The organism is Micromonospora sp. RP3T, assembly GCF_003027925.1.
Taxonomy (GTDB): domain Bacteria; phylum Actinomycetota; class Actinomycetes; order Mycobacteriales; family Micromonosporaceae; genus Micromonospora.
This window is the reverse complement of the sequence record NZ_PYPS01000052.1, coordinates 1-41,508: the sequence shown is the minus strand read 5'-3', so window position 1 is coordinate 41,508 and position 41,508 is coordinate 1. Positions and strand designations below refer to the sequence as shown.

The following is a 41,508-nucleotide window of genomic DNA, read 5'->3' as shown; positions in this document are numbered from 1 at the left end:
TCCTCCCCCGCCCGGCTTTCGCGCTGATTCACGGAAAGCGTGGCCATTCGACGTCGAATGGCCACGCTTTCCGTGAATCAGCGGCCGGGGTGCGGGGGGTGGGGTGGGGTGGGGAGGTAGGCGACGTCCGGGTCGAGCAGGGCGGTCCAAGGAGGCCGGAACTCGGCGGCCCGGGACCGCATCTCGGTGCGCAGGTGGGACAGCCACGGGCCGCTGTCCCGGGGCCCCATCCAGTCCGGCCAGGAGTCGTAACGACGCTCGACGGAGAAACCGTCAGACGTGGTCGTCACCCGCAGGAAGATCCAGCGCCCGTGCCGGGCATCGGCCTCGGCCGCCCGGAGTTCCCCGACCAGCGTGAAGAGGTCCCGGAAACCGTCCCCGGGCCGGTCCACCGGGCAGCACTCGCCCGGAAGCTGGCGCATCGCGCCGTCCAGCGCCTCCACGACCACCGCGGACCGGCCGTCCGCGCCCGGCGCCCGGACGCGCGCCCAGTCCACCAGCGCCGCCAGTGCCCCGGTACCGGCCGGCTCCGGGCGGGGCAGCTCGTCCGCCTCGCCCATGGCCGCCCAGACCAGCCGTTCGTGCTGCGTCTCACTGAGCTTCCGGACCCGTCGGTGCGGCACCTCGGCATTCGCCGGCACGACCGGTACGACAGTGCCGGCTGTGAGACCGGCCCGCGCGGCCGAGGCGAGGGCGGCGTCCAGGTCGACCGGAACGGACCGGACCCGCCCGAGCAGACCGGTGAGCGCAGCCGCGTCGACCGCGTGGCCGGCCGCGGCGGCGAGCAGTCGGTCGGCGTGGGTCGCCACGTCCGCCCGTTCCGCCTCGCCGTCGACGTCGTGCCCGGCCCACTCGAAGACCACCTCCGCCAGTTCCCGGCGGGCGCGGTCGGCGTCGAGGACGGCGCCGACGGTCTGCGGGAGGCCGTCGGCGACCCGGTCCGGGTAACGGACCCGGCGCCAGTCGCCGTGCTCGTGCCAGTAGACGTAGCCGAGCTGGTCGTCGTCGGCGTGCCGGACCAGTTCCGCCCAGGGCAGCCAGGCGGGCGCGCCGGCGAGCAGGTCGATCGGGGGACTCGCGTCCACCGTGTCGCTGTACTCGTGGTCGTAGCCGAACAGCACCGCCCGGTCGTCGGCGACGAGGACCAACCGCCCCCAGTTGCCCCCGTGGTCGTCGTGGTGGGCCCCGTCGGCGTCGATCCACCAGACGTCGTCGTGGCCGAGCGCGGCGAGCGTCGCGCCGAGCACCCCCCACCGGCCCCACAGCACGGCCGGACCCGCGAGGTCCATGGTCGTCCGCTCCGTCACGGGGACGCCGTCAGCCGGCCGCCGGGAGCACCTTGGCGACCAGCTTGGCCAGCTCCCGCAGCGCCTTGCCACGGTGGCTGATCGCGTCCTTCTCCGCCGGCGTCAGCTCGGCGTTGGTCCGCTCCTGCCCGTCGCCGAGGAAGATCGGGTCGTAGCCGAACCCGCCCTCGCCGCGCGGCGCGCGCAACAGCCGGCCCGGCTGCCGGCCGTCGACCAGGTGCTCCTTGCCGCCGGGCAGCACCAGCGCCACCGTGCAGACGAAGGCCGCGCCCCGGTGCTCGTCCGGCACGTCGCCCACCTGGTCCAGCAGGAGCTGGAGGTTGGCCCGGTCGTCGCCGTGCCGACCGGACCAGCGGGCGCTGAACACGCCGGGCATGCCGTTGAGCGCGTCCACCGCGATGCCCGAATCGTCGGCGATGGTCGGCAGGCCGGTGCGCCGGCAGCCCTCCCGCGCCTTGATCAGCGCGTTCTCGCCGAACGTCAGGCCGGTCTCCGGCAGCTCCGGGTATTCCGGCACGTCGTCCAGGCCGACCAGGGCGACCCGGTGGGCGCCGAGCGCGCCGTCCAGGATCCGCTGCAACTCGACGAGCTTCTTGCGGTTACGGGTGGCCAGCAGCACCTTGTTGTCGGTCACAGGTTCAGCGCCTTCCGCTGTGCGTCGGCCAGTTCCAGACAACCCGCCACGCCCAGGTCGAGCAGCGCGTCGAGCTGGTCGCGGGCGAAGACACCCGCCTCGCCCGTCCCCTGCACCTCGACGAAGTCGCCGGCGCCGGTGCAGACCACGTTCATGTCCACCTCGGCGGTCACGTCCTCGGCGTAGCAGAGATCGAGCATCGGCTCGCCGCCGATCACGCCGACGCTGACCGCGGACACCGACCGGTGCATCACCTTCTCCACCTTGCCGGTCAGCGACTTGCGCTCGGCCAGCCAGGTCACCGCGTCGTACAGCGCGACGTACGCGCCGGTGATCGCGGCGGTGCGGGTGCCGCCGTCGGCCTGGAGCACGTCGCAGTCGAGCACCACGGAGTTCTCGCCCAACGCCTTGAGGTCGACGCAGGCGCGCAGGCTGCGACCGATCAGCCGGGAGATCTCGTGGGTGCGACCGCCGACCTTCCCGCGGACGCTCTCCCGGTCGGAGCGGGTGTTGGTGGCCCTCGGCAGCATCGCGTACTCGGCGGTCACCCAGCCCAGCCCGGAACCCTTGCGCCAGCGGGGCACCCCCTCGGTGACGCTGGCCGTGCAGAGCACCCGCGTCGCGCCGAACTCGACGAGCACCGAGCCCTCCGGGTGGGTGCTCCAGCCCCGGGTCAGGGTCACCGGTCGGAGTTGGTCGGGTCGCCGCCCGTCAGGTCGCGCCATGCCTGCACCCTATGCGGTGCGCCGATCGCGCCGCCTGCCGGTGCCCGCGTGTGCTCAGACGTCGTAGCCGGCGCCCGCCCGGACCACCTCGATCGGCCCGGCGTACGTCCCGGCCGCCGACTCGACGGTGTGCGACTCGCTGCCCCACGCGGGAACGAGGTGGGTGAGCAACAGCCGGCCCACCCCCGCCTTGGTGGCCGCCTCACCGGCCTCCCGGCCGGTCAGGTGCAGGTCCGGCGGATTGTCCACGCCGTCCAGGTAGCTGGCCTCGCAGAGGAACACGTCGGCGTCCTGGGCCAGGCGCAGCAGCGCCTCGCAGGGCGCCGTGTCGGCGGAGTAGCAGAACACCCGGCCACCGTGCTCCAGCCGCACCCCGTACGTCTCGACCGGGTGGTTCATCCGGTCGACGGTGACGGTGAACGGGCCGATCGGGAACGTGCCCGGCTGGAGGCTGTAGAACTGGTAGACGTCCTCCACCGTGCCCTCCTCCTGCCCGTACGCGCTGGCCAGCCGGTCGGGCGCCCCGGAGGGCGCGTACATCGGCAGGGGCGGGTAGGGGCCGTCCGGGGCGTACCGGCGCACCACCACGTAGTTCACCGCGTCGAACATGTGGTCGCAGTGCAGGTGGGTGAGGAGGATGGCGTCCGGGGCGTGCAGCCCGACGTAACGCTGGAGCGTGGAGAGCGAACCCGCGCCGAAGTCGATCAGGAGCCGGAACCCGTCGGCCTCCATCAGGTAGGCGGAGCAGGGCGATTCGGGGCCCGGGAAGCTGCCCGCACAGCCGAGGACGGTCAGTCGCATCCGGTTGCCTCGATCTCACCGTGGGTAGTCGGTGCGTCGGCAGCCGCCCCGCCGTTGATCTCCACCGACGCGCTCGCCACGCTGCGCAGCCTACGCGGCGGCCGGTCGGGCAAGAATCATCTACCGGAAGTTGTCATCAACGTGACACCCATACGCGTCCAGGATCCGGGAGATCGCGGCGATCCGGCCGGTGTGTCCCCACCGACCGGACCGCCACCGGGCCGTCAGGCCCAGAGTTGGCCGTCCAGCGCGTCCTCGGCGTCCGCGAGCGTGCCGCCGTACGCCCCGGTGGACAGATATTTCCAGCCGCCGTCGCAGACCACGAACGCCACGTCGGCGCGGCGGCCCGCCTTGACCGCCTCGTGCGCCACGGCGAGCGCGGCGTGCAGGATCGCGCCGGTGGAGAAGCCGGCGAAGACCCCCTCCACCTCGACGAGCTGCCGGGTCCGCAGCACCGCGTCCCGGGTGCCCACCGAGAAGCGCCGGGACAGCACCCCGGCGTCGTACAGCTCGGGCACGTAGCCCTCGTCGATGTTGCGCAGGCCGTAGACCAGCTCGCCGTAGCGCGGCTCGGCCGCCACGATCTGGATCCCGTCGACCTTCTCCCGCAGGTAGCGGCCGGTGCCCATGAGCGTGCCGGTGGTGCCCAGCCCGGCCACGAAGTGGGTGATGCCCGGCAGGTCGTGCAACAGCTCCGGCCCGGTCGTCTCGTAGTGCGCCCGGGCGTTCGCCTCGTTGCCGTACTGGTAGAGCATCACCCAGTCCGGGTGCTCGGCCGCGATCTGCTTGGCGGTGGCGACGGCCTGGTTCGAGCCGCCGGCGGCCGGCGAGAAGATGATCTCCGCGCCGTACATCCGGAGCAGCTGCACCCGCTCGGTGGAGACGTTCTCCGGCATCACGCAGACCAGCCGGTAGCCGCGCAGCTTCGCCACCATGGCCAGCGAGATGCCGGTGTTGCCGCTGGTCGGCTCCAGGATCGTGTCGCCGGGACGGAGCCGGCCGGCCTCCTCGGCCGCGCGGACCATGAACAGGGCCGCGCGGTCCTTGATGCTGCCGGTCGGGTTCCGGTCCTCCAGCTTGGCCCAGAGCCGCACCGGCGGCGCCCCGTCGGGCACTGTCGGGGAGAGCCGGGGCAGGCCGACCAGCGGCGTGCCCCCGGAGGCGTCGAGCAGGCTGTCGTACCGCGCCATGGCGGGCCGCCTAGCGGACGGCGACGGCGCGCGCGGACCTCGCGTGCGAGGCGGTCGCCGCCGTCGCGGCGCTGTGCGACGCGATCGCCGCCGCGGCGGCGAAGCCGAACGCGCCGCCGGCCACGGCCGGCAGGATGGTCACGCTGTCGCCGTCGTTGAGCTTCGCGTCCAGCGCGCCGAGGAAACGGACGTCCTCGTCGTTGACGTAGACGTTGACGAACCGGTGCAACGCGCCGGCGTCGGTGACCAGCCGGCCCCGCAGGCCGGCGTGCCGGGAGTCCAGGTCGGTGAGCAGGTCGGCGAGCGTGTCGCCACTGCCCTCGACGATCTTCGCGCCGCCGGTGTAGCTGCGCAGGATGGTGGGGATGCGAACCTCGATGGCCATGGTGTCTCGTGCTCCTCGTTCAGGGTCGTGCCAGGTGACGGACGGGAAAGGGCATGCCGGCGCTGGGGATCAGCGGCCGGAACACTCGTAGTCGACCGTCGCCGGGCTCTGCCCGAACATGTAGGACTGGACGGCGTTCGGGTCCACGGCGGCGTCCACGATCTCGACCGGCTCCTCGGTGACCACCCCGTCGACGATCCGGAAGGAACGGATCTCCTCGGTGTCGGGCTCACGGGTGGAGACGAGCAGGTAGTGCGCACCCGGCTCGCCGGCGAAGGAGACGTCCGTGCGGGACGGGTAGGCCTCCGTCGCGGTGTGCGAGTGGTAGATGACGACCGGCTCCTCGTCGCGGTCGTCCATCTCCCGCCAGACCCGCAACTGCTCCATCGAGTCGAACTCGTAGAACGTCATCGAACGGGCGGCGTTGTCCATCGGGATGTGCCGGGTCGGGGTGTCGCTGCCGGCGGGACCGGCGACCACGCCACACGCCTCGTCCGGGTGGTCCCGGCGCGCGTGGGCCACGATCGCGTCGATGATCGACCGGTCGATGCTCAGCACGTCGACCAGCCTAGCGCCTGGCCGCCCCGGGCGGCGAGGTGGCCGCCGTCACCACTCAGTCGATGAGCGCGTTGAGCAGGGACTCCTGGAGATATCCGAGATAGGCGTAGACCGACAGTTGGAACACCCGGGACGAGGCCGGGTCCGCGGCGACCGCGTCGTCCAGCTCCTCACCCAGGTCGGTGCCGTCCTTGATCTCCAGCCGGACGCCCATCGCCAGCCGGGCGTCGTTGAGCGCCCGCAGCCACGCCTCGGCCGCCTCGGCGTCCAGCCGCACCTCGCCGCCCGCGTCGCCGTCGGGCAACGCGGCGAGGATCGCGCCGGCCTGGTCGATCTTCGCGGTCTTCAGGTCACCCTCGGTGTAGCGGCGGAACTCGGCGGTGCCGGCGTCGTCGTCCGGGTAGACCTCCGGGAAGAGCCGGCCCACCACCGGGTCGCCGTGGTCGAAGCCGTCGGTGAGCAGCCCGACCACCTCGGAGGCGACCTTGCGCAGCACCCGCACCTCGTCCACCGCGAAACTGGCCACGTAGCTGTCGCCCCGGCGACGGAACATGCTCACGACGCCGTCCCTGTTCGCGACTGCGGGGCTCGCAACACCGGCTCACTCCTCGCGCTCACGACGCCGTCCCTGTTCGCGACTGCGGGGCTCGCAACACCGGCTCACTCCTCGCGCTCACGACCGGTCCACCGTCGCCCACAGCCCGTACGCGTGCAGCTGCGCCGCATCGTGCTCCATGCGTTCTCGGGCCCCGCTGGAGACCACCGCCTTGCCCTTGTGGTGCACGTCCAGCATGAGCTGCTCCGCCTTCTCCCTGCTGTACCCGAACAGCTTCTGGAACACCCAGGTCACGTACGTCATCAGGTTGACCGGATCGTCCCAGACGATGGTCACCCATGGCCGGTCGGAGACCGGCACCTCTGTGGTGTCCGGCGTCTCGACCGGCGCAACCTGTGGAGCCGCCATGCCCCCCATCGTGCCACCGGATCCGCCGAACCGATGAACCGGAACGGCGCGGCGGTCGGGATCGCCCGCCCGGACGGCGGGCGCGGGCCCGGCGACCCCGGCCTCAGGCGAGCAGGATGCCGTGGTCGACAGCATCGGCGAGCACCCCACCCAGCGAGAGACGGATCACCTCGAAGCGACGGGACACCTCGCGGGACAGTTCGAGTTCCACCTCGCGCAGGGCGCGCTGGGCCCAGGACCGGGCCGCGTTCGGATCGTCGTTGCCCGGCGCGCGCCAGTGCTGCCAGCAGCCGCCGTTGAGCGCCACGCCGACCGGCGGGAGCGCCTCGTCGCGTGCCGCGCCGGGCAGCCCGGCCAGCGCGTCCAGGGCGCCGACGCCGGCCAACGAGGCCACCCCGGCGGTGCTGGTGACCAGGAGCACCCGGTCCAGCTCCCGGCCGTCGGGATGGTCGGCGAGGCCCCAGCGCACCGCGCGGGTGATCCGCCGGCGTACGCCTTCGGCGAGCGGCGCGCCGAAGACCCGGGCGGCGGCGTCGTCGACCATGCCGCGCACCGCCTCGTCGCACTGCGCGGTGGCGAGCAGGGACAGCGCCTCCAGCTCACGGTCGAGCAACGGCGGCAGGCCGGCGCAGCCGACCCCGAAGACGATCTCCTGGACCACCCGGAGATGGATGTTGGCCAGTTCCAGCGCGAGGTGCTGGCGGATCCGCTGGGCGCAGGAGCGGACCTGGCGGTCGAGCCGATCGGCCAGCTCGACCGGCTCGATGCCGGCCAGCACCGGCACCCGGCCGTGCGCGCCGGGTGGTTCGGGCGGCCGGGCGCTGGCCCGCCGCAGCCCTTCGACGGCGGCCCAGCCGACCAACGCCCGGCGCAGGTTCGGCAGCTCGGTGCGGCGGGCCGGGAACCACCGGGCCCGGGCGAGCGCGGGCACCGCGGCCAGCAGCACCGCCCGGTGGGCCTCGATGGAGACCGCCACCGGGTCGAGCGGGCCGGCGGGGCCGGGCGGGCCGGCGGGGCCGGGCGACGGCACGGACGCCCCCGTGCCCTCCGCCGTCGCGCCGTCCGCCGGCACCGCCCAGCCGGTCCCGCCGGGAGTGACGACGAAGAACACCTCGACCGACGCCCGCGCCACCTCGGTCAGCAGGTGCAGCTCGGCGGCGCTGAACGCCTGGTCGGCGGCGATCACGAAGAGCAGCGCGCCGGCGCGGCCCACGGCGTCCCGCAGCACCCGGCCACCGGCCACCCCCAGCGCGGCGGTGTCCGGCGTGTCGAGCACCGCGAAGTGCCGCAGCAGCGGGTCGGGCAGGCTGAGCTCGACCCGGCGCGGCGGCCGGGCCAGCGCGGGACCGGTGGCGAGCGGGTCGGCGCCGTACGCGAGCGGATGGCGGTAGCCCGGGACACCGGCCGCCCGGGTGGCGACCTTGGCGTGGTTGACGAGCAGGTGGCTGCCGACGGGCACGGCCAGCGTCCCGGCCGGCACCCCGAGCAGACCGGCGACCAGCTCGCGCCGACCGGCGCCGGCCGGACCGGCCGCGACCACGGCGAGCGGCTCGTCCGGGCCCGGTGCGGTCACGCCGAGGCGGGTCGGGAGCGCGGCGCATCGCGGCGGCTCGGCCCGGTCGCCCGGATCGGGCACGTCGACCGAAGGGAGTGGACCCGGCTTCATCAGACGGCCTCCCGGTGAGGCGGCCGGGCGCGGCCCGGTCGCGGGAACTGTCCCCGGCGGGGATGTCGGAAGAGTACGGGTGTCGGCCATCCGACACCGCACACATCCGGTACTCACGCGTAATTGCCAGATTACTCAACTTCACTGCGTGACGGCGTGCGCGCGGAGGGCATTCCATCGATATGCTGCCTCGATGACCAGGTGGGGGTTCGTCGGCCGAGCGGATGAACTTCACCGGCTGTCGTCAACGATCGGCGGTCCGGACGGGCGCGGTCTGCTCTTCAGCGGCGACGCCGGGGTGGGCAAGAGCCGCCTGCTGCGGGAGGGGGTGGCCGCGCTCTCCCCGGAGCGCTTCGCGATCTGGTCGGTCGCGGCCAGCGCCACCACCGCCGCGCTGCCGTTCGGCGGGCTGGTCCAGGTGCTCCCCGCCGCGCAACCGCAGGGCCTCTCCCCCGCCGGCATCCTGCGCTGGGCGGTGGATCTGCTCCAGGAACAGGCCGCGGGCCGCCCCATCGTGCTGGCCATCGACGACGCGCATCTGCTCGACCCGCCCTCGGCGGCGCTGGTGCACCTGGTCGCCCGCTCGGAGAACGCCACCGTGATCGGGACGCTGCGCAACGGCGAGCAGATCCCGTTGCCGATCCGCGCGCTCTGGACCGACGACCTGGTCGACCTGGTCGAGCTGGGCCCGCTCGGCCGCAGCGAAACCACCGGCCTGCTCGCCGCGATCCTCGGCGGCCCGGTCGACGCCGGCTCCTCCGACCGACTGTTCCGGCTCTCCGCCGGCAACCCGCTGCTGCTGCGCGAGTTGGTGCTGGCCGCCGGCGACGAGCTCGACCGCAGGTACGGGATCTGGCGGTGGACCGGCCGGCTGGAGCTGGCACCCAGCCTCACCGATCTGATCGACACCCGCATCGGCCGGCTGACCCCGGGCGTCCGGGCGGTGGTGGAGCTGGTCGCCTTCGGCGAGCCGCTGGGCCTGCACCTGCTGGAACGGGCGGTCGAGCCGGCGGACGTGGAGGCCGCCGAGGAGCGCGGGCTCATCGCCATGGTCCGCGACGACCGGCGGCTCAACGTCCGGCTGGCCCATCCGCTCTACGGCGAGGTGATGCGCCGGCACTGCCCGGTCAGCCGCACCCGCCGGCTCCAGGCCACCCTGGCCGAGCTGCTGGAACAGGTCGGCAAGCGCCGCCGCGACGATCTGCTGCGGGTCGCGGTGTGGCGGCTCGACTCGGGTACGGCGCAGAACGTGACGCTGCTGCTCGACGCCGCGGTGCAGGCGTTCGGCCGGTACGACGTGCCGCTGGCCACCCGGCTGGCCCGGGCCGCGTTGGAGGCCGGCGGCGGCACGGACGCCGCGGAACTGCTCGCCACCATCCTCATGTTCGGCGACCGGCCGGAGGAGGCGATCCGGGTGCTCGACCAGGTCGCCGGCGAGATCCACGACGACCGGCGGCGCAGCCGCTGGCTGACCGTCCGGGGCATGGTGAGCTACTGGGGGCTCAACCGGGAGTCCACGGTGGAGGAGATCGCCGCCCGCGGCGCTGAGCTGGCCGATCCCGCCGACCGGGCCCGGGTCCGCGCCTTCGAGGCCATCATGCGGCTGCACCGGCTGGACGTCGACGTCGCGGTACGGCTGGCCCAGGAGGTGCTGGACCGCCCCGCCGCGCCGATGGCGGCCCGGGAGCTGGCCCGCTGCACGCTGGCCCACCTCCAGGCCGCGCAGGGGCAGTACCGTCGCAGCGCCACCGCGATCGCCCGGGTGCAGGCCGAGGCGGCGTGCTGGCGCTCCGACATGCCCTACCTCCAGCTCGCCATGGAACTGGCCCGGGGCACCCGGCTGGCGCTCTCCGGCGACCTGGCCGGTATCGACGCGATCGTCGCCGACGAGTTCGCCGATCTCGCCGGTGCCGGCGACTTCCGGCTCGGCAGCGGCTACCTGGCCATCCTCCAGGCGTACGCGGCACGGCTGCGCGGGCGCGGCGGCGACGCGCTCCGGACCAGCCTGGGCGCCTGCGCGGTGCTCACCACCAGCCGGGTCTACGCCGGCCTGGCCCACGCCGAGCGCGCCCAGGCCGCGGCGCTGCGCGGGGACGCGGCGCACGCCGCCGAGGCGATGGCCGAGGCGGACCGCACGCACGCGCCCGGGATGGCGGTCCTCTACCCGTGGCTGGAGCAGGCCCGGGGCGCCGCGCAGGCGGTGGCCGGTGACCTGCCGGGCGCCGTCAAGCACCTCTGCGCGCTGGCCGACCGGTTGCGCGAGGACGGCCTCGCCGGCCACGAGCTGCTCGTCCTGCTCGACCTGGTCCGGCTCGACCAGGCCGCCGCGCCGGTCGGCCCCACCTGCACCGACGGCGGCCGGCGCTCGGTGGCGCAGCGCCTGGCGGAACTCTCCGAACAGATCGACGGCGTGCTGCCGCCGCTGGTCGCCCGGTACGCCCGGGCCGTGCTCGACGGCTCCCCGGAGGATCTGCTCGCGGTCGCCGACGGCTTCGCCGACCGGGAGCTGGTCGTCTACGCCGCCGAGGCGACCGCGATGGCGCTGCACCGGATGCGGGACGCCCGGGCCGGCGTTCCGGGGACGGCCCGGGAACGCCTCGCCGACCTGCTGCGCCGCTGCGACGAGATCTCCACCCCGGCGTTGCGGCTGCTCCGGCCGGCGCTCAGCGACCGCGAGTGGGAGATCGCCCGGCTCGCCGCCACCGGGCTGACCAGCCGCGTGATCGCGGAACGGCTGTTCCTCTCCACCCGCACGGTGGAGAACCACCTGCAACGCGTCTACAGCAAGCTCGGCGTCACCCGCCGTAGCGAGCTGCGGGCCGCGCTGGGTTCGATGCCGGGGCACGACGGCACGGATCCGGCCTGAACTCTAGGCTGGGGCGGTGAGCACCCTTCGCCCCGCGCTGCTGACCGACCACTACGAGCTGACCATGGTCAGCGCCGCGCTTCAGGACGGCACGGCCGACCGACGCTGCGTCTTCGAGGTGTTCAGCCGACGGCTGCCGGCCGGCCGCCGCTATGGGGTGGTCGCCGGCACCGGCCGGCTGATCGAGATGATCCGCGACTTCCGGTTCGACCCGACGGAGATCGACTTCCTGCGCCGGACCGGCGTGGTCGACGACCGCGCCGCGCAGTGGCTGGCCGACTACCGGTTCACCGGCGACGTCGACGGCTACGCCGAGGGCGAGCTGTTCTTCCCGGGCTCACCGATCCTCACCCTGTCCGGCTCGTTCGCCGAGTGCGTGGTGCTGGAGACGCTTGTGCTCTCCGTGCTCAACCACGACTGCGCGGTCGCCGCGGCGGCGGCCCGGATGGTCACCGCCGCCCGGGGCCGGGCGCTGATCGAGATGGGCTCCCGCCGGGCGCACGAGGAGGCCGCGGTGGCCGCCGCGCGGTCGGCGTACCTGGCCGGGTTCCGGTTCACCTCCAACCTGGCCGCCGGGCAGCGCTACGGCATCCCGACCGCCGGCACCGCCGCGCACGCGTTCACGTTGCTGCACGACGACGAGCGGGCCGCGTTCGCGTCCCAGGTCGCCACGCTGGGCAAGGACACCACGCTGCTTGTCGACACGTACGACATCGCGCAGGGCATCCGCAACGCCATCGCGGTGGCCGGGCCGGAACTGCGGGCGGTCCGGATCGACTCGGGTGACCTGACGGTGATCGCCCAGCAGTCCCGTGAGCTGCTCGACTCGCTCGGCGCCACCGAAACGAAGATCATCGTCTCCGGCGACCTGGACGAGTACGCGATCGCCTCGCTCGCCGCCGAGCCGGTCGACATGTACGGCGCCGGCACCGCGGTGGTGACCGGCTCGGGCGCGCCCACCGCCGGCCTGGTCTACAAGCTTGTCGAGGTGGAGGGGCGACCGGTGGTCAAGCGCTCCGAGCACAAGTCCACCATCGGCGGCCGGAAGGTCGCCGTCCGCCGGCACAAGCCGACCGGCACCGCCACCGAGGAGGTCATCGTGCCGCAGGGCGTGCCGGACCGGCAGCCCAACGACCGGCTGCTCCAGCACTCGTACGTGGTGTCCGGCGAGCCGGTGACGCTGCCGACGCTGGACGAGTCCCGGGAACACCTGCGAGAGTGCCTGATCTCCATCCCGTGGGAGGGGCTCAAGCTCTCCGGCGGCGACCCGGCGGTGCCGGTGACCGTCGTACCCGCGACCTGAGAAGGGACCGACCAGATGGCGAACGCGTTGATCATCGTGGACGTGCAGAACGACTTCTGCGAGGGCGGCTCCCTCGCGGTCGGCGGCGGGGCCGGGGTGGCCGGCGGCATCTCCCGGCTGCTCGCCGCCGAACCGGACCGCTGGGACCACGTGGTCGCGACCAAGGACTACCACGTCGACCCGGGCGCGCACTTCGGTGACCCGCCGGACTTCGTCGACTCCTGGCCCCGGCACTGCGTGGTCGGCACGTCCGGCTCCGAGTTCCACCCCGAGCTGGAGACCGGCCGGGTGGAGGCGATCTTCCACAAGGGCGAGCACGCGGCCGCGTACTCCGGTTTCGAGGGGCACGCGCCCGACGGCGAGTGCCTGGCCGACTGGCTGCGCCGGCACGACGTGGACCGGGTCGACGTGGTCGGCATCGCCACCGACCACTGCGTCCGCGCGACCGCGCTGGACGCCGCCCGGGAGGGCTTCCGGACCACCGTGCTTCTGGAGCTGACCGCCGCCGTCGCGCCGGGGACGCTCGACGTGGCGTTGCGCGCGCTCGACGGCGCCGGTGTCGCCATGGTCGGTGACCCTGTGATCAAGGCCGCTTGACCAGGTAATCGCTTGCGACTGTCGTACCTCCGGCCCAGGATGGCGCCGGAGGTGCGGCCGTCGTGAACCTGAAGCCCTACCGGGAGGCGCTCGCCCTGCCCGGCCTGCGCTCGCTGCTGCTGGTGTCCGTGTTGGCCCGCATCCCGCTGACCGCGGTCGGGGTGACGCTCACCTTCTACGTGGTGCTCGACCTGGGGCGGGGCTACGGCGCAGCCGGCCTGGTCGGCGCCGCGGCCACAGTCGGCACGGCGATCGGCGCGCCGCTGCTCGGCCGGCTCGTCGACCGCCACGGCCTGCGGCCGGTGCTGCTGCTCTGCACGATCGTCGAGGGCGTGTTCTGGGCCGCCGCGCCCAGCCTCTCCTACCCGGTGCTGCTGCCCGCCGCGTTCCTGGCCGGGCTGCTCGCGCTGCCGGTCTTCTCGGTGGTCCGCCAGTCCATCGCCGCGCTGGTCCCGACGGAGCAACGACGCCCGGCGTACGCGCTGGACTCGATGTCGGTCGAGCTGTCGTTCATGGTGGGCCCCGCGGCCGCGGTGGCGTTGGCGACCACCGTCACGCCGCGCCTCACGCTCTGGGCGGTCGGCGCCGGCATCGTCGCCTCCGGCATCTGCTTCTGGCTGCTGAACCCGCCGACCCGGGGCGTCGACGAGCCGGCCGGCCCACGGCGCGCGGTGCCGCGGCGGGAGTGGCTCACGCCGCGCCTGCTCTCCGTGCTGGCGGTCAGCCTGGCCGCCACGCTGGTGCTGGGCGGCACCGACGTCGCCGTGGTGGCGGTGCTCCGGGCCGGCGGCGAGGTCGGCTGGACCGGCGTGGTGCTGGCCGTCTGGGCGGTCGCCTCGCTGGTGGGCGGCTTCGCCTACGGCGCGGTACGCCGCTCGTTCTCCCCGCTGGCGCTGGTGGCGGCGCTCAGCCTCACCACCATCCCGGTCGGGCTGGGCGGCTCGCACTGGTGGCTGCTCGCCCTGGCGCTGATTCCGACCGGCGCGCTCTGCGCGCCCACCATCGCGGCCACCGCGGACGCGGTCAGCCGGCTTGCTCCGCCCGACGTGCGCGGCCTGGCGATGGGTCTGCACGGCTCCGCCGTCACGGTCGGCATCGCCCTGGGCGCGCCGCTGGCCGGCGCGGTGATCGACGCCTCCGCCCCGGCCTGGGGCTTCGCGGTCACCGGTGCGGTCGGCGTCCTGGTGGCGCTGGTCGTGCTCCCGGTCGAGCTGCGCCACCGCCGCACCGCACCTCCGCCCGCCACCGTCACTCCAGAGCCGGACCGGGCCCCCGCGCTCCCCTGACCGGTGCCGCGTGCGTGCGGCCTGTGCACTGTGGGTGCGGTTGTTGTTGCCATAGCGACGACAGACGCACCCACAGCCGCCGGCCTGCCGGTGATGGCGAGGGCGGTCAGCCGTTTCAGTCGGCCGACAGGTCGGGTCGGTGCTCCCGGACCCACTTCTCGACGTCCGACTTCCGCCAGATCTGGCCCATCTTGAGCACCTGGTACGGGGCGGGGAAGTCACGACGGGAGGCGACCACCGATGCGCGGGCGCGTGAGACGCCACCGAGCATGTCTCGGATCTCGGCGATTCCCACGAACTCGACCACCCCTTGACGGTAGGTATCGCCAGTTGCTCGACGGTCGGTAACAGCGATCGGTGGCCATCGCCGACGCAAACTTCTTGATCAACGGGGACGACGCGAGGGCGGGGCGGGGCGAGGGGAGGGGGAGAGAAAGGCGACGGGCGCCGCGCCCCGGGAGGGGTGCGGCGCCCGTCGCGGGCTGATCGGGTCAGCGCTGGTCGAGGTTCCCGGCGGTGTCCTCCTGGTAGCTGGCGCCACCGTTGACCTCGCTGGTCAGCGGCTTGGCACCACCCTCCGGCGGACCGGCGACGCTCTGCCCGGCGGCCAGCTCGGGGAACTTCGCGTCGAACGCGGGCCGCTCGGAGCGGATCCGCGGCATCCGGTCGAAGTTCCGCAGCGGCGGCGGGCAGGAGGTGGCCCACTCCAGCGAGTTGCCGTGGCCCCACGGGTCGTCGACCTCGACCACCGGGCCGGTCTTGTACGACTTCCAGCAGTTCCAGATGAACGGCAGGGTCGAGATGCCGGTGATGAACGCGCCGATGGTGGAGACCATGTTCAGCGTGGTGAAGCCGTCGTCGGCCTGGTAGTCGGCGTACCGGCGGGGCATGCCCTCGTTGCCCAGCCAGTGCTGCACCAGGAACGTGGTGTGGAAGCCGATCATGGTGAGCCAGAAGTGGATCTTGCCGAGCCGCTCGTCCAGCATCCGGCCGAACATCTTCGGGAACCAGAAGTAGATGCCGCCGAAGACCGCGAACACGATGGTGCCGAAGAGCACGTAGTGGAAGTGCGCCACCACGAAGTACGAGTCGTGCAGGTGGAAGTCGAGCGGCGGGCTGGCCAGCAGCACCCCGGTCAGACCACCGAAGAGGAACGTGACCAGGAAGCCGATCGCGAACAGCATCGGCGTCTCGAACGTGATCTGGCCCCGCCACATGGTGCCGATCCAGTTGAAGAACTTCATGCCGGTGGGCACCGCGATCAGGTAGCTCAGGAAGCTGAAGAACGGCAGCAGCACCTGGCCGGTGGCGAACATGTGGTGCGCCCAGACGCTCATCGACAGCGCGGCGATGGCGACGGTGGCCGCCACCAGGCCCTTGTAACCGAAGATCGGCTTCCGGGAGAAGACCGGGATGATCTCGGTGATGATGCCGAAGAACGGCAGCGCGATGATGTAGACCTCGGGGTGCCCGAAGAACCAGAACAGGTGCTGCCACAGCATCGGGCCGCCGGTCGCCGGGTCGTACACGTGGGCGCCGAGCAGGCGGTCCGCGGCGAGCGCGAACAGCGCGGCGGCCAGCAGCGGGAAGACCAGGATGGCCAGCAGGCTGGTGACCAGCATGTTCCAGGTGAAGATCGGCATCCGGAACATGGTCATGCCGGGCGCGCGCAGGGTCAGGATCGTGGTGATCAGGTTGACCGCGCCGAGGATGGTGCCCAGACCGGAGATGGCCAGACCGACCACCCACATGTTGGCGCCGACGCCCGGGGAGTGCTCGATGGTGCTCAGCGGCGTGTAGGCGGTCCACCCGAAGTCGGCCGCGCCGCCGGGGCTGATGAAGCCCGCGGTGGCCAGCGTGCCGCCGAAGAGGTAGAGCCAGTACGCGAACGCGTTCAGCCGGGGGAACGACACGTCGGGCGCGCCGATCTGCAGCGGCACCACGTAGTTCGCGAAGGCGAACACGATCGGCGTCGCGAAGAACAGCAGCATGATCGTGCCGTGCATGGTGAAGAGCTGGTTGTACTGCTCGGGCGACAGGAACTGCAGCCCCGGTCGCGCCAGCTCGGCGCGCATGATCAGGGCCATCAGGCCACCGATCATGAAGAACGCGAACGCGGTGACCATGTACATGATCCCGATCTGCTTCGCGTCCGTGGTGCGCAGCAGCCGCGCGAGGGCCGACCCCTTGACCGGCTCGCGGACCGGCCAGGGCCGGGTCACGACCGGCTTGGGTGCGACGGTGGTCACGAGTGGCCTCCGGTTCTGGGTTGTCCCGCTCGGCGCGCTGGTCATCGGCGCAGCCGTCATCCGCAAGGAGGATAGTCCCCGGTAGGTGGCCCCGCCGCGTGGGGTGGGCGGCTACGATCTTCGGCGCTTCTACGGTGGGCCGGTGAGAAGCCGGTAGTGCTCGCCGAAGATCCGACCGCCGCGTCCGCGCAGCAACGGGTCGCGCAGCGCCGGCGGCACGTCGCGGGTGCGGTTGCGGTCCCGGGTCCGGTCCCGCACCCAGCGGGTACGCGGCCGACGCCGACTCTCGTACGCGATCAACGCGGCGTCGACGCTGCCGGCGGCCTGGAGCGACTCGGCGAGCACGACCGCGTCCTCCAACGCCATGGCGGTGCCCTGGGAGAGCGTCGGCGCGACGGCGTGAGCGGCGTCACCGACCAGCAGCACCCGGCCGTGGAACCAGCGGCCCAGCTCGACCTCCTCGGTGCGTTCGACGTGCACCGTCTCCAGCGCGGCGAGCACCTCGGGCACCGGGCCGCCGTAGCCGTCGAACAGTTCGTGCAGCCGGGCGAGCGGGTCGGCGGGCAGCGCGGTGCCGGCCTCGTCGGCGTAGCAGTAGAGCCGGCCGGCGCCGAGCGGCACCATCAGGAAGCCGGCCCGCTGGCCGAGCAGGGCGGTCCAGTCGGTGACCGGCGGGCCGTCGCGCACCACAGCACGGTAGACCACCTGCCCGGCGGGGCGGGGCGGACCACCGAGGGCGGCCAGCGTGCGGACCGCGGAGCGGGGCCCGTCCGCGCCGACGACCAGGTCGTACTCGCCGCCGGTGCCATCGGTGAAGCCGACGGTGACGCCGGCGGAGTGGGGGTCGACGGTGCTCACCTCGGCGCCGTGGCGGACCGCGCCGCCGGCGCCGGTGAGCAGCACCCGGTGCAGTTCGGCGCGGGGCAGGGCCCGACACTCCCCCACCCCGGCCCAGAGCGTGTCCAGGTCGACCTCGCACAGCGGCGCGCCGGCGGCGTCGAGGAAGCGCTGCCGGTGGACCACCTCACCGAGTGGTCGCAGCGGCCCGTCCAGGTCGAGCCGGCGCATCGCCCGCGCCGCGTTGCCGGGAAGGTAGAGACCGGTGTCGGTGCGCTCGCCGGGCGGCAGTCGGTCGGTGACGTCCGGCCGGAACCCCGCCAGGCGCAGCGCCCGGGCCACGGCGAGGCCGGCGACGCCCGCGCCGACGACGAGGATGCGCAGGGGAGAACCACCCATCGTGGAGTACGCCTCCGGAGGGGGTCGGAACGCGTTGGAGGCAAGACACTACTCGCTGCGACCGGGCCCACGGAAGTGCCCAACGGCCCTTCCTTGCACTTCTTAACCGGTTCAGTTGCGCATCGATTTCAAACATGTAAATGTGTCCGGGTGAACATGGGAGCGCTCCCGCACGTATCCCTCGACACCACCGGCGCCCCCGCGCCGAACCAAGGAGCATCATGAAGCGTTCACTCCGAGCCATCGCCGCCGCCGGCCTGCTGGCCGCCGGCAGCATCGTCGCCGTCGCGCTCGGCGGCACCGCCTCCGCCGACACCCAGATCTGCGACCAGTACGGCTCCACCACCATCGGTGGTAAGTACGTGGTGCAGAACAACCGCTGGGGCACCAGCGCCCAGCAGTGCATCAACGTCACCTCGACCGGCTTCTCGATCACCCGCGCGGACGGCTCCGCGCCGACCAACGGGGCGCCGGTCTCCTACCCGTCGATCTTCGTGGGCTGCCACTACACCAACTGCTCCCCCGGCACCAACCTGCCGGTGCAGGTGAAGAACATCAGCAGCGCACCGGCCAGCATCAGCTACAACTACGTCAGCGGCGCGATCTACGACGCCGCGTACGACATCTGGCTCGACCCGTCGCCCAAGAAGGACGGCGTCAACCAGATGGAGATCATGATCTGGCTCAACCGGCAGGGCTCGATCCAGCCCATCGGCTCCCCGGTCGGCAACACGAACATCGCCGGCCGGACCTGGGAGGTCTGGCGGGGCAGCAACGGCTCCAACAACGTCATCTCGTACGTGGCGCCGTCCGCCATCCCCAGCTTCAGCTTCGACGCGCTGGCGTTCATCAACGACACCCGCAACCGGGGCGCGATCACCAACGACTGGTACCTGACCAGCATCCAGGCCGGCTTCGAGCCGTGGCAGGGCGGGGTCGGCCTGGCCGTGAACTCGTTCTCCCAGAGCGTCAACACCGGCGGCAGCAACCCGCCGCCCACCTCGACGCCGCCGACCACCACGCCGCCGCCCTCGGGCAGCTCGGCCTGCACCGTGACCTACCGGTCGACGAACGTGTGGAACAACGGCTTCACCGCCGAGGTGACGGTCAAGAACACCGGCAACAGCACGATCAACGGCTGGACGCTCAACTACAACCTGCCCTCCGGGCAGAACGTGACCAGCGCGTGGAACGCCACCGTGTCGCAGAGCGGCTCGGCGGTGACCGCGCGCAACGTCGACTACAACGGCACGCTGGCTCCCGGCGCGTCGACCAACTTCGGCTACCAGGCGACGCTGAACGGCGGCTTCTCCGCGCCGAGCAGCTTCACCCTCAACGGAACCGCCTGCGCCCGAGGCTGATCATCGCGACACGAGGGGGCGCGGTCCGCACCGGACCGCGCCCCCTTCCGCGTACGCGGCGTCAGCCGCCGAGCGCGTCGATGTCGCGCATCTCCTCGGCGGTCAGCGAGAACCCGAACACGTCGGCGTTGGCCCGGATCCGCTCCGGCGTGACCGACTTCGGGATCACCACGATCTCGTGGTCGATGTGCCAGCGCAGCACCACCTGGGCCGGCGAGACGTCGTGCGCCTGGGCGATGCGCACCAGCACCGGGTCGGACAGGTCGCTGGTCTTGAACGGGCTGTAGCCCTCCAGCACCACGCCCCGGTCCCGGTGCGCGGCGTGCGTCTGCCGGTCGTACAGCGACGGGCTCCACCGGATCTGGTTGACCGCGGGCGTCTCCTCGGTGGCCTGGATCAGCTCGTCGAGCTGCGCGGTCGAGTAGTTGCTCACCCCGACGGCGCGGGCCAGGTTCTCGTCCCGGGCGGCCAGCATCTCCCGCCAGACCGGGATGCTGTCGCCGGGCGCGGACGGCGGCCAGTGCACCAGCCACAGGTCGACGTACTCGGTGCCCAGCGCCGCCAGGCTCGCCTCGATGGTCTCCCGCTCCCGGCCCACCCGGTCCGGCGGCAGCTTCGTGGTGATGAACAGGTCCTCGCGGCGCAGCCCGCTCTCGGCGACCGCGCGCCCGACCTCCTTCTCGTTGCCGTACATCGTGGCGGTGTCGAGGTGCCGGTAGCCGGCGTCCAGCGCGGCGAGCACGGCCTGGTAGCCGTCCTCGCCGGTGGCCTGCCAGGTGCCGAAGCCGAGGATCGGGATCCGGACGTCGCCGGGAAGCGGAAGGGTGGGCTGGTCGAGGTCCATGTCGACGGTTCTACCCCGCAACGCCGTCGCCATGCCGGCACGCGCGCCGGGTGTGCCGGAGAATACGGCTGTGGCGGACCGGCTGGAGGAGTACCGGCGGAAGCGGGACGCGGCGCGTACCCCGGAGCCGGTGCCCGAACGGCCCCCGGCGCGGGAGCGGGCCGCGCGGCGCGCGCCCCGCTTCGTCATCCAGCAGCACCACGCCCGCAGCCTGCACTGGGACCTGCGGCTGGAACACGACGGCGTGCTGGCCTCCTGGACGGTGCCGCGCGGCCTGCCCCGCGACCCGGGCCGCAACCACCTCGCCGTGCACACCGAGGACCATCCGATGGAATACCTGACGTTCGCCGGCGAGATACCGGCCGGCGAGTACGGCGGCGGGCGGATGACCGTGCACGACACCGGCACCTACCGCGCCGAGAAGTGGCGCGACGACGAGGTGATCGTGGTGCTCGACGGCGCGCGCACCAAGGGCCGGTACGTCCTGTTCGCCACCGGCGGCCGGGGTCGGGACTGGATGGTCCGCCGCACCGACCCGGCGCCGGCGGGTTGGACGCCGATGCCCGAGCTGGTCCGCCCGATGCGCGCCACCGAGGGCGGCCGGCTGCCGCGCGACGCCGCCGCCTGGGGGTACGAGCCGCGCTGGGCGGGCGTGCGGGCGATGGCGTACGTCTCCGGCGGCCGGCTGCGGCTGCTCGACGGCGACGACACGGAGATCACCGGCGACCATCCCTGGCTGCGGGCCATGGCCGAGGAGCTGGCCCCCACCGAGGTGGTGCTGGACGGGGTGCTGGTGCGCATCGACCCGGCCGGGCGGGTCAAGCCGCCCAGCAAGCGGGACGGTCAGTTCCTCGCCGTCGACCTGCTCTGGCTGGAGGGCGTGTCCAGCCTCGACGTGCCGTACGCGCAACGCCGCGACCTGCTCGACGGTCTGGCGCTCGCCGGCCCGCACTGGCAGACTCCGCCGTGGTTCCCAGGGGTCGGCGCGGACGCCCTGCGGGCCGCCCGCGAGCAGCGGCTCCCCGGAGTGGTGGCGAAGCGCCTCGACTCCCCGTACGAGCCGGGCCGGCGCAGCCGGCACTGGCTGAGCATCGACGCGAGCTGAGGACCACCGTGCACCTGACGCACCTGGAGTGCCCGCGCTGCGGCCTGGAACACCCGGCCGACAAGCTGCAGAACCTGTGCGACTGCGGGTCCCCGCTGCTGGCCCGCTACGACCTGGCCGCGGTGGCCGCCACCGTGACACCGGAGCAGTTCGGGCTCCGCCCGGCCGACCTGTGGCGCTACCGGGAACTGCTGCCGGTGGCCGATCCGCGGTTCGTCACCACGCTGGGCGAGGGCTGGACGCCGATGTGGCACGCCCGGGCGTACGGCCACGAGATCGGCGTGGCGGAGTTGATCGTCAAGGACGAGGGGCTCACCCCGACCGGGTCGTTCAAGGCGCGTGGCGCGGCGGTCGGCGTGAGCCGGGCCCGGGAGCTGGGCGTCGAGCGGATCGCCATGCCGACGAACGGCAACGCGGGCGCGGCCTGGGCGACGTACGCGGCCCGGGCTCAGATGGGCGCGACGATCGCCATGCCGCTGGCCGCGCCGACCATCTGCCGGCAGGAGTGCCTCGCCGCCGGCGCGGACCTGCGGCTGGTCGACGGGCTGATCAACGACGCCGGCCGGGAGATCGCCGCGCTGGTCGCCGGTTCGGGCGGGCAGATCTTCGACGCCGGCACGCTGCGCGAGCCGTACCGCCTCGAGGGCAAGAAGACCATGGGGTACGAGATCGTCGAGCAACTCGGCTGGCAGGTGCCCGACGTCATCATCTACCCCACCGGCGGCGGCGTCGGGCTGATCGGCATCCACAAGGCGCTGCACGAGCTGCGCGAGCTGGGCTGGGTCGAGGACAAGCTGCCCCGGCTGGTGGCCGTGCAGTCCACCGGCTGCGCGCCGATCGTGCGGGCGTTCGCGGCCGGCGAGGCGCGCGCCACGCCGTGGCAGGACGCGCACACGCTCGCGTTCGGCATCACCGTGCCGGCCCCGCTCGGCGACGAGCTGGTGCTGACCGCGTTGCGGGACAGCGCCGGCACCGCGATCGCGGTGGACGACGCGGAGATCGTCGCCGACCTGCGCGACTTCGCCGCCCGGGAGGGGCTGCTGCTCTGCCCGGAGGGCGCGGCCTGCCTGACCGCCGCCCGGCACCTGCGCGCCGGCGGCTGGATCCGCCCCCACGAGCGCGTAGTGGTCCTCAACACCGGCGCCGGCATCAAATACCCCGGCCTGGTGCAAGGCGGGGCCCCTTCTTAACGCTTCAGGTATAGGAGGGGCCCCTTCTTAACGGTCAGGACGTGGGCGGCTCGTCCTCGCCGGCCTCCTCGGCGGCGTCCGCCTCCTCCTTCGTCCTGTGCACCGCGCCGTCGGCGTGCTCCGGCGGGCCGTAGACGGTGTAGAGCACCAACGGGTTCGGCCCGGTGTTGACGAAGTTGTGCTTCGTGCCCGACGGCACCACCACCAGGTCGCCGGCGACGACCTCCTTCTTCTCACCGGCCACCCGCGCCTCACCGGTGCCGCTGACGAACGTGAGGATCTGGTCGATGCCCTCGTGGACCTCCTCGCCGATCTCGCCGCCCGGCGGGATGGTCATGATGACCAGCTGGGTGTGCTCCCCGGTCCAGAGCACGCGGCGGAAGTCGGGACTCTTCTCGGCGACGGTCGCGATCGTGAAATGCTCCATGGCCCGCTCATACCCCGTTCGCGAGCCCACCACGCCGGGACTGGCAGATGGTGGAATCGGGTCGCCGGCCAGGTTTGGATCCGCTCCGGACGGGCATCAGCGGAAGACAAGACCGGTTGCGAGCTGGACCGGTCGAGCCAGGTCCCCGCTGACGTACCGCCGTACGGCTGCGACGGTGGGAGACGGCCAGAGCGCGGCGACGTGACGACCGGACGGTCGTGCGGCGCCGCGCGCTCGTGTCCGGCCCGCTCAGGCGAGCACGGCCAGGTGGAACGGCCGGTCGGCGTGCCCGCTCGCGGCGTGCGTCTCGACGAAGACCGCGTTGGCGATGCCGGCCCGGGGGGCCACCGTGATGACGCCCTGCTGCGCGAGCCCGCCCCCGTTGGCGGGGCCGACGGTCCCGACGTAGGCCGCTCCGGCGACGTCCTGGTCGAAGGCCACCTGGTACATCCCGGCGGCGAGCCGGGTGGCCGAGGTGGCGCCCAGGCCACGGACCAGCGTGCCGTTCGCGTCGACGACGGCGAACAACACCCGGGCGGTCGGCGGCAGCCCGGCCGACGAGCACGAGTCGATCTGCGTGTCGACGTGCGCGGCCTCCCGCACGCTCGGGGTGGGCTGGCCGGTCGCTCCCCTCCTCGATCTGGGGCTGGACATGGTGGTCCTCTCTCCCGCCGGTACGCCGGCAGGAGGCGTTCGTGGTGCGCCGAGCGATCCGCGACGATCACTCTCCTGCTTCTCGAAGCTATGCCGCCCCACCGCCCACCAACCAGCGACAGCACTGTCCGATCTTGGACAGTCGACGGCTCTGAGCTGCGAATACTCAGTCCTCCGGGTCCCGTGTCGGCACTCCGCCCCGGCAGCGCAGCCGCACCTCGTACTCCCGCCCACCGCCCACGAAGCGGACCTCGACGTGGTCGTCGGGCCCCCGGTCGGCGTCCTTCACGAGGTAACCGGGCGCCGGGGACGACGCCACCACGCGGACGCCGCCCGGCCCGCACTCGGCGAGCACGCTGCCGCCGTCCGTCAGGAAGCCCCGCTGGGCGCCGCTCGGCGTCGCGGCGCCGGACCGCGTCCCGGTCGGCGTTGCGACCGGGCTCACGCTCGTCGCGCCACCCGCCCCCGGATCGGGTACGGCGAGCGCGCGGGCGACGTCCTGCTCGGTCCGCACCCCGCCCGCGGTGCCGGTGATGCCCGCGCCGGCCAGGTCGACGGCGGCCAGCCCGACGAGCGTGGCCGCCACGGTCGTGGCCAGCCAGCCGGTGACGACGAGGAGGGTACGGCGATCCATGCTCCGAGTCTGCCCCGCGTCGGGTCGGGGCGGTCGTAGGGCGACGCTAAGGTCCGGTTAACGGAGCCCGTCGCCGGCCCGCCGAACGGCTACCCTCCCTTGCGTGGCGCGCCTGCTGCTCATCGAGGACGACCTGACCATCCGCACTCCGCTGCTGCGCGCCCTCCGGGAGTACGGGCACGCCGTCGCCGCGGCGTCGACCGCCCTGGGCGGGCTGCGTGACGCGCTGGACGACCGGCCCGACCTGGTCGTGCTCGACCTCGGGCTGCCCGATCTGGACGGCGCCGAGCTGCTGCGGATGCTGCGCGCGGTCAGCACGGTGCCGGTCGTGGTGGCGACCGCCCGCGACGACGAGGTGGAGATCGTGCGCCTGCTCGACGCCGGCGCGGACGACTACCTGGTGAAGCCGTTCACCGCCGCGCAACTGGACGCGCGGGTCCGCGCGGTGCTGCGCCGCTCGGCCGGCGGCGACGCGACGGAGGCGGCGCTGGTGCTCGGCGGGCTCCGCATCGACAGGCGGTCCCGGCAGGTCACGCTGGACGGCACGCCGGTCGAGCTGACCCCCCGCGAGTTCGACCTGCTGCACCACCTCGCCGGCCGCCCCGGGCAGGTCGTCACCAAGCGGGAGCTGCTGACCGAGGTGTGGCGGATCCCGTACGGCGGCGCCGACAAGACGGTCGACGTGCACCTGTCCTGGCTGCGCCGCAAGCTCGGCGAGAGCGCCCAGGCGCCCCGCTACCTGCACACGGTGCGCGGCGTGGGGGTACGGCTCGACGTGCCGGAGCAGGGCCGGTGAGGCGCCGGCTGACCCTGCTGGTCGCGGCCGTCGGGGTGCTCGTCATGGTCGCGTTCCTGGTGCCGCTGGCCGTGCTGGTGCGCACCGTCGCCGCGGACCGCGCGACCGCCCGGGCCACCGCCGACGTGCAGCTTCTGGTCACCGTGGTCGGCACCGCCCCGCCGGAGACCGTCCGGCTGACCGTGGACCAGCTCGCCGTCGACACCGGCCGTGGGGTGAGCGTCTTCCTCGCCGACGGCACGGTGCTCGGCGCGCCGGCCCCGCGTACCCCGGCGGTCACGCTGGCCGCCCGGGGGCGGAGCCTGACCGTCGAGTCCGCCGCCGGGCGGGAGGTGGTGGTAGCGGTGCAGGGCCGCCCGGAGGGGACCGGAGTGATCCGTACGCTGGTCCCCCGCGCCGAGCTGACCGCCGGGGTGACCCGCGCCTGGCTGGTGCTGGCGCTGCTCGGCGCGCTGCTCGTGCTGGTCGGCCTGGTGGTCGCCGACCGGCTGGCCGGCACGCTGGTCCGGCCGATCACGGCGCTGTCCGCCGTCTCGCACCGGCTCGCCAACGCGGAACTGGACGCGCGTGTCGCACCGGCCGGGCCGGCCGAGTTGCGCGAGGTGGCGGGCGCGTTGAACCACCTGGCCGAGCGGATCCAGATCCTGCTGCGCGAGGAGCGCGAACAGGTGGCCGACCTGTCCCACCGGCTGCGTACCCCGTTGACGGCGCTGCGGTTGGAGGCCGAGTCGTTGCGCGACCCGGACGACGCGGCTCGGCTGACCGCGGCGGCGGACGGGCTGGAGCGGGCGGTGACCGGGGTGATCCAACGGGCCCGGTGGCGCAGCGGCACGGCGGCCACCGGCGGTGGCTGCGACGCGGCCACAGTGGTCGGCGAGCGGGTGACGTTCTGGTCGGTGCTCGCGGAGGACACCGGCCGGACCGTGACGCTCGACCTCGAGCCCGGCCCGCTACCGGTGCGGCTGAGCGGCGACGAGCTGGCCGCCGCCGTGGACGCGTTGCTGGGCAACGTCTTCGCCCACACACCCGACGGCACCCCGTTCACGGTGCGGCTCGCGGCGGAGCCGGACCGGGTGGCGCTCACCGTGGCCGACGCCGGCCCGGGGCTGCCGCCCGGCCCGGTGCGACGCGGCGCCAGCCGGGCCGGGTCGACCGGGCTCGGTCTGGACATCGCCGAGCGGGCCGCCCGCGCGAGCGGCGGCGGGCTGGAGTTGTCGGCCGCCGCCGGTGGCGGGGCCCGGGTGGTGCTCCGGCTCGGTGCCGCGCCGGCTGCCTGACGGCCCGGGCCCTACTCCGGCTCCCACTCGACGAGCTTGTCGAACAGGCCCCGGTCGCCGTCGATCTTCAGCGCGTCCAGCGGGATGCGGCCGTAGAAGGACAGGACCAGGTCACCGGCCGTACCGTGGGCGGCGGCGTCGGCCGGGCCCGCGCCGACGGCCGGGTCGGGCAGTCGGGCGGCCGTCACCCCGTCGGCGGAGAGCGCCTGACGCCAGGAGCGGCCCTCGGTGCTGTGGTAGTCGACGGCGGCGGGCCCGTGCGGCCACCCGGCCGTGGTGGTGCAGCAGGTGAACAGGAACTCCTCCACCCCGTCGAGTGCCACCTCGACCGGCAGCGGCTGCGCGGCGCCCACGGTGAGCTGGGCGTCGTAGGTGTGCACCGCGACCTCCTGGAGCTGGTGTCGGGCGACCGCGCCACAGGTCGACGGCGACTGCGACGTCCCCCACCAGGTCCAGCAGCCGCGCTCCGGGCCGGCCGCCCGCAGCGCGTCCAGGAGCTGCCGCGTCGACGTGGCCAGCCAGTCCAGCAGCGCGGCACGGTCCCGGGATGCGGGCGGGCCGGCCGGCGCCACCTTGGCCGGGGCGTCCGGCCCGGCGGCCACCGTGGCGGCCCAGGAGCGGCGCCCCTCGCCCAGGTGCCGGGCCAGGTCGAACAGCGTCCACTCCGGACAGGTCGGCACCTGGACGTCCAGGTCGGGCGCGGCGGCGACCGCCGCCCGGAACGCGGTCGACCGTTCGTCGATCAACCGCAACAGCTCGGGAAACTCCAGCGTCTCGGACACCCCGGCTGTCTACCACCGTGCTCCGGCGCCGGACAGCGATTTTCCCGGCCGACGACGACCACGCGCCTTAACCCGGCGTTGTCCGTCGGCTAGCGCGGCCCCGACCGTCCGGCGCGCAGTCTCGACGACACGAACCGAGGAAAGGTGGCAACCATGCGACGTACCTCCCTGATGCTGGCGGCGGCCGGTGGAGTCGCCGTGCTGGCGGTGACCGGCGTGGCGCTCGGCACGACCGCGGCGGACCGGTCGACCGGCCGCACCGCCCCGGCCGCCGTGACCGTCGAGGACAACCCGGCCCGGACGGCCACGGGCGACGAGGACAACCCGGCCCGGTCGGCGACCGGGGGCGGGGGCGACCTGGCCCGCCGGGGCACGGCCGACGACGACCGCGTCCCGGCGGGTACCGGGCGGGAGGACAACCCGGCCCGCCGGGGTACGGACGACGACGCGGGTCCGGCGCGGGCGGCCGGCGGCTCGGTGAGCCGGCAGCGCGCCGCCGAGGTGGCGCTGGCCCGCACCGGGGGCGGCCGGGTCACCGAGATCGAGGCGGAGACCGAGCACGGCCGTCCGACGTGGAGCGTCAAGGTCACCCGCGACGGCTGGCGGCACGAGGTCAAGGTCGACCGGGCGACCGGCGCCGTGCTGGAGGCCGACCGGCAGCGGGCCGGCTCGGACGACCGGACCGGCTCGGACGACCGGGCCGGCTCGGACGACCGGGCCGGCTCGGACGACCGGGGTGGGCGCGACGACCGGGCCGGCTCGGACGACCGGGGTGGGCGCGACGACCACGGTTCGCACGACCGGGACGACGACCACGGTCGCCACGGCGACGACGACTGAACGCGGCCGGGGCCGGGTGCGGAGCGGATCCGCGCCCGGCCCCGCCGTGGTCACCGCAGCGTGCAACTCACCTCGGTCGGCGGCTGGTTGTCGCCGGAGACGACCAGACCCCAACTGGTGGTGCCGCCGGCCGGCAACGCGCCGTTCCAGGCCGCGTTCGTCGCGGTCACCCGCGCGCCGGACTGCGTCGCGCCGGCGTTCCAGGCGTTCACCAGCCGCTGCCCACCGGGGAAGGCGACCTCGCTGCGCCAGCCGGTGGCGGCGGACGTACCGGTGTTGCGGACCGTCACCTCGGCCTGGAAGCCGCCGGCCCACGCGCCGGTGACCGTCCAGGCCGCCGCGCACCCCGATCCGGACGGACTCGGTGACGCCGTCGGGCTCGGTGAGGCCGTCGGGCTCGGCGACGCGGTCGGCGGGGCCGTCGGACCGTCCGACGTGGTGTAGCTGACCGGCGTGTACGCGGCGGAGCAGGTGCCGCCGCACGAGGCCGGCAGCGCGAACCGGTACACCCGGCCGCCGCCCACCAGCGCGCCGGTGACGTCACGTACCCGGATCTGGAAGTCGACGCCGCCGGCGGTGGTGGTGGCACCGAGCACGTACGACTGGCCCATGTCGCTGTTCATGGTGGCGGCCCGCCACACCCCGTCGGCCAGGTACTCCACACCGTGGATGCCGTTGGGCAGGTGGGACACCGCGATGGCCGGCCAGTACCGCTGGGCGCCGCGCAGGAACGCGATCCGGAGGTCGCCGGAGTAGTCCGGCGCCGGCACGAACGACCAGGAGACCTGCCGGTTGTTCCAGTGGCTCGGATAGAGGTCACCGACCGGGACGCCGCCGCGCGCGAAGCGGTTCAGCGAGGCGGTGGACAGGTCCAGATGGTTCCGGTCGTCCCGGCACCAGGCGTTGCCGTCGCCGCAGGAGTCGGCGACCACCATGGTCAGGGTGGCGCCGTTGTAGCCGTCGGCGACCCAGGAGCCGTTGCGGCAGAACGGCTGCCCCGGCGCGCCGTCGTTGGTACCGGTACACCGGTCCCCGATGGTCACCCGGACGAACCGGCCGCAGTTCAAGCCGTTGTTCCACAGCCCGATCCGGTTCGCCTGGTCCGGTGGCAGCGGCCGGACCGGATAGGACGTGTAGTCGCCGGGCAGGTCGTAGACGTTGAGCGCGACGAAATCCGGCGAGTCCAGTTCGGACTGGGGCAGGCCGCAGCCGCCGTACGGGGAGCCGAGGCCGTCGAAGTGGGTGGCGTTGCCGGTCACCGGCGCGGGCGGGTCGTCGACCGCGAGCGCGGGCAGTTGACCGGCGACGAGCAGCGCGGCCGCGGCGGCGGTCAGGGCCGCGCCGAGCCGGAGGCGGGACTGCGGGGTCATGGGGGTGGCCTTCCGGGCGGGCCGACCCGGGCACGGGGCGGCTCAGGGGTGGTCATGGTTGCCCGTCCATGCCCGGCCGTGCCCGCGGAGACCATGCCACCACCGCGCCCTCCGTCGTGTCAACGGGAACGCCGACCACCCGAAAGGGGCGGTGACGGAGAGCAATCGAGCCGCTACATTGAAGTATGGTGTCCGCACCCGGCGGCTGGCCGCCGGACCCGGTCTACCGTCCCGTGCTGGCCGGCCGACGGGGCGAGTGGGAGGCCCTGACCCACCTCGACGACACCGCCGCCGCGCTGCTCGCCCCGATCGTCGACGTGCCGACGGACGAGCCGGGCCCAGTGGAGGCGCTGCGACGGCTGCCTCCCTCGCTTCTGCCGGCCGTCGACGTGTCGGCGCTGCCGGACACTCCGGAACACGACCCGATCCGCTGGGGCGTACCCCTGATGCCGGTGATCGGGCTCGCGGAGAGTGACCGGCGGCTGGGCGCGCACGGCGCGGCGGCCCGGGCCGGGGCGGGCGGGGCGGTGGTCCGGCTGCGGATCGGGCCGGACCGGGCCGGCCCGGACGCCACCACCGCCGCGGCGGAACGGGTGTGGCGGTCCACCGGGCTGGTGCCGGAGCAGTGCGACCTGCTGCTGGACGCGGGCGATGTGTGCTGCCTGGCCGACGTCCGGCTGGCCGAGCCACGGGTGCGACGCGCGGCCCAGTGGGCCCGGCGGCACGCCTGGCGCACGGTCACCGTGGCGGCGGGTGGGATGCCGCCGGCGCTGTCCCGGCTCCCGGTCGACGAGCCGGTACGCCTGGACCGCTACGACTGGCTGCTCTGGCAACGCCTGGCCGACCTGCGACTGGGGTACGCCGACTACGGGGTGGGGTGCGCGGTACGCGACGCGGACGCACCCGGCGACCGGCTGCCGACGCTGCGGTGGGCGGACCACGGCGCGTGGTGGATCTACCGCTGGTGCCGGCGGGGCGGTCGGGGCGACGAGCGCCTCGCCGACCTGTGCCGCACGCTGGTGGCCGCCCCGCACTGGCCGGCGGCCGGGTCGGGCTTCTCCTGGGGCGACCACGAGGTGTTGCGCCGGGCCCGGCGCGGCGCGGGTGCGGGCTCGCCTGCCAACTGGATCGCCTGGAGCACCTCGCACCACCTGGCCCACGTGCTGGCCGCGCTGATCGGACCGGACCGGGAGCAGCGCGGCGGTTCGTGGCGGCCCGGCCAGGACGCGCCGGAGTGGGGGCGCACCGGCCGGCCGCAGCGCGGCGGGGAGGCCCGCCGCGCCGGCTGAGTCACTCCTTCTCGGTGAAACCGAACTGGACCACGCCCTCCTCGTCCACCATCGCGTCGACCGAGGTGTCGTCGAGCAGCTCGGCGGCGTCCGGGTCCAGGAAGATCCGCGCCCCCTGGTCGTCGACCACCTGGTCGCCCTGCACGGGTGCCGGGACCAGCTCGATGGAGAGCGCGCCGGCCTCGGTGTCGGCGGCGATGCGCAGCCCACCCGCGTCGGCCACGTCCTGCTGGGCGGCGAGGTCACGGATCACCAGGACGGCGTTGTCGGTCATGGTCAGCATGGCGGCACTCCTCATGGCTGGTTTCTCGGATTCGCGGGCGACTCGGCCCACGCGGTCGGCTCGCGACCCGGAAGCGGACGAAACGCTGTTTCGCCGCAATAAGGGGGGCGGTCGGACGGCCCCTCACCACCCACCGTGCCCGCTGCCGGTGGATCCGTCAAATAGAGCCGGGTGATCGGGCGTGAGCAGCGGTTTCTTCCCCGACCCGACCGGCGGCTCCCTATGCTCGGGGCATGGACGACCCGCGCAGGTACGTCGCCGAGTTCCTCGGCTCGCTGCTGCTGATTTTCTTCGGTGTGGGCAGCGCCGTCTTCGCCCGGGTCCAGGGTGGCGTGGTGGTGGTCGCCCTGGCCTTCGGCTTCACCATGCTGGCGCTGGTGTACACGATGGGGCCGCTCTCCGGCAGCCACATCAACCCGGCGGTGACCCTGGGCGTACTGCTCTCCGGGAAGATCTCCCCGCTGGGCGCGGTGCTGTACTGGGTCGCGCAGTTCGCCGGCGCCACCGTCGCCGCGTTCGTGATCTGGGCGCTCACCCGATGGGGTGACGTGGTCGACCAGACCGGCGCGCTCGGCACCAACGGCTACGGCGCGCACATCAACCTGGGCGGCGCCGCCGTGCTGGAGACGGTGCTGACGTTCCTCTTCGTCCTGGTGGTGCTGGTGGTGACCGGGCGGGGTGAGCACGCCGCGTTCGCCGGGGTGCCGATCGGTCTCGCGTTGGCCGCCGCACACCTGGTCGGCCTCACCCTGGACGGCACCTCGGTCAACCCGGCGCGGTCGTTCGGTCCGGCCCTGTTCCAGGGCGGCACCGCGTTGCGCCAACTCTGGGTCTTCATCGTCTTCCCGTTGCTGGGCGGCGCACTCGCCGCCCTGGTCGCACCGCTGATCCTGCGCCCGGGTGCGGGCGGGCCCGGGCCGGCGGAGCGGGTGACCACGCCGCGAGCCTGAGTTCGGCAATAACCTTTCGCCCCGGGCTCTTTCCCGCAGGAAAGCACCATGGCAGCATCTGCACATGCATCGTCGTCTCTTTCCCCGGGCGCTCGCGGCGCTGGTGCTGGTCGCCACCGCGGCCACCGCCGGCACCACCACCGCCACGGCCGACGCGCCCACCCCGGCGCAGACCCGGCTGCACGCGACCATCGACGCGATCCTCGCGGACAGCCGGCTGGACGGTGCGCAGACGGGCGTGGTCGTGGTCGACACCAGCACCGGCCGCACGCTCTACGACCGCAACGGGACCCGCCGGCTCGTCCCCGCCTCCAACACCAAGCTGCTCACCTCGACGGCGGCGATGGAACTGCTCGGCCCGGGGCACCGCTTCACCACCGACGTCAGCGCCGCCGGGCCGCGCCGCGCCGGGCTGCTCTCCGGCGACCTCTACCTGCGCGGCGGCGGCGACCCGACCATGCTCGCCGCGGACTACGACCGACTCGCCGCGCAGGTCGCCGCCGCCGGCGTACGGGTGGTGACAGGTGACCTGGTCGCCGACGACACCCGCTACGACCGCACCCGACTCGGTCCGGACTGGACCTGGGACGACGAGCCCTACTACTACGCCGCGCAGGTGTCCGCGCTGACCGTCGCGCCGGACACCGACTACGACGCCGGCACCGTGATCGTCGACGTCGCGCCGGGCGCGCGGGCCGGCGTCCGTCCGAAGGTCTCGATGACCCCGGACAACGGCTGGCTGCACATCGACAACCGGGCCGAGACGGTCACCGGCGGCGAGACCACCGTCTCCGTCGAGCGGGAGCACGGGAGCAACACCGTCGTGGTGACCGGCCAGATCGCGGTCGGCCAGGCCGCCGAGAGCGACTGGGTGACGGTCTGGGAACCGACCGGGTACGCCGCCGACGTCTTCCGGTCCGCGTTGCGCCGGCACGGCGTACGGGTCCTCGGCCGGACCGTGCTCGGCACGGCCACCCCGGACACCGCCCGGCCGCTGGCGCGGCACGACTCGATGCCGCTGGCCGACCTCATGGTGCCGTTCCTCAAGCTCTCCAACAACGGGCACGCCGAGGTGCTCACCAAGGAGCTGGGCCGGATGCTCTCCGGTTCCGGCACCTGGGCCGCCGGCCTGGCCGCGATCGGCGAGTACGTCGGCGACGCCGGAATGGACACCGGCACCCTGCGCCAGCGTGACGGCTCCGGTCTGTCCCGGCGCAACCTGATCCCGCCCGCACAGTTCGTGACGCTGCTCTCCGCGGTGCGCGCCGAGCCCTGGTTCGACACCTGGTACGCCGCGCTGCCGGTGGCCGGCAATGCCGACCGGCTCGTCGGCGGGACGCTGCGCAGCCGGATGACGGGCACCGCCGCCGCGAACAACGTGCACGCCAAGACCGGCAGCCTGACCGGCGCGTCCGGCCTCTCCGGCTACGTCACCGACGCCGACGGCCGGCTGCTGGCCTTCTCGATCGTGCTCAACAACTACCTGACCTCGTCGGTCAAGGGGCTGGAGGACCAGATCGCGATCGCGCTGGCCACGTACACCGAGAAGGAGACGGCGACCGCCCGGCGGACCGTGCCGACCGCACCGGACTCACCACGGGTGCCGGAGGGTCGGGAGTGCTCCTGGGTCAAGCCGGCGTTCTGCTGACCGACCCGCGCCGGCCCAGGCGTTCAGGCGCCGGGCCGGTACGGGCGCGGGGCGGCGGCGGGGTCGCCCCGCTCGACAAGCGCGTCGATCTCGGCCGGCGGCAGCCCGCGCAGCGTGAGCACCCGCCGGCCCCAGCGGTGCAACCTGCACGGATGCGGGCTCGCGTCGTTGCGGCAGATGGTCCCGCCCGACCAGGACCGTGGCGCGTGCACCACCACCGCCCGCACCGCGAACTGGACGTCCTCCACCGTCACGTACGGCGGCAGCGGGATGTCCCGCAACACCCCGCGATCGGAGGACTGGCGGGCAGGGGCGAGAGGCGTGGGGCGGCTCATCGGTCGAACCTCCACAGAGGATGGACGGACGGGGACCTCGGAAAGGTACGTCGGTCGACCCGGCGCGCGACGGACAAACTGTCCCGACGGTTCAGCCTGGCACGACGCGCATCCGGGCGGCGTACGCGGATCAGCGCAGCGCGACGGCCTGGAGGCTGACGTTGCCGCACTGCCCGAGGGACTCCTCCACCGTCCAGCTCAGCAGCAGTTTCACACCGCGCGGCGCGCGGAACCGGACGGTGAAGTCGGTGGTCAGCGCGGTGTGCGGGTCCTCCATCCGGAGCGTGCTGACCGGCCCACCGGCGATCCGCACGTCGAGCCGGCCACGGGCCATCCAGAGCCCGGCATAGAGGTGCACGGTGCGCGACTGCCCGTCGGAGGTCACCGCGAGACGGAAACCGTTGCCCTGGTCGCAGGTGTAGACCCCGGACATGGTGCCGCTGGCCGAGGCCACCGGCGCGCCGTCCCGCCAGGCGTACGCCTCCGGGTTGTTGCTGAAGCTCTCCCGCCGGCCCCGGCCGCCCTCGTCCCGGATCGCGCCGGAACCGCCCCGCTTGCGGACCGTCCGGTCACCGCCGAGCAGCCCCCAGTGCACCCAGTCGACGGTGCCCACGGCGGTGAGGTCGACCGAGGCGGGCACCTCGGCCCGGCTGACCGCGACCGTCGGTGGCGCCATCGTGGACGGTGCGGGACTCGGGGACGGTGAGGGGCTCGGGGACGGCGGGCGCTGCCGGGGGCGCAGGCCGGGGGTGGCGACCGCGCCGTCGGCTTCGCCCGGCAGCCCGACGCGGCCGGTCGGCGCCACCGGCAGGGCCGCGCTCTCCTCGCGCGGCGCGTCGTGCCGCTCGGTGCCGAGGTAGACCACCAGCGCCGCCAGGCAGAGGAACGCGGCCAGCCCCTCCAACGCCATCCGTCGCCGGCGCCGCAGCCGGCGCAGCGCGGACCGGCTACGCGGGCGGCCCTCCCGATGCGAGCCGGGGCCGGTTCGCGAACGGTCCTCCTCGCCCACCACACCTCCGCTTCGTCTCACGCGGCGCCGCCGGAAGCGGCCGGAGCGTGACGGGCTTCACGGTGTCACCGGCCGGCCGTTTGCGCCATATGTGAGCCGACGGGCGTTTCCCGTTCGTTACCAAGAGGTAGCAGAACGGACCCGTCGCCGTCCAGCCAAGCGGCGGGTCAGCTTACCGTGATCGCTTCCAGCGACACCCCGTCGTTCTGCCCGCCGGTCACGGCGAGCGCCCGCCAGGTGATCAGCAACTGTTGGCCGCGAGGCGCCCGGAAGTGGACGACGTACTGGTAGAAGCGGTCGCCCTGGGCCATGGCCACCTCCCGGACGGCCGGATCACCGCCGCCGGAGAGCGAGACGTCGAGCCGGGCCCCGGCCGAGAACACACCGACGAACAGCCGGACGGTCCGCAGGTCCCCGCTGCCGGCCACACCGAGCCGGAAGGACTTGCCGGCACCGCGCTGGAAGACGCCCGTCCGGGTGCCCTCCTGCCGCGCCGTCGGGGTGCCGTCCGTCCAGCTCAGGCCGGACACCCCGGCGTTGTGCTCCAGCCGGTCGCCGCCCGGGTCCTCGATCTCGCCGGTGCCGCGCTGCTTGCGCTGGACGCTGTCCGCGCCCGCGCCGCCCCAGTGCCGCCAGTCCCGCGTGCCGAGCAGGGTGAGCGACACCACCGGTGGCACCGGCTCCTGATCCACCCCGAGCAGCGGGTCACCGGGCAGCGCGGGGTCGCCGGTCACCGGCACGACCGTCGGGGGCGCCGCCGTCGGCGCCGGTCCCGGCGTCGTCGGCCCGGCGGCCGGCACGGCCCGGCCACGCTCGGGCGGCGTCGGTGACCGGGCGGAGTACGCCAGCGCCACCACCGACGCGGTCAACGCGGCGGTGGCCAGCACGGCTCGCCGACGCCGGCGGCGGGCCCGGGCCGCAGCGACCCGGGTGGCCCCGGCCTCGCTCGCGGGCCGCGCCGCATCCGGGCGGAGAGCGTGCCGCAGCCGGGCGGACACGCCCCGAACCGAGACCGGTCCCAGCCGGGCCGACGCACCGCGCAGCCGGGCCGACGCCCCGCGCAGCCGGATCGCGAGCGGGCCGGCCAGGCCGGCGAGCCGGGTGCGGATGCTCTCCGGCGCGGTGTGCCGGCCGACCAGCGCCGGCCTCCCGTCCCCGAACGGGTCCCCGTCCCCCGCCCGCAGGCTGTCCCCCGCACGCCGGGCGACACCGTCCGGCCGAGCCGGCGACCCAGCCGGCGACCGAGCCGGCACCGGACCGGCCGGCCCTGGCCCAACCGACCCGAGCCCGCCCGCTCCCGGCCCCGGCCCAACCGGACCGAGCCCAGCCGGCTGGGGCACGCTCGGCCAGTGCCCGGCCGGGGCATGCCCGACCAGCGGGGCCGGCCCAGGCGCGGGCCCACCGGACGCGGCGCCGAGCAGCGCGGGCCCGCCGGACGCGGGGCCGAGCAGCGCGGGCCCGGTAGGTGCCGGAGCCGGAGCCGGAGTCGCATCGTCGATCGGGGAGACGTTCGGGACGGCCGGTTCCCACGCGCCGCCGTCCGGCTCGCCGGCGAGGCGACGCGGGGCGGCCGGCGGTTGCGGCGTGGCGACGGGCTCGACCGGCACGGCGGGCAGCCAACCTCCGACCCGCATTCCGGACTGCGTGAGTTCCTCCTCAGCCACCGCCCCTCCCTCGGCCGCCGGAGTCGGCGACCGTCACCGCGGCTCGCCGCAGGGCAGGATGACACATGCTTCGATCTCCGAGAAGCCGTCGACACGTACCAATTTCGCCGCCACCACCTCGGGCGTTCGGTCGGGAGAAAGGATTCCGTGGAACGCGATATACCCGTGGGTCATAAATATGACACAGCGGTATATCGCTTCGGAGGAGTCGTCCTGGACGAGGTGTGACGCACCGTCACGACCGGGGCCGGACCTCCAGCCGTCCGGGCCGAGCGCGTGACGCCGGCCGAGCGCGCGACGGCACCGCACCGCACCAGCCCGGCCCGGCGGGGCGGGGCGGGGCGGGCCGGGGCGGGGCGACGACGGAGGCGGGAGGGGCGGCCGGGTCAGCCGACCTGGAAGCCGAGCGCCTGGACCAGTGTCACGGCCTGCTCCACGTCGACCCGCGCCCCGGCCCGTTCCACAGCGGTCGGGTCGAGCGCGGACAGGTCGCTGCCGCGCAGGTCGGCGCGGGTCAGCTTGGCGGCGTGCAGTTGGGCCCCGGACAGGTCGACGCCGGTGAGCACCGCGCCGGTCAGGTCGGCGCCGGTCAGGTCGGCCTCGCGCATGCGTACGTCGGTGATCCGGGCGCCGCGCAGGTCGGCCCCGGGCAGCGCGACGAACGACCAGTCGCCGCGGTCGACCCGCAGCGGGCGCAGGTCGCACCGGTCGAAGCTGCTGCCGACCAGCTTGCAGCCGGTGAACTCCGCCTCGAACAGGTTGCACCGGGTGAACGTGCAGCGGGTGAACGCCGAGTCGACGTGCCGGGAGGCGTTGAACGCCACGGTGCCGAAGACGCACTCCGTGAACACCGCGCCCCGGCTGACCGCCTCGGTGAGGTCGACGTCGAAGAACTCGCAGCGCACGAAGTGCCGGTCGACCAGCTCTTCCGCGTACCAGTCCTGCTGGCGGTAGGTGACGTCCTCGACGGGCTCCGGCATGCCGCCGACACTAGTGTGGCCGGCCGACACTTCCGGCCCGCCGTACCGGCGGGTAGGTTCGCGGGGATGAGCGTCGCAGTCAGCACCGATCCCGGCCGTGTCGGCTTCGATCCCGCCCGACTGGCGCGGATCGACGAACACTTCGCCCGCTACGTCGACGACGGCCGGCTCGCCGGCTGGCAGGTCGTCGTCACCCGCCGGGGCGAGATCGCCCACTCGTCGACGTACGGGCTGCGCGACCGGGAGGCCGGCACGCCGGTCGAGGCCGACACGCTCTGGCGCATCTACTCGATGACCAAGCCGATCACCTCGGTCGCCGCGATGATGCTCTGGGAGCAGGGCCGGTTCGAGCTGACCGACCCGGTCAGCCGCTGGCTGCCGGAGTTCGCCGACGTCCGGGTCTACGACCGGGGGTCGGCGCTCAAGCCGTACACCGTGCCGGCCGCCGAGCCGATCCGGATCTGGCACCTGCTCACCCACACCGCCGGCCTGACGTACGGCTTCGCTCAGGTCTCGGTGGTCGACGCCCTCTACCGGGCGGCCGGCTTCGACATGGGCGTGCCGGCCGGCGCGGACCTGGCCGCGGCCTCGGCCGGCCTGGCCACGCTGCCACTGCTGTTCCAGCCCGGGACGAGCTGGAACTACGGCGTCTCCACCGACGTGCTGGGCCGTCTGGTCGAGGTGGTCTCCGGACAGTCCTTGGACGCGTTCTTCGCCGAGCGGATCCTGCACCCGCTCGGGATGACCGACACCCGCTGGTGGGTGGACGCGGCGGACGCCAAGCGGCTCGCCGCGCTGTACGCCCCGCACCCGGCCACCGGTCAGGCGGTACGCGCCGACGGCATCGGCCGGGCCGCGCTGGCGGCGCCGGGCTGGCACTCCGGCGGCGGCGGGCTGGTCTCCACCGCCGCCGACTACCACCGCTTCACCCAGTTCCTGCTGCGCGGCGGCGAGCTGGACGGGGTGCGCCTGCTCGGCCCCCGCACGGTCCGCTTCATGACCCGCAACCACCTGCCCGGTGGCCGGGACCTCGCCTCGTTCTCCCCGGAGGGGTTCTCCGAGACGGTGCTGGACGGGATCGGCTTCGGGCTGGGCTTCGCCGTGGTGCTCGACCCGGTGCCGGCGCGGGTGCCCAGCAGTGTCGGCGAGTTCTACTGGGGCGGCATGGCCAGCACGGCATTCTGGGTGGACCCGGTGGAGGAGGTCACCGCGCTGCTGTTCACGCAGCTCATGCCGTCGAGCACGTACCCGCTGCGTAGCCAGTTGCGCCAGCTCGTCTACTCCGCGCTGGTCGACTGAGGGCCCGGCTGAGCGGGCAGAACCGGCCAGGGCCGGCCGGCTGAGCGGGCAGAACCGGCCCGGCCGGTTCCGGCGGAACGGCAGCCGCCCGGCGGCCGGCTGCCTAGCCTGTGAGGCATGAGCGACATCGTCGTGTTCGGCGCCGGCGGGACGGCTGGCTCCCGGATCGCCGCCGAGGCGGCCGAGCGGGGGCACCGGGTCACCGCCGCGGTACGCCGGCCGGAGGCGGTCGGCTACCTGCCCCCGGGCGTACGCACGGTGACCGGCGACGCCACCTCGGCGCGCAGCGTACGCGAGCTGGCCGAGGACGCGGACGTGCTGGTGGTGGCCATCGGCGGCGGCGAGCGTGACCTCTGGCGGGACGCCGCGCGGACGCTCGTGGACACGCTGCGGGCAATGCCCGACCCACCACGCGTGATCCACGTCGGCGGCGGCGCGACGTTGCTCACCCCGAGCGGCACCCGGTTCCTGGACGAGCCGGACTTCCCCGCCGAGTACCGCGACTCGGCGCAGGGTCAGGCCGACGCGCTGGCGTTCTACCGTTCCTCGGCCGACGGGGTGACCTGGACGTACGTCTCCCCGCCGCCGTTGGAGTTCCACCCCGGCGAGCGGACCGGGCACTACCGCACCGGCACGGACCACCCGGTGACCGACGCGCAGGGCCGCTCGGTGCTCACCTACGAGGATCTCGCGGTCGCGATCGTCGACGAGATCGAGAACCCGAGGTTCGGCAACGCGCGGTTCACCGCCGCGTACTGATCAGTCGGCGAGCCGGGCCGGGAACCCGCCGGTGGCGATCGGGCCCCAGGACTCGATCGTGACGCGGATCAGCGACTTGCCCTGCGCGACCATGGCCGCCCGGTACTCGTCCCAGTCCGGGTGCTCGCCGGAGATGCCGCGGAAGTAGTCCACCAGCGGCTCCAGCGCCTCGGGCAGGTCGAGCACCTCGGCCACGCCGTCGACCTGCACCCACGGGCCGTTCCAGTCGTCGGAGAGCACGCAGGCGGAGACACGCGGGTCGCGGCGGATGTTCGTCACCTTGGCGCGCTCCGGATAGGTGGAGATGACCAGCCGGCCCTCGGCGTCGACGCCGCAGGAGACCGGGGAGGACTGCGGGCGGCCGTCGGCCCGGGTGGTCATCAGCACGACGCGGTGCCGGGGGCGGAGGAACTCGGTCAGGGCGTCCCGGTCGACCCGGGTGTTGCGCGCGATGCTGCGTGGCATGCCTCGGTTCTACCAGGCCGGCGGCCGGATCTCAGCGCGGGCGGCCGGCGGCCCGGCGCGGGGCGGCCTGCTCGGGCACGCGCGGGCGGGCGGTGGGCCGCCAGGCGCGACCGTTGGCGTAGATCACCCGGAAACCGAGGTACGCGGCGAGCGGCGCCCAGTGCGCCGAGCCCATCCGCAGCTCGGCGGCGTTGTGCCGCTGCCCGTTGGCCAGCACGTCGAGCAGCACGGTCTCGAACGCGGCCGACTCGACCCAGTCCACGTCGCGGGTGAAGCCGCAGATCAGCGCCGCGCCGGTGACCTCGAGGAAGCCGCGCAGCGTGGCGTCGGAGGCGCGCAGCACCGAGCAGCTGCCGAAGTAGAGGCGACGCCCGTCGGCGCGGCCGGCCATCCGCTCCGCCACGTCGGACAGCTCGACCGAGTCCCAGTCGGTGAGGCAGAGCCGGCTCGGCTCGCCGTGCATCGCGAAGAACCCGACGCGGTGGTCCGCGTACTGCTTGAGCAGCCAGCGGTCGAGGAAGTAGAACAGCTCGTCCCGGGTGGCGGCGTCTTTGTGGATGTAGCGGATCCGGTTCAGTCGTTCGAGCAGGTCGAGCGTGGGCAGGACGGAGCCCCGCTCGTTGAGGTCGCGGTGCCACTGCCCCTCGACGCAGAACACGCCGCCACGCGCCATCGCCCACCTCCCCTGCCCGCAGACGTTACCGCTCCCCTCCGACCATGACCGAATGTGAAGACAATTTCCGCTAATCACCACGAAGAGCCCCGCCGAATGTCACGGTGAGCAGGACGGGACGCAGTGGTCGATCTGCCGTCCCGACCTCATTTCCACTCCGATCGGGAGGACTCCTGTGCGCGTCAACACCCTGAAGCGGGCGGCCGTCGCGTTCGCGCTGGCCCTGCCCGGGGCCGCGGTCGCGACGGTCGTCGCCGCACCGGCGGCCCACGCCGACGGCTGCTACACCTGGCCCCGCACCCTGTCCCAGGGCCGCTCGGGCGAGGACGTCCGGCAGCTCCAGATCCGGGTGGCCGGCTGGGCCGGGTACGCCGGCATCGTCCGGGTCGACGGCCGGTACGGCCCGGAGACGACCGCCGCGGTCAAGCGTTTCCAGTCCGCGTACGGGCTGCGGGCCGACGGCGTCGCCGGGCCGCGGACCTTCGCCAAGATCTACGACCTCCAGGACAACGACTGCACCCCGAAGCACTTCAGTTACGCCGAGCTGGACAACGGCTGCGGCAAAGGCGGGTGGGGCGGGGGTCCGCTCTCGTCGTCCGCCACCCGGGAGAACGCGGTACGTACCATGTGGAAGCTGGAGGCGCTGCGGCGCAGCCTCGGCGACAAGCCGCTCTACGTCACCAGCGGATTCCGCAGCATCGCCTGCAACCGGCAGGTCGGTGGCGCCGCCGACAGCCAGCACCTGTACGGCAACGCGGCCGACCTGACCTCGCGGGACCGGACCCTCTGCGAGATCGCCCGGTCGGCCCGGGACCAGGGCTTCAGTGGCATCTACGGCCCAGGCTACCCGGATCACGACGACCACACGCACGTGGACTCGCGCCGGGAGAACACCCGGGACAAGTCGGCGAACACCACCGACTGGTCGGCCCCGGACTGCGGAATCAACTGATCCGGACGCACGGCGGCCCGACGCGGGGGGTGGGGGCGCCCCGCGTCGGGCCGCCGGCCGATGGGCCCGCGCGGAGGCCGGGGGGTGCTCCGCGTCGGACCGCCGCCCGGATGACCGGCGCGGCCGACGGCCTGCCGGCCGCGACCGGTACCCGG

General features: G+C 73.9%; 42 protein-coding genes. 16 read left to right on the top strand and 26 right to left on the bottom strand.

The annotated features are described in order from the left end of the window. Positions 1-77 precede the first annotated feature (77 nt). The 10 genes from C8054_RS29330 to C8054_RS29285 form a co-directional block, all read right to left on the bottom strand. Positions 78-1,289 carry a hypothetical protein gene (locus C8054_RS29330; protein WP_107162400.1) on the bottom strand — a complete coding sequence of 404 codons (1,212 nt, stop codon included), beginning with the start codon at positions 1,287-1,289 and terminating at the stop codon, positions 78-80. A 28-nt stretch (positions 1,290-1,317) separates the two neighbouring features. Continuing rightward, a complete protein-coding gene (gene rdgB / locus C8054_RS29325; RefSeq protein WP_107162399.1) occupies positions 1,318-1,941 on the bottom strand; it encodes an RdgB/HAM1 family non-canonical purine NTP pyrophosphatase in 624 nt (207 codons plus the stop codon). After that, positions 1,938-2,666, bottom strand: coding sequence for a ribonuclease PH (gene rph / locus C8054_RS29320; RefSeq protein ID WP_107162398.1), 729 nt, complete (start codon positions 2,664-2,666; stop codon positions 1,938-1,940). Before rph ends, rdgB begins: the two co-directional genes overlap by 4 nt. A gap of 54 nt (positions 2,667-2,720) precedes the next feature. Next, complete coding sequence (locus C8054_RS29315) at positions 2,721-3,467, bottom strand: MBL fold metallo-hydrolase (RefSeq protein WP_107162397.1); 747 nt, start codon at positions 3,465-3,467, stop codon at positions 2,721-2,723. Positions 3,468-3,691: 224 nt separating this feature from the next. Continuing rightward, the gene (locus tag C8054_RS29310) at positions 3,692-4,657 is read right to left on the bottom strand and encodes a PLP-dependent cysteine synthase family protein (RefSeq protein ID WP_107162396.1); all 966 of its coding nucleotides are present in this window, start codon (positions 4,655-4,657) and stop codon (positions 3,692-3,694) included. A 10-nt stretch (positions 4,658-4,667) separates the two neighbouring features. Further along, positions 4,668-5,042, bottom strand: a complete 375-nt coding sequence (locus C8054_RS29305) for a MoaD/ThiS family protein (RefSeq protein WP_107162395.1) — start codon at positions 5,040-5,042, stop codon at positions 4,668-4,670. Between the two features lie 69 nt (positions 5,043-5,111). Beyond that, positions 5,112-5,600, bottom strand: coding sequence for a Mov34/MPN/PAD-1 family protein (locus C8054_RS29300; protein ID WP_107162394.1), 489 nt, complete (start codon positions 5,598-5,600; stop codon positions 5,112-5,114). A gap of 55 nt (positions 5,601-5,655) precedes the next feature. Then, complete coding sequence (locus tag C8054_RS29295) at positions 5,656-6,153, bottom strand: DUF2017 domain-containing protein (protein WP_199199973.1); 498 nt, start codon at positions 6,151-6,153, stop codon at positions 5,656-5,658. Positions 6,154-6,273: 120 nt separating this feature from the next. Next, positions 6,274-6,564, bottom strand: a complete 291-nt coding sequence (clpS, locus tag C8054_RS29290; protein WP_107162392.1) for an ATP-dependent Clp protease adapter ClpS — start codon at positions 6,562-6,564, stop codon at positions 6,274-6,276. A gap of 103 nt (positions 6,565-6,667) precedes the next feature. Then, complete coding sequence (locus tag C8054_RS29285; protein WP_107162391.1) at positions 6,668-8,230, bottom strand: hypothetical protein; 1,563 nt, start codon at positions 8,228-8,230, stop codon at positions 6,668-6,670. 193 nt (positions 8,231-8,423) lie between these two features. Here C8054_RS29285 and C8054_RS33305 point away from each other — a divergent pair, with 193 nt between their 5' ends. The 4 genes from C8054_RS33305 to C8054_RS29265 all read left to right on the top strand — a co-directional run bounded on the left by C8054_RS33305 (position 8,424) and on the right by C8054_RS29265 (position 14,282). Further along, the gene (locus C8054_RS33305) at positions 8,424-11,096 is read left to right on the top strand and encodes a LuxR C-terminal-related transcriptional regulator (RefSeq protein ID WP_107162390.1); all 2,673 of its coding nucleotides are present in this window, start codon (positions 8,424-8,426) and stop codon (positions 11,094-11,096) included. Positions 11,097-11,112: 16 nt separating this feature from the next. Then, positions 11,113-12,399, top strand: coding sequence for a nicotinate phosphoribosyltransferase (locus tag C8054_RS29275; protein ID WP_107162389.1), 1,287 nt, complete (start codon positions 11,113-11,115; stop codon positions 12,397-12,399). 15 nt (positions 12,400-12,414) lie between these two features. After that, positions 12,415-12,996, top strand: a complete 582-nt coding sequence (locus C8054_RS29270; RefSeq protein WP_107162388.1) for an isochorismatase family protein — start codon at positions 12,415-12,417, stop codon at positions 12,994-12,996. 62 nt (positions 12,997-13,058) lie between these two features. Further along, positions 13,059-14,282, top strand: coding sequence for an MFS transporter (locus C8054_RS29265; protein WP_107162387.1), 1,224 nt, complete (start codon positions 13,059-13,061; stop codon positions 14,280-14,282). Between the two features lie 115 nt (positions 14,283-14,397). Here the strand turns inward: C8054_RS29265 and C8054_RS29260 are convergent, their stop codons facing one another. The 3 genes from C8054_RS29260 to C8054_RS29250 all read right to left on the bottom strand — a co-directional run bounded on the left by C8054_RS29260 (position 14,398) and on the right by C8054_RS29250 (position 17,767). Continuing rightward, on the bottom strand, positions 14,398-14,577 hold the full coding sequence (locus C8054_RS29260) for a hypothetical protein (RefSeq protein WP_107162403.1): 180 nt from the start codon (positions 14,575-14,577) through the stop codon (positions 14,398-14,400). Between the two features lie 196 nt (positions 14,578-14,773). After that, a complete protein-coding gene (gene ctaD, locus C8054_RS29255; protein ID WP_107162386.1) occupies positions 14,774-16,531 on the bottom strand; it encodes a cytochrome c oxidase subunit I in 1,758 nt (585 codons plus the stop codon). Positions 16,532-16,660: 129 nt separating this feature from the next. Then, positions 16,661-17,767: an FAD-dependent monooxygenase gene (locus C8054_RS29250; protein ID WP_107162385.1), complete on the bottom strand. Its 1,107-nt coding sequence runs from the start codon at positions 17,765-17,767 to the stop codon at positions 16,661-16,663. Positions 17,768-17,988: 221 nt separating this feature from the next. On the opposite strand from C8054_RS29250, the gene C8054_RS29245 reads away from it, so the two are divergent. Then, positions 17,989-19,128, top strand: coding sequence for a cellulose binding domain-containing protein (locus C8054_RS29245; RefSeq protein WP_107162384.1), 1,140 nt, complete (start codon positions 17,989-17,991; stop codon positions 19,126-19,128). Between the two features lie 61 nt (positions 19,129-19,189). Here C8054_RS29245 and C8054_RS29240 read toward each other — a convergent pair whose 3' ends face one another. Beyond that, complete coding sequence (locus C8054_RS29240; protein ID WP_107162383.1) at positions 19,190-19,972, bottom strand: aldo/keto reductase; 783 nt, start codon at positions 19,970-19,972, stop codon at positions 19,190-19,192. 70 nt (positions 19,973-20,042) lie between these two features. On the opposite strand from C8054_RS29240, the gene C8054_RS29235 reads away from it, so the two are divergent. Next, positions 20,043-21,077, top strand: coding sequence for a DNA polymerase ligase N-terminal domain-containing protein (locus tag C8054_RS29235; RefSeq protein WP_107162382.1), 1,035 nt, complete (start codon positions 20,043-20,045; stop codon positions 21,075-21,077). An 8-nt stretch (positions 21,078-21,085) separates the two neighbouring features. Continuing rightward, positions 21,086-22,267, top strand: coding sequence for a threonine synthase (locus tag C8054_RS29230; RefSeq protein WP_107162381.1), 1,182 nt, complete (start codon positions 21,086-21,088; stop codon positions 22,265-22,267). Between the two features lie 34 nt (positions 22,268-22,301). On the opposite strand, the gene C8054_RS29225 is transcribed toward C8054_RS29230, so the two are convergent. The 3 genes from C8054_RS29225 to C8054_RS29215 form a co-directional block, all read right to left on the bottom strand. Next, positions 22,302-22,694: a cupin domain-containing protein gene (locus C8054_RS29225; RefSeq protein WP_107162380.1), complete on the bottom strand. Its 393-nt coding sequence runs from the start codon at positions 22,692-22,694 to the stop codon at positions 22,302-22,304. A gap of 249 nt (positions 22,695-22,943) precedes the next feature. Beyond that, positions 22,944-23,348 (bottom strand): hypothetical protein, encoded by a 405-nt coding sequence (locus C8054_RS29220; RefSeq protein ID WP_107162379.1) that lies wholly within the window; start codon positions 23,346-23,348, stop codon positions 22,944-22,946. Positions 23,349-23,514: 166 nt separating this feature from the next. After that, positions 23,515-23,982 (bottom strand): septum formation initiator, encoded by a 468-nt coding sequence (locus tag C8054_RS29215; RefSeq protein ID WP_107162378.1) that lies wholly within the window; start codon positions 23,980-23,982, stop codon positions 23,515-23,517. 103 nt (positions 23,983-24,085) lie between these two features. Here C8054_RS29215 and C8054_RS29210 point away from each other — a divergent pair, with 103 nt between their 5' ends. Continuing rightward, complete coding sequence (locus tag C8054_RS29210) at positions 24,086-24,778, top strand: response regulator transcription factor (protein WP_107162377.1); 693 nt, start codon at positions 24,086-24,088, stop codon at positions 24,776-24,778. Continuing rightward, a complete protein-coding gene (locus C8054_RS29205) occupies positions 24,775-26,055 on the top strand; it encodes a HAMP domain-containing sensor histidine kinase (RefSeq protein WP_107162376.1) in 1,281 nt (426 codons plus the stop codon). The genes C8054_RS29210 and C8054_RS29205 overlap by 4 nt, the downstream gene beginning before the upstream one ends. 11 nt (positions 26,056-26,066) lie before the next feature. On the opposite strand, the gene C8054_RS29200 is transcribed toward C8054_RS29205, so the two are convergent. Then, positions 26,067-26,837, bottom strand: a complete 771-nt coding sequence (locus tag C8054_RS29200) for a maleylpyruvate isomerase family mycothiol-dependent enzyme (protein ID WP_107162375.1) — start codon at positions 26,835-26,837, stop codon at positions 26,067-26,069. Between the two features lie 153 nt (positions 26,838-26,990). Here C8054_RS29200 and C8054_RS29195 point away from each other — a divergent pair, with 153 nt between their 5' ends. After that, on the top strand, positions 26,991-27,677 hold the full coding sequence (locus C8054_RS29195; protein ID WP_146180004.1) for a PepSY domain-containing protein: 687 nt from the start codon (positions 26,991-26,993) through the stop codon (positions 27,675-27,677). Between the two features lie 50 nt (positions 27,678-27,727). On the opposite strand, the gene C8054_RS29190 is transcribed toward C8054_RS29195, so the two are convergent. Continuing rightward, positions 27,728-29,047 carry a cellulose binding domain-containing protein gene (locus C8054_RS29190; RefSeq protein WP_107162373.1) on the bottom strand — a complete coding sequence of 440 codons (1,320 nt, stop codon included), beginning with the start codon at positions 29,045-29,047 and terminating at the stop codon, positions 27,728-27,730. Positions 29,048-29,232: 185 nt separating this feature from the next. Here C8054_RS29190 and C8054_RS29185 point away from each other — a divergent pair, with 185 nt between their 5' ends. Then, a complete protein-coding gene (locus C8054_RS29185; RefSeq protein WP_199199972.1) occupies positions 29,233-30,336 on the top strand; it encodes a beta family protein in 1,104 nt (367 codons plus the stop codon). A gap of 1 nt (position 30,337) precedes the next feature. Here C8054_RS29185 and C8054_RS29180 read toward each other — a convergent pair whose 3' ends face one another. Further along, positions 30,338-30,619 (bottom strand): adhesin, encoded by a 282-nt coding sequence (locus C8054_RS29180; protein WP_107162372.1) that lies wholly within the window; start codon positions 30,617-30,619, stop codon positions 30,338-30,340. Between the two features lie 233 nt (positions 30,620-30,852). Between C8054_RS29180 and C8054_RS29175 the strand changes: the two genes are divergently transcribed. Continuing rightward, complete coding sequence (locus C8054_RS29175; RefSeq protein ID WP_107162371.1) at positions 30,853-31,569, top strand: MIP/aquaporin family protein; 717 nt, start codon at positions 30,853-30,855, stop codon at positions 31,567-31,569. A 64-nt stretch (positions 31,570-31,633) separates the two neighbouring features. Next, positions 31,634-33,217 (top strand): D-alanyl-D-alanine carboxypeptidase/D-alanyl-D-alanine-endopeptidase, encoded by a 1,584-nt coding sequence (gene dacB, locus C8054_RS29170; protein WP_107162370.1) that lies wholly within the window; start codon positions 31,634-31,636, stop codon positions 33,215-33,217. A 23-nt stretch (positions 33,218-33,240) separates the two neighbouring features. Here the strand turns inward: dacB and C8054_RS29165 are convergent, their stop codons facing one another. From C8054_RS29165 to C8054_RS29150, 4 genes are all read right to left on the bottom strand, one after another. Next, positions 33,241-33,552 carry a hypothetical protein gene (locus C8054_RS29165; RefSeq protein WP_107162369.1) on the bottom strand — a complete coding sequence of 104 codons (312 nt, stop codon included), beginning with the start codon at positions 33,550-33,552 and terminating at the stop codon, positions 33,241-33,243. A 130-nt stretch (positions 33,553-33,682) separates the two neighbouring features. Continuing rightward, positions 33,683-34,561, bottom strand: coding sequence for a hypothetical protein (locus C8054_RS29160; protein ID WP_233220231.1), 879 nt, complete (start codon positions 34,559-34,561; stop codon positions 33,683-33,685). Positions 34,562-34,728: 167 nt separating this feature from the next. Further along, positions 34,729-36,225 (bottom strand): hypothetical protein, encoded by a 1,497-nt coding sequence (locus tag C8054_RS29155; protein ID WP_107162368.1) that lies wholly within the window; start codon positions 36,223-36,225, stop codon positions 34,729-34,731. Positions 36,226-36,611: 386 nt separating this feature from the next. Next, positions 36,612-37,205: a pentapeptide repeat-containing protein gene (locus C8054_RS29150; protein ID WP_107162367.1), complete on the bottom strand. Its 594-nt coding sequence runs from the start codon at positions 37,203-37,205 to the stop codon at positions 36,612-36,614. Positions 37,206-37,271: 66 nt separating this feature from the next. On the opposite strand from C8054_RS29150, the gene C8054_RS29145 reads away from it, so the two are divergent. Both C8054_RS29145 and C8054_RS29140 read left to right on the top strand, forming a co-directional pair. Further along, positions 37,272-38,504 (top strand): serine hydrolase, encoded by a 1,233-nt coding sequence (locus C8054_RS29145; RefSeq protein ID WP_107162366.1) that lies wholly within the window; start codon positions 37,272-37,274, stop codon positions 38,502-38,504. Between the two features lie 117 nt (positions 38,505-38,621). After that, on the top strand, positions 38,622-39,263 hold the full coding sequence (locus C8054_RS29140; protein WP_107162365.1) for an NAD(P)-dependent oxidoreductase: 642 nt from the start codon (positions 38,622-38,624) through the stop codon (positions 39,261-39,263). Here the strand turns inward: C8054_RS29140 and C8054_RS29135 are convergent, their stop codons facing one another. Together C8054_RS29135 and C8054_RS29130 are read right to left on the bottom strand one after the other, a co-directional pair. Beyond that, entirely contained in the window at positions 39,264-39,728 is a 465-nt protein-coding gene (locus tag C8054_RS29135) for a PPOX class F420-dependent oxidoreductase (RefSeq protein ID WP_107162364.1), read from the bottom strand. A 31-nt stretch (positions 39,729-39,759) separates the two neighbouring features. Further along, positions 39,760-40,401 (bottom strand): hypothetical protein, encoded by a 642-nt coding sequence (locus C8054_RS29130; protein WP_107162363.1) that lies wholly within the window; start codon positions 40,399-40,401, stop codon positions 39,760-39,762. A gap of 175 nt (positions 40,402-40,576) precedes the next feature. Between C8054_RS29130 and C8054_RS29125 the strand changes: the two genes are divergently transcribed. Next, a complete protein-coding gene (locus C8054_RS29125; RefSeq protein WP_107162362.1) occupies positions 40,577-41,353 on the top strand; it encodes a D-Ala-D-Ala carboxypeptidase family metallohydrolase in 777 nt (258 codons plus the stop codon). The last annotated feature ends 155 nt before the right edge of the window (positions 41,354-41,508 follow it).

What these genes read in the sequence shown, in the direction of transcription:
- C8054_RS29130 (WP_107162363.1), bottom strand. Translation starts at nt 40,401, where the DNA reads ATGGCGCGTGGCGGCGTGTTCTGCGTCGAGGGGCAGTGGCACCGCGAC.
- C8054_RS29185 (WP_199199972.1), top strand. Translation starts at nt 29,233, where the DNA reads ATGGTGTCCGCACCCGGCGGCTGGCCGCCGGACCCGGTCTACCGTCCC.
- C8054_RS29190 (WP_107162373.1), bottom strand. Translation starts at nt 29,047, where the DNA reads ATGACCCCGCAGTCCCGCCTCCGGCTCGGCGCGGCCCTGACCGCCGCC.
- C8054_RS29250 (WP_107162385.1), bottom strand. Translation starts at nt 17,767, where the DNA reads ATGGGTGGTTCTCCCCTGCGCATCCTCGTCGTCGGCGCGGGCGTCGCC.
- C8054_RS29315 (WP_107162397.1), bottom strand. Translation starts at nt 3,467, where the DNA reads ATGCGACTGACCGTCCTCGGCTGTGCGGGCAGCTTCCCGGGCCCCGAA.
- C8054_RS33305 (WP_107162390.1), top strand. Translation starts at nt 8,424, where the DNA reads ATGACCAGGTGGGGGTTCGTCGGCCGAGCGGATGAACTTCACCGGCTG.
- C8054_RS29220 (WP_107162379.1), bottom strand. Translation starts at nt 23,348, where the DNA reads ATGTCCAGCCCCAGATCGAGGAGGGGAGCGACCGGCCAGCCCACCCCG.
- C8054_RS29285 (WP_107162391.1), bottom strand. Translation starts at nt 8,230, where the DNA reads ATGAAGCCGGGTCCACTCCCTTCGGTCGACGTGCCCGATCCGGGCGAC.
- C8054_RS29165 (WP_107162369.1), bottom strand. Translation starts at nt 33,552, where the DNA reads ATGAGCCGCCCCACGCCTCTCGCCCCTGCCCGCCAGTCCTCCGATCGC.
- C8054_RS29240 (WP_107162383.1), bottom strand. Translation starts at nt 19,972, where the DNA reads ATGGACCTCGACCAGCCCACCCTTCCGCTTCCCGGCGACGTCCGGATC.
- C8054_RS29270 (WP_107162388.1), top strand. Translation starts at nt 12,415, where the DNA reads ATGGCGAACGCGTTGATCATCGTGGACGTGCAGAACGACTTCTGCGAG.
- C8054_RS29310 (WP_107162396.1), bottom strand. Translation starts at nt 4,657, where the DNA reads ATGGCGCGGTACGACAGCCTGCTCGACGCCTCCGGGGGCACGCCGCTG.
- C8054_RS29150 (WP_107162367.1), bottom strand. Translation starts at nt 37,205, where the DNA reads ATGCCGGAGCCCGTCGAGGACGTCACCTACCGCCAGCAGGACTGGTAC.
- C8054_RS29180 (WP_107162372.1), bottom strand. Translation starts at nt 30,619, where the DNA reads ATGCTGACCATGACCGACAACGCCGTCCTGGTGATCCGTGACCTCGCC.
- C8054_RS29330 (WP_107162400.1), bottom strand. Translation starts at nt 1,289, where the DNA reads ATGGACCTCGCGGGTCCGGCCGTGCTGTGGGGCCGGTGGGGGGTGCTC.
- C8054_RS29305 (WP_107162395.1), bottom strand. Translation starts at nt 5,042, where the DNA reads ATGGCCATCGAGGTTCGCATCCCCACCATCCTGCGCAGCTACACCGGC.
- C8054_RS29145 (WP_107162366.1), top strand. Translation starts at nt 37,272, where the DNA reads ATGAGCGTCGCAGTCAGCACCGATCCCGGCCGTGTCGGCTTCGATCCC.
- dacB (WP_107162370.1), top strand. Translation starts at nt 31,634, where the DNA reads ATGCATCGTCGTCTCTTTCCCCGGGCGCTCGCGGCGCTGGTGCTGGTC.
- C8054_RS29215 (WP_107162378.1), bottom strand. Translation starts at nt 23,982, where the DNA reads ATGGATCGCCGTACCCTCCTCGTCGTCACCGGCTGGCTGGCCACGACC.
- C8054_RS29175 (WP_107162371.1), top strand. Translation starts at nt 30,853, where the DNA reads ATGGACGACCCGCGCAGGTACGTCGCCGAGTTCCTCGGCTCGCTGCTG.
- C8054_RS29195 (WP_146180004.1), top strand. Translation starts at nt 26,991, where the DNA reads ATGCGACGTACCTCCCTGATGCTGGCGGCGGCCGGTGGAGTCGCCGTG.
- C8054_RS29135 (WP_107162364.1), bottom strand. Translation starts at nt 39,728, where the DNA reads ATGCCACGCAGCATCGCGCGCAACACCCGGGTCGACCGGGACGCCCTG.
- C8054_RS29140 (WP_107162365.1), top strand. Translation starts at nt 38,622, where the DNA reads ATGAGCGACATCGTCGTGTTCGGCGCCGGCGGGACGGCTGGCTCCCGG.
- C8054_RS29225 (WP_107162380.1), bottom strand. Translation starts at nt 22,694, where the DNA reads ATGGAGCATTTCACGATCGCGACCGTCGCCGAGAAGAGTCCCGACTTC.
- clpS (WP_107162392.1), bottom strand. Translation starts at nt 6,564, where the DNA reads ATGGCGGCTCCACAGGTTGCGCCGGTCGAGACGCCGGACACCACAGAG.
- C8054_RS29245 (WP_107162384.1), top strand. Translation starts at nt 17,989, where the DNA reads ATGAAGCGTTCACTCCGAGCCATCGCCGCCGCCGGCCTGCTGGCCGCC.
- rph (WP_107162398.1), bottom strand. Translation starts at nt 2,666, where the DNA reads ATGGCGCGACCTGACGGGCGGCGACCCGACCAACTCCGACCGGTGACC.
- C8054_RS29295 (WP_199199973.1), bottom strand. Translation starts at nt 6,153, where the DNA reads ATGTTCCGTCGCCGGGGCGACAGCTACGTGGCCAGTTTCGCGGTGGAC.